58 protein-coding genes and 1 other RNA gene (2 of these 59 only partly in view) are annotated in these 57,671 nt (G+C 36.2%); 34 read left to right on the top strand and 25 right to left on the bottom strand.

What is annotated here, in order from left to right:
- The 12 genes from P176_RS0105430 to P176_RS0105370 all read left to right on the top strand — a co-directional run.
- Nucleotides 1-87, top strand: partial view of a DUF4212 domain-containing protein gene (locus tag P176_RS0105430; RefSeq protein ID WP_026753746.1) — the 3' end only. The gene continues 165 nt to the left of window position 1, outside the view; the window shows 87 of its 252 coding nt (coding positions 166-252); the start codon falls outside the window, past its left edge; the stop codon is at nt 85-87.
- Nucleotides 88-90: 3 nt separating this feature from the next.
- A complete protein-coding gene (locus P176_RS0105425; RefSeq protein ID WP_026753745.1) occupies nt 91-1,779 on the top strand; it encodes a sodium:solute symporter family protein in 1,689 nt (562 codons plus the stop codon).
- Nucleotides 1,780-1,880: 101 nt separating this feature from the next.
- The gene (locus P176_RS0105420) at nt 1,881-2,816 is read left to right on the top strand and encodes a GIY-YIG nuclease family protein (protein ID WP_026753744.1); all 936 of its coding nucleotides are present in this window, start codon (nt 1,881-1,883) and stop codon (nt 2,814-2,816) included.
- 130 nt (nt 2,817-2,946) lie between these two features.
- A complete protein-coding gene (locus tag P176_RS0105415) occupies nt 2,947-3,795 on the top strand; it encodes a Dam family site-specific DNA-(adenine-N6)-methyltransferase (RefSeq protein WP_026753743.1) in 849 nt (282 codons plus the stop codon).
- A 1-nt stretch (nt 3,796) separates the two neighbouring features.
- Nucleotides 3,797-4,246: a hypothetical protein gene (locus tag P176_RS0105410; protein ID WP_026753742.1), complete on the top strand. Its 450-nt coding sequence runs from the start codon at nt 3,797-3,799 to the stop codon at nt 4,244-4,246.
- A gap of 3 nt (nt 4,247-4,249) precedes the next feature.
- On the top strand, nt 4,250-5,365 hold the full coding sequence (locus P176_RS0105405) for a DGQHR domain-containing protein (protein WP_037348729.1): 1,116 nt from the start codon (nt 4,250-4,252) through the stop codon (nt 5,363-5,365).
- 154 nt (nt 5,366-5,519) lie between these two features.
- Nucleotides 5,520-6,110 carry a hypothetical protein gene (locus tag P176_RS20540; protein WP_197022148.1) on the top strand — a complete coding sequence of 197 codons (591 nt, stop codon included), beginning with the start codon at nt 5,520-5,522 and terminating at the stop codon, nt 6,108-6,110.
- Between the two features lie 160 nt (nt 6,111-6,270).
- Nucleotides 6,271-6,765, top strand: coding sequence for a hypothetical protein (locus P176_RS0105390; RefSeq protein WP_156032962.1), 495 nt, complete (start codon nt 6,271-6,273; stop codon nt 6,763-6,765).
- A gap of 124 nt (nt 6,766-6,889) precedes the next feature.
- Entirely contained in the window at nt 6,890-7,210 is a 321-nt protein-coding gene (locus P176_RS0105385) for a hypothetical protein (RefSeq protein ID WP_026753739.1), read from the top strand.
- Between the two features lie 178 nt (nt 7,211-7,388).
- On the top strand, nt 7,389-8,054 hold the full coding sequence (locus P176_RS0105380; RefSeq protein WP_026753738.1) for a hypothetical protein: 666 nt from the start codon (nt 7,389-7,391) through the stop codon (nt 8,052-8,054).
- Between the two features lie 616 nt (nt 8,055-8,670).
- Complete coding sequence (locus P176_RS0105375) at nt 8,671-10,269, top strand: T9SS type A sorting domain-containing protein (RefSeq protein WP_026753737.1); 1,599 nt, start codon at nt 8,671-8,673, stop codon at nt 10,267-10,269.
- A gap of 177 nt (nt 10,270-10,446) precedes the next feature.
- The gene (locus tag P176_RS0105370; RefSeq protein ID WP_037348728.1) at nt 10,447-10,983 is read left to right on the top strand and encodes a hypothetical protein; all 537 of its coding nucleotides are present in this window, start codon (nt 10,447-10,449) and stop codon (nt 10,981-10,983) included.
- 484 nt (nt 10,984-11,467) lie between these two features.
- Here P176_RS0105370 and P176_RS0105360 read toward each other — a convergent pair whose 3' ends face one another.
- The gene (locus P176_RS0105360) at nt 11,468-11,713 is read right to left on the bottom strand and encodes a GIY-YIG nuclease family protein (protein ID WP_026753735.1); all 246 of its coding nucleotides are present in this window, start codon (nt 11,711-11,713) and stop codon (nt 11,468-11,470) included.
- Between the two features lie 326 nt (nt 11,714-12,039).
- Nucleotides 12,040-12,434, bottom strand: a transfer-messenger RNA (tmRNA) gene (ssrA, locus tag P176_RS20245).
- Nucleotides 12,435-12,771: 337 nt separating this feature from the next.
- Between ssrA and P176_RS0105350 the strand changes: the two genes are divergently transcribed.
- Nucleotides 12,772-12,984: a DUF2945 domain-containing protein gene (locus P176_RS0105350; RefSeq protein WP_026753734.1), complete on the top strand. Its 213-nt coding sequence runs from the start codon at nt 12,772-12,774 to the stop codon at nt 12,982-12,984.
- 125 nt (nt 12,985-13,109) lie between these two features.
- Nucleotides 13,110-14,315, top strand: coding sequence for an NAD(P)-dependent oxidoreductase (locus tag P176_RS0105345; protein ID WP_026753733.1), 1,206 nt, complete (start codon nt 13,110-13,112; stop codon nt 14,313-14,315).
- Between the two features lie 37 nt (nt 14,316-14,352).
- Here the strand turns inward: P176_RS0105345 and P176_RS0105340 are convergent, their stop codons facing one another.
- The 9 genes from P176_RS0105340 to P176_RS0105300 all read right to left on the bottom strand — a co-directional run bounded on the left by P176_RS0105340 (nt 14,353) and on the right by P176_RS0105300 (nt 20,248).
- Complete coding sequence (locus tag P176_RS0105340; RefSeq protein ID WP_026753732.1) at nt 14,353-15,075, bottom strand: hypothetical protein; 723 nt, start codon at nt 15,073-15,075, stop codon at nt 14,353-14,355.
- Between the two features lie 27 nt (nt 15,076-15,102).
- Nucleotides 15,103-15,762: a DUF1361 domain-containing protein gene (locus tag P176_RS19020; protein WP_051605407.1), complete on the bottom strand. Its 660-nt coding sequence runs from the start codon at nt 15,760-15,762 to the stop codon at nt 15,103-15,105.
- Nucleotides 15,750-16,133: a DUF2809 domain-containing protein gene (locus P176_RS19015; RefSeq protein WP_026753731.1), complete on the bottom strand. Its 384-nt coding sequence runs from the start codon at nt 16,131-16,133 to the stop codon at nt 15,750-15,752. The genes P176_RS19020 and P176_RS19015 overlap by 13 nt, the downstream gene beginning before the upstream one ends.
- Nucleotides 16,130-16,759 (bottom strand): vancomycin high temperature exclusion protein, encoded by a 630-nt coding sequence (locus P176_RS0105325; protein ID WP_037348726.1) that lies wholly within the window; start codon nt 16,757-16,759, stop codon nt 16,130-16,132. Before P176_RS0105325 ends, P176_RS19015 begins: the two co-directional genes overlap by 4 nt.
- A 144-nt stretch (nt 16,760-16,903) precedes the next feature.
- The gene (locus P176_RS0105320) at nt 16,904-17,401 is read right to left on the bottom strand and encodes a Coq4 family protein (protein WP_026753729.1); all 498 of its coding nucleotides are present in this window, start codon (nt 17,399-17,401) and stop codon (nt 16,904-16,906) included.
- A complete protein-coding gene (locus P176_RS0105315; protein WP_026753728.1) occupies nt 17,398-17,772 on the bottom strand; it encodes a hypothetical protein in 375 nt (124 codons plus the stop codon). Before P176_RS0105315 ends, P176_RS0105320 begins: the two co-directional genes overlap by 4 nt.
- On the bottom strand, nt 17,769-19,190 hold the full coding sequence (locus tag P176_RS0105310) for a DUF4173 domain-containing protein (protein WP_026753727.1): 1,422 nt from the start codon (nt 19,188-19,190) through the stop codon (nt 17,769-17,771). Before P176_RS0105310 ends, P176_RS0105315 begins: the two co-directional genes overlap by 4 nt.
- A gap of 77 nt (nt 19,191-19,267) precedes the next feature.
- The gene (locus P176_RS0105305; protein WP_037348724.1) at nt 19,268-19,561 is read right to left on the bottom strand and encodes a transcriptional regulator; all 294 of its coding nucleotides are present in this window, start codon (nt 19,559-19,561) and stop codon (nt 19,268-19,270) included.
- Nucleotides 19,562-19,618: 57 nt separating this feature from the next.
- The gene (locus P176_RS0105300) at nt 19,619-20,248 is read right to left on the bottom strand and encodes a hypothetical protein (RefSeq protein ID WP_026753725.1); all 630 of its coding nucleotides are present in this window, start codon (nt 20,246-20,248) and stop codon (nt 19,619-19,621) included.
- A 92-nt stretch (nt 20,249-20,340) separates the two neighbouring features.
- Between P176_RS0105300 and P176_RS0105295 the strand changes: the two genes are divergently transcribed.
- Complete coding sequence (locus tag P176_RS0105295) at nt 20,341-20,703, top strand: DUF1801 domain-containing protein (RefSeq protein WP_026753724.1); 363 nt, start codon at nt 20,341-20,343, stop codon at nt 20,701-20,703.
- 25 nt (nt 20,704-20,728) lie between these two features.
- On the opposite strand, the gene P176_RS0105290 is transcribed toward P176_RS0105295, so the two are convergent.
- Complete coding sequence (locus P176_RS0105290) at nt 20,729-21,196, bottom strand: GNAT family N-acetyltransferase (RefSeq protein ID WP_026753723.1); 468 nt, start codon at nt 21,194-21,196, stop codon at nt 20,729-20,731.
- 66 nt (nt 21,197-21,262) lie between these two features.
- Nucleotides 21,263-22,081 (bottom strand): 3-deoxy-8-phosphooctulonate synthase, encoded by an 819-nt coding sequence (gene kdsA / locus P176_RS0105285; protein WP_026753722.1) that lies wholly within the window; start codon nt 22,079-22,081, stop codon nt 21,263-21,265.
- 474 nt (nt 22,082-22,555) lie between these two features.
- Between kdsA and typA the strand changes: the two genes are divergently transcribed.
- Both typA and P176_RS0105270 read left to right on the top strand, forming a co-directional pair.
- Nucleotides 22,556-24,355: a translational GTPase TypA gene (typA, locus tag P176_RS0105275; RefSeq protein ID WP_026753721.1), complete on the top strand. Its 1,800-nt coding sequence runs from the start codon at nt 22,556-22,558 to the stop codon at nt 24,353-24,355.
- 124 nt (nt 24,356-24,479) lie between these two features.
- On the top strand, nt 24,480-25,190 hold the full coding sequence (locus P176_RS0105270) for a glycosyltransferase family 2 protein (protein ID WP_026753720.1): 711 nt from the start codon (nt 24,480-24,482) through the stop codon (nt 25,188-25,190).
- Here the strand turns inward: P176_RS0105270 and P176_RS0105265 are convergent.
- Nucleotides 25,174-26,454 (bottom strand): hypothetical protein, encoded by a 1,281-nt coding sequence (locus P176_RS0105265; RefSeq protein ID WP_026753719.1) that lies wholly within the window; start codon nt 26,452-26,454, stop codon nt 25,174-25,176. The two genes, P176_RS0105270 and P176_RS0105265, sit on opposite strands and share 17 nt — an antisense overlap.
- Nucleotides 26,455-26,532: 78 nt before the next feature.
- Between P176_RS0105265 and P176_RS0105260 the strand changes: the two genes are divergently transcribed.
- Nucleotides 26,533-27,510, top strand: a complete 978-nt coding sequence (locus P176_RS0105260) for a hypothetical protein (RefSeq protein WP_081820679.1) — start codon at nt 26,533-26,535, stop codon at nt 27,508-27,510.
- Entirely contained in the window at nt 27,507-28,610 is a 1,104-nt protein-coding gene (locus P176_RS0105255) for a DegT/DnrJ/EryC1/StrS family aminotransferase (RefSeq protein WP_369793749.1), read from the top strand. Before P176_RS0105260 ends, P176_RS0105255 begins: the two co-directional genes overlap by 4 nt.
- On the opposite strand, the gene P176_RS0105250 is transcribed toward P176_RS0105255, so the two are convergent.
- The 5 genes from P176_RS0105250 to P176_RS0105230 all read right to left on the bottom strand — a co-directional run bounded on the left by P176_RS0105250 (nt 28,596) and on the right by P176_RS0105230 (nt 33,224).
- A complete protein-coding gene (locus P176_RS0105250; RefSeq protein WP_026753716.1) occupies nt 28,596-29,852 on the bottom strand; it encodes an O-antigen translocase in 1,257 nt (418 codons plus the stop codon). The two genes, P176_RS0105255 and P176_RS0105250, sit on opposite strands and share 15 nt — an antisense overlap.
- On the bottom strand, nt 29,852-30,784 hold the full coding sequence (locus tag P176_RS0105245) for a sulfotransferase domain-containing protein (RefSeq protein WP_026753715.1): 933 nt from the start codon (nt 30,782-30,784) through the stop codon (nt 29,852-29,854). Before P176_RS0105245 ends, P176_RS0105250 begins: the two co-directional genes overlap by 1 nt.
- A 180-nt stretch (nt 30,785-30,964) precedes the next feature.
- Nucleotides 30,965-31,264 (bottom strand): hypothetical protein, encoded by a 300-nt coding sequence (locus tag P176_RS0105240; RefSeq protein WP_026753714.1) that lies wholly within the window; start codon nt 31,262-31,264, stop codon nt 30,965-30,967.
- A complete protein-coding gene (locus tag P176_RS0105235) occupies nt 31,261-32,076 on the bottom strand; it encodes a glycosyltransferase (protein ID WP_026753713.1) in 816 nt (271 codons plus the stop codon). Before P176_RS0105235 ends, P176_RS0105240 begins: the two co-directional genes overlap by 4 nt.
- Nucleotides 32,073-33,224, bottom strand: coding sequence for a glycosyltransferase (locus tag P176_RS0105230; RefSeq protein ID WP_026753712.1), 1,152 nt, complete (start codon nt 33,222-33,224; stop codon nt 32,073-32,075). The genes P176_RS0105235 and P176_RS0105230 overlap by 4 nt, the downstream gene beginning before the upstream one ends.
- Before the next feature lie 52 nt (nt 33,225-33,276).
- Here P176_RS0105230 and P176_RS0105225 point away from each other — a divergent pair, with 52 nt between their 5' ends.
- Together P176_RS0105225 and P176_RS0105220 are read left to right on the top strand one after the other, a co-directional pair.
- Nucleotides 33,277-34,380, top strand: coding sequence for a glycosyltransferase (locus tag P176_RS0105225; protein WP_026753711.1), 1,104 nt, complete (start codon nt 33,277-33,279; stop codon nt 34,378-34,380).
- Nucleotides 34,381-34,422: 42 nt separating this feature from the next.
- The gene (locus P176_RS0105220) at nt 34,423-34,842 is read left to right on the top strand and encodes an FdtA/QdtA family cupin domain-containing protein (RefSeq protein WP_026753710.1); all 420 of its coding nucleotides are present in this window, start codon (nt 34,423-34,425) and stop codon (nt 34,840-34,842) included.
- Here P176_RS0105220 and P176_RS0105215 read toward each other — a convergent pair.
- From P176_RS0105215 to P176_RS0105200, 4 genes are all read right to left on the bottom strand, one after another.
- The gene (locus P176_RS0105215) at nt 34,825-35,757 is read right to left on the bottom strand and encodes a glycosyltransferase family A protein (RefSeq protein WP_026753709.1); all 933 of its coding nucleotides are present in this window, start codon (nt 35,755-35,757) and stop codon (nt 34,825-34,827) included. The two genes, P176_RS0105220 and P176_RS0105215, sit on opposite strands and share 18 nt — an antisense overlap.
- On the bottom strand, nt 35,754-36,626 hold the full coding sequence (locus P176_RS0105210) for a glycosyltransferase (RefSeq protein WP_026753708.1): 873 nt from the start codon (nt 36,624-36,626) through the stop codon (nt 35,754-35,756). Before P176_RS0105210 ends, P176_RS0105215 begins: the two co-directional genes overlap by 4 nt.
- Nucleotides 36,627-36,834: 208 nt before the next feature.
- Nucleotides 36,835-37,515, bottom strand: coding sequence for a cell division ATP-binding protein FtsE (locus P176_RS0105205; RefSeq protein WP_026753707.1), 681 nt, complete (start codon nt 37,513-37,515; stop codon nt 36,835-36,837).
- A 132-nt stretch (nt 37,516-37,647) separates the two neighbouring features.
- Nucleotides 37,648-38,103, bottom strand: coding sequence for a GAF domain-containing protein (locus P176_RS0105200; RefSeq protein ID WP_026753706.1), 456 nt, complete (start codon nt 38,101-38,103; stop codon nt 37,648-37,650).
- 89 nt (nt 38,104-38,192) lie between these two features.
- Between P176_RS0105200 and xrtF the strand changes: the two genes are divergently transcribed.
- The 13 genes from xrtF (at nt 38,193) to P176_RS0105135 (ending at nt 54,685) form a co-directional block, all read left to right on the top strand.
- Nucleotides 38,193-38,744 carry an exosortase family protein XrtF gene (xrtF, locus tag P176_RS0105195; protein WP_026753705.1) on the top strand — a complete coding sequence of 184 codons (552 nt, stop codon included), beginning with the start codon at nt 38,193-38,195 and terminating at the stop codon, nt 38,742-38,744.
- Nucleotides 38,737-39,165 (top strand): exosortase F system-associated protein, encoded by a 429-nt coding sequence (locus tag P176_RS0105190; protein ID WP_026753704.1) that lies wholly within the window; start codon nt 38,737-38,739, stop codon nt 39,163-39,165. The genes xrtF and P176_RS0105190 overlap by 8 nt, the downstream gene beginning before the upstream one ends.
- Before the next feature lie 61 nt (nt 39,166-39,226).
- Nucleotides 39,227-39,643 (top strand): hypothetical protein, encoded by a 417-nt coding sequence (locus P176_RS0105185; RefSeq protein WP_026753703.1) that lies wholly within the window; start codon nt 39,227-39,229, stop codon nt 39,641-39,643.
- Between the two features lie 105 nt (nt 39,644-39,748).
- Nucleotides 39,749-43,501 carry an efflux RND transporter permease subunit gene (locus tag P176_RS0105180; protein ID WP_026753702.1) on the top strand — a complete coding sequence of 1,251 codons (3,753 nt, stop codon included), beginning with the start codon at nt 39,749-39,751 and terminating at the stop codon, nt 43,499-43,501.
- The gene (locus P176_RS0105175) at nt 43,498-44,715 is read left to right on the top strand and encodes a TolC family protein (protein WP_026753701.1); all 1,218 of its coding nucleotides are present in this window, start codon (nt 43,498-43,500) and stop codon (nt 44,713-44,715) included. The genes P176_RS0105180 and P176_RS0105175 overlap by 4 nt, the downstream gene beginning before the upstream one ends.
- Before the next feature lie 3 nt (nt 44,716-44,718).
- Nucleotides 44,719-45,945: a permease gene (locus P176_RS0105170; protein ID WP_026753700.1), complete on the top strand. Its 1,227-nt coding sequence runs from the start codon at nt 44,719-44,721 to the stop codon at nt 45,943-45,945.
- Between the two features lie 65 nt (nt 45,946-46,010).
- Nucleotides 46,011-46,658 carry an acetolactate decarboxylase gene (locus P176_RS19010; RefSeq protein ID WP_197022147.1) on the top strand — a complete coding sequence of 216 codons (648 nt, stop codon included), beginning with the start codon at nt 46,011-46,013 and terminating at the stop codon, nt 46,656-46,658.
- Nucleotides 46,655-49,162 carry a heavy metal translocating P-type ATPase gene (locus P176_RS0105160; protein WP_026753699.1) on the top strand — a complete coding sequence of 836 codons (2,508 nt, stop codon included), beginning with the start codon at nt 46,655-46,657 and terminating at the stop codon, nt 49,160-49,162. Before P176_RS19010 ends, P176_RS0105160 begins: the two co-directional genes overlap by 4 nt.
- Nucleotides 49,163-49,182: 20 nt before the next feature.
- Nucleotides 49,183-49,680, top strand: a complete 498-nt coding sequence (locus tag P176_RS0105155; RefSeq protein WP_026753698.1) for a DUF305 domain-containing protein — start codon at nt 49,183-49,185, stop codon at nt 49,678-49,680.
- Nucleotides 49,680-51,398 (top strand): efflux RND transporter periplasmic adaptor subunit, encoded by a 1,719-nt coding sequence (locus tag P176_RS0105150; protein WP_026753697.1) that lies wholly within the window; start codon nt 49,680-49,682, stop codon nt 51,396-51,398. The genes P176_RS0105155 and P176_RS0105150 overlap by 1 nt, the downstream gene beginning before the upstream one ends.
- A gap of 24 nt (nt 51,399-51,422) precedes the next feature.
- The gene (locus P176_RS0105145) at nt 51,423-51,848 is read left to right on the top strand and encodes a heavy-metal-associated domain-containing protein (RefSeq protein WP_026753696.1); all 426 of its coding nucleotides are present in this window, start codon (nt 51,423-51,425) and stop codon (nt 51,846-51,848) included.
- 105 nt (nt 51,849-51,953) lie between these two features.
- Nucleotides 51,954-54,269 (top strand): TonB-dependent receptor, encoded by a 2,316-nt coding sequence (locus P176_RS0105140; protein WP_081820677.1) that lies wholly within the window; start codon nt 51,954-51,956, stop codon nt 54,267-54,269.
- A gap of 47 nt (nt 54,270-54,316) precedes the next feature.
- Nucleotides 54,317-54,685, top strand: a complete 369-nt coding sequence (locus P176_RS0105135; RefSeq protein ID WP_231481192.1) for a heavy-metal-associated domain-containing protein — start codon at nt 54,317-54,319, stop codon at nt 54,683-54,685.
- 809 nt (nt 54,686-55,494) lie between these two features.
- On the opposite strand, the gene P176_RS0105125 is transcribed toward P176_RS0105135, so the two are convergent.
- Both P176_RS0105125 and groL read right to left on the bottom strand, forming a co-directional pair.
- A complete protein-coding gene (locus P176_RS0105125; protein ID WP_026753693.1) occupies nt 55,495-56,148 on the bottom strand; it encodes a DUF6090 family protein in 654 nt (217 codons plus the stop codon).
- Nucleotides 56,149-56,279: 131 nt separating this feature from the next.
- Nucleotides 56,280-57,671, bottom strand: partial view of a chaperonin GroEL gene (groL, locus tag P176_RS0105120; RefSeq protein ID WP_026753692.1) — the 3' portion only. It continues 246 nt past the right edge of the window; 1,392 of the gene's 1,638 nt are visible here — the last part of the coding sequence; its start codon lies off the right edge, out of view — the gene reads right to left on this strand; it ends in the stop codon at nt 56,280-56,282.

Raw genomic sequence — 57,671 nt, 5'->3', positions numbered from 1 at the left:
GGCGCTATCTACGTGTTTGTGATCTTGATTTTTGTGTACATCCGTTTGATGAACAAGTTAGATAAAAAGTACAATCTCGATAGCTAAGTTATGGACATTCAACTCTGGACCTGGATTCTCGTAGGCCTTACATTTTCACTTTATATTGGTATTGCCATTTGGTCAAGAGCAGGCTCTACCAATGATTTTTATGTAGCAGGTGGCGGCGTGTCTCCGCTTGCAAACGGATTGGCCACTGCGGCCGACTGGATGAGTGCGGCCTCCTTTATCTCCATGGCGGGCCTTATTTCATTTAGCGGTTACGATGGCTCGGTGTACCTTATGGGGTGGACTGGCGGTTATGTACTGCTGGCGCTACTCCTGGCACCCTATCTTAGAAAATTTGGCAAGTTTACGGTGCCCGATTTTATTGGTGACCGCTACTATTCTAATGTGGCCAGAACCGTTGCCGTGGTCTGTGCCCTATTGATTTCTTTTACCTACGTTGCCGGGCAAATGCGTGGTGTGGGCTTGGTGTTTTCCAGATTTTTGGAAGTGGACATCAATACTGGGGTGATTATTGGGATGATCATCGTGTTATTCTACGCCGTTTTGGGTGGCATGAAAGGCATTACCTATACCCAAGTGGCACAATATTGTGTGCTCATTTTCGCCTTTATGGTGCCTGCTATTTTTATTTCCATACAAATGACGGGAAACCCAATTCCACAAGTGGGTTTTGGCGGAAAAGTAGAAAGTGGTGCCTATCTCTTAGATAAATTAGATGGCTTGCATCGGGAATTGGGCTTTCACGAATATACCTCGGGCAGTAAATCTACCATAGATGTATTCTTTATAACCGCTGCCTTAATGGTGGGTACGGCGGGGCTGCCGCATGTGATTGTTCGGTTTTTTACGGTTAAAAAAGTAAGTGACGCTCGTAAATCTGCGGGTTGGGCCTTATTGTTCATCGCCATATTGTATACCACCGCACCAGCCATATCGGTGTTTGCAAGAACCAATATGATAGAAACGGTGAGCAACAAAAAATACGAAGAGTTGCCAGAGTGGTTTACCAACTGGGAAAAAACAGGTCTCATTGTATTTAATGATAAAAACCAAGATGGCAGAGTGCAGTATGTGGCAGATCCTGCTACCAATGAGTTGGAAGTAGATAAAGATATTATGGTACTGGCCAATCCAGAAATTGCCAACCTGCCCAATTGGATGATTGCCTTGGTGGCAGCAGGTGCCCTTGCAGCGGCGCTTTCTACAGCTGCCGGCTTATTATTGGTGATTTCGGCATCGGTCTCACACGATTTGATCAAGAAAATGATCAAACCAGATATTTCAGAAAAAGGCGAATTGATTGCTGCACGTTTAGCCGCAGTAGTAGCGGTATGTGTAGCTGGTTATTTTGGGATCAATCCACCAGATTTTGTGGCAGCAACCGTGGCACTGGCCTTTGGGTTGGCTGCAGCATCCTTTTTTCCGGCCATCATTTTGGGGATATTTTCAAAGCGTATGAACAAAGAAGGCGCCATTGCAGGCATGGTGATAGGCATCTTGCTCATGTTGTTTTACATGCTCAAGTTTAAGTTTGATTGGTTTGGCGGAGGCACAGAGGCCGATTGGTGGTTTGGAGTCTCTCCAGAAGGTTTTGGCACTGTGGCCATGATCGTAAATTTTATCGTCTCTATCGCCATCTCACGGGTGACCCCAGCACCGCCAGAGCATGTGCAAGAGATTGTAGAGAATATTAGGATTCCTAGTGGTGCAGGTGAAGCTACGGGGCATTGAGGGGTGCTGATAAGCCCAGAACATTTTGTCTTACTTGTTTTAAGGTGTAAAGGGTTATATTTGAGGGGGTATATCTAGTTGCCAGAAATTAAAACCAACCTATGATATTAGGAAAAAGTATTAGAATTTATTTAAAAGAAGGTTCAGTTACTGGAATCAAACTTGCCGAAGTTGTTAATCTAACAATTCAGGCTTTGTCAAGTCCTCGAAAAAAATTATCCGAATTGAATGATTTTTTCAAACATCAAGTAAACACTCAAGGAGTTTATTTCCTAATTGGAACTGACGACGAAACAGGAAAATCTAAAGTTTACATTGGAGAAGGAGAAAATGTTTGGGAAAGACTGAAAAGTCACGCAGTAGCAAAGGACTTTTGGAGCGAAGTAATACTTTTTACAAGTAAAGATGATAACATAACAAAATCACATATTAAATATCTCGAAAGTAGATTAATTGAAATAACAAAAGAAACCGAACGCTACTTATTGGAGAATAGTAATACACCAAGTTTAAGTTCTTTACCTTTGCCCGATAGAGATGCGATGGAGGAATTTATAAACAATATCAAATTACTAAATGGAGTTTTAGGTCATAAATTTCTTGAAAGTCAAATAAGTACTAAAGTTGTGAAAAAAGTCATTCCAACAGACGTAACTCACCAAACACCAATTGACGCAGAAGAAGAAGAAGAAACCGAACTGAATTTAAGCGTTAAAAATATTGTTGCAAAAGCTATACAGACTGACGAAGGAATTGTGGTTTTGGCAGGATCGCAAGTTTCAGAAAAACCGTCTGAAAATTATGGATATAAAACATTGAGAAATGAACTTATTCAAGATGGAACTATACGAGAAACCCAAAGAGGTCCTTTTGTATTTACAAAAAAACATTTGTTTGCAAGTCCATCAGCTGCTGCGGCAGTTATAGTTGGTTATTCAATTAATGGAAGAAGAACCTGGAAAGACAATAGAGGAAGAACATTAAGCGAAATAGAGAAATCTGAAATAATAACTGCTGGCAATAACTTGTATAATTAATGGCTAGTTTTAGCTTTTTTACGAAAATCCCTTCGGATTTTCTATTCCGTTTTTATTTGCTAAATTAGGTGCTTAAACACGCCACTAATCATACACATCAACGTTGGGCGTAATGCGCGAATAAACATTTATGAAAGAAGAAATAAATATAGATCTGAAAAAAGAAAATAAAAGTTTGAAACCCTTCATTAGATGGGCAGGAGGTAAACAAAATCTGATAAATGAGATTTTTTCTAATCTAGACTTAAGTAATATTGATAGATTTTTTGAGCCATTTTTGGGAGGAGCGTCATTTTTTTTAAAGAGTGATTTCAATCAGTCATTTTTATCTGACTTGAATCCTAATCTAATAAATTCCTATCAACAAATCAAAAATGATCCTAATTCCATTTTTAGTGGATTATCCGAATTTAAACCACCTATAAAAGAAAAACTTTATTACGACATTCGTGATAAATTTAATAAACATAGTGGAGATCAAACTTTAGAACAAGCTATCCGATTTATATTTTTAAATAGAACTTCTTTCAACGGAATTTATAGAGTTAACAAATCTGGAAAATACAATGTTCCATTTGGTAAAGCAAATCCCGCTTTCTCAAGTCTTGAGCATTTAAAAGATATTAGTACAAAATTACAGAAAGCTAGCTTGGCATTTGACTATTATGATAGTATCAATAATTCAACACAAAGAGGAGATTTGATTTATTTAGATCCACCTTATCCCAAACTATCTGATACAGCTTATTTTAATCATTACACATTAGATAAATTTGATCAAACTTCGCAAGAAGAATTAGCTGAATTTGCCCAAAACCAATCACAGAGAGGATGTAAAGTTGTAATATCAAATGCAGATATCGAAGATATTAGATCCTTATATAACAATTGGGAAATAATTGAATGTAGTGCTTACAGATTTATATCTTGCAAAAAAGAAAAAATTAAAGTTAAAGAATTAATAATCAAGAATTTTTAGAATGAAAGAACATCAACAGACAGCAATATTTTGTATTGTGAGTTTAATTGGCAATCTTCTTCCTCTGTTGTTGGGATTGCTTTTTTATGTGGCGAACTACAATGCGTGGGAAGGTTGGAACATATTTTTTATTGATGGACAATTTTATCTTTATAGTGCTTCCCTTTTAACTGCAAGTGCCTACATATTTTATACATATAAAGTCAGAAATACTGATTTAAACTCTGTTCTTTTATTAGTAAGCGGATTATTAATATTAGTGGTTTCAATATTTTATGCTTGGAAACTTTCAAATACTAATAATGATATATCTTTTGTTAAATACTCATCTGGTGTTTTATTTCTAGTTACACTTGGTCTTTACTACTATTCCAATTTACTTAATCATCGTAAAATTGATGTTGTTGCTTCACAAAAACAAGGTGTTGAAGATATTTTAAAACAATTATAAGCTATGATAAAGCCAGAAGACCAAAGAATTGAAATAAAGTGTTTAGAGGTTAAACAACCTATTGGCAAATTCTACATAGGTGTAATGAAACACGATGACCTAGTTAAAATATCATACGCTGATATAAGAAGATTAGAAGTTGGAGACGAAAAAAGGGAAGTTGAAGTATACTCTGGAATACAGAGAGAATTATCAACAAACAGAGTTAAAGAACTAGGCAAATATGTCAATTTAGTTGATGCCACATTTCCTTCTTCTGTTATTTTACATATAAAAGAAGAAGATGTGGAATATGACTCGGATAACAATATAATGTCTTTACCTTTTAGAGATAATGTAGCTAAAGTCTTGGATGGTCAGCATAGAATTGCTGGGTTGGAAGACTTTGAAGGCAAAGCCAGTGATTTTGATGTTAATGTCACAATTTTTATTGAAATGGAATTAGAAGATCAGGCCATAGTATTTGCTACAATAAACAAAACTCAGACCAAAGTAAATAAGTCATTAGTTGCTGACTTATTCGCATTTGCTAAATTTCGAAGTCCACAGAAAACCTGTCATAACATTGTAAGAGCATTAAATCAAAAAGAAGGTTCGCCGTTTAAGGATAAAATTAAAATACTTGGTACAGCTGATGATAAAGAAAAAGAAACAATTACACAGGCAACTTTTTCTGAAAAATTAATTGACTTTCTTTCTAAAGATCCAATGGATGACAGAAATACATATAAAAAAGGTAAGACACCTGATAAATTCGAAGGTAAAGAATTAGAAAGAAGGCCATTAAGAAATTTATTTATCGAAGAAAAAGATGGAGATATTGCTAAAATAATGTGGGAATTTTTCGATGCAGTTCAAGAAAGATGGCCAGATGCTTGGTGGAAAGTTGAACGTGAAATGATTTTGAACAAATCAACCGGATTTTTAGCTTTAATGAGGTTTTTTAAAGATGCTTATGTAGAGTCTGAAAAAACAGGTTTTATAGTCGAAAAAAAATATTATAAAGATCTTTTAAATAAATCAAATTTGACTGATGCCGATTTTAACAGGGATAATTTTTTGCCTGGATCTGGTGGTCAATCAAAATTGTATAAACAATTAGTAGAAGAATGCTTATAAGCACTACGCAACAATGGGTACAAGTAATTGCTCTTTCTCTCCTACTTCTAAAAATCCTAGCGGATTTTCTATTCGATTTGCATTTGCTAAATTTGTTACTTAAACACGCAATAAACCATGCACAAAACGGTATAGCACATTTTTTAAATAATTGATGAATAGCAGGGATTTCAAAATTGTGAGGCTTTACGTGATTGGTTTCATCTGTATTGTGAGTTATGTCTTTTTAGAAAATTCGAACGTCATACCAAACCTAGTTGAAAAAACCAGTAGAGGTCGCTATAGTGGATTTCCTACTTTCTTTCTTACAGGGTTATTTAAATATGGATTATTGTTCCTTGGAATAGGCATCATTATGATCTTGAGTTTTTTCTTAATCCAAGAAAAATATTTTCAAATTTCAGGTAAAAAACGGAACTTAAAACTCGTTGTCTCTTATGACTATGGGGAAAATATCAAAACAATATCTAAAAAAGCTACTTCTGAAATTATAAAAAGCACTATGGAATCAATTAACTGGAATACATTTCACATCGTGCAATTGGAAGATGAAAGTGATAATAATTTTAAAGCTTTAGAAGTGAGTGGAAGTTTGGTAGAGGACGGAATGACCTCTGGATATGTCACGGACGACAACCATTTGCTAATGCAAAAGTCGATAGAAACGGTTGATCAAATGACTGAAATATTGCTTGACTTCATGAAAGGAGAGGATGTTTGGCGGAATAAATATGAATACAAGTAACGTGCTACAATAACGAGTATTTCACTGCTAGTAGTCGCCTATTTAAAATTACCAACACGGATTTTATATTCGGCTTGTATTTGCTAAATTAGGTACTTAAACCACATCATTACTCATACACAACACAGTTGCCCATAATACAACATCAAAACGCAATACTATGAAAAGACGATTACTACTATTATGCTTCATCATCTCAATGAATGCCATTGCCCAGAAAAAAGAGAAAGAAGGATATCCAGACAGAGAAGCGACTTATGAATATTCAGAAGGTGTGACATTTTCAATTTTTGCCCTAACAAAAAAACGAACGCTTCAAAGGGGAAGAGGGAATCTCACAGAAGTTATCAAAGCAGAAAAAGGAAGGAAATTGGTTCAAATCATATTTCAATTTGAAAATGAAACTTCCGAAAATCAAGAACTGGATTTCAGTGAAATTTATATTAAAGACCAGGATAATGAATTGCATAAAATAGATTTTGTGGTCATGTCCATGAAATTTACCACAACAAATAGTAACCTAAAACAGACACTCAAAAAGAAAAAGAAGAAATACGTCATGACCCAATTTAGACCTTCATTTGACGAAAACGAAATCATAGATGAATTAGTAGTGAATGGAAAAGTAGTGAAACTAGAATACGTAAATCCATAATACTGCTAAGCGGTAAGCCTTGTGAAATAAATTGATAGAGCAAACCTAGTTATTTCAATCCTGTTGAAAATTACAGTAAAATAAAAACACTGGCTAACAATGTATAATCGTAATTATTGGTGAAATGAATACCTTAGATGATAGCGTATCACTCAGAGCAAAAGGCCTTGACTCAAACGCCATAAAAAAGAGATTAAAAGAGGAAGGTTTGGAGGAAGATCAAATTCAGTACTATTTAAAAAAATCTGATGACATCTATTTAAATCAGTTGATGACAAATAAAAAATCTAGGGCTAAAGGCAACACCAAAAACGGAATGAAAATTATAGCTTTAATCCTTGGTCTCATCCTTTTGTTGAGTGTGTTTTTTGGTTATGCAAGGATAGGTTTATTAGGCATATTTATAATATGGAGTTTAGTGAGGTATAGTTCGTTCAGGAAATAAAGAAGAAAATACGAGTATTGTCTTACAAGGCATCTCTTTAACTACTACTGCAAGTTTACTTACAACATGACTAACTCTTTTTCTATTCGGTTTGTATTTGCTAAATTAGGTGCTGTAAAACTGCAAAAGAAAAAAATGTAGTGATCCAATTAATATTCTAAAGAATAACTCAAAAAACATGAAATACAATTTAAAGCTCATTTTAATTTTATTATTTATTTGTTTAGTGAATAGTTCATTTTCACAAATAAGGTTAGGTAAGAATGGCACATTTTCAAATAAATGGTATCCAGGAACATTAGTTCTAAAAAATAAAGACACACTGGTTGGTGTTGTAAAATTTGAAAACTCTTCAACTACTAAAGATTTAGTCGGATTAAGGGGTTTTGGTGGAAATAATAAGATTTTTTATAAAAAAAATGAAGAAGATAATCAAAAATCAAAATTAAAAAAAGAACAAGTAGACTACTTCATCATAAAAAACAATTTTGGTAAAATTGTAAAATACGCATATGTAAAAACTTCAAAAAATAGACTGCAACTATTCCAAGTATTGCTTGAAGGAAAAGTATCTCTTTATTTAAAAAAAGGTATTGAAAACATGTATTTAGATAACGGGAATACGACTACAATTATTAAAAGTGATAAAGACTTATACTATGTAAAAAAACAAAATGAGAAATTTGCGAGCAATAGATTCTTTGCAAATGTTTTTAAATCCTTCAAGAAAACTGCAAAGACATATTTTTCAGATTGTCAACCTTTAGTCACAAAAATTAGCAATAATGAATACAAATCTGATCAGCTATTCGAAATCGTAAAGGAATATAATGGTTGTGAATAAAGTCAGTTCCCAGTAACAAGAATTACTAAATGCTTGGTCTATTTGTGCTCTGGAAATCTAGCAGTTTTTCGTCTGGTTCTTCTATAGGTTCTAAAACGCAACCAACATACGCAAGACACTTGGCAAGAAGTAAAAAACCAAACTAAGAATAAACTTTAGAAGACCTAGGCAAATAATAGTATAATAATTGTAGAAAAGATTGCAGACGATGACTGCGAAAAAAATCAACAACAGCGTTTACTGCATATATACGCGTTTATAAACCATAAACTCTGATGAAAATCAAGAAGTCATTATTATCGAAAAAATACGACTTTAAAATTATTGGAACCTTACAATTATCTTTTAAGTAGCGTTTAACTTGATCAAGGAGTTACTAGAACACCTAAAACAAGAACTACTACAAAAGCATTCCCACGCTTTACTATAATGACAGCTTTCTAATCTAGAGTGAGTTATGATAACATGATCGATTAGATATTCAGGCATATCCATCTAATTGAGGTAGGAAAATACGCTATTAACTTGTTTAATGTTTGTATAAGGGGACTACCCTATAGATGTTTTATAATAGCATAACAACAAGTAATGCGACTCACCAAAATTTAATTTCAATATGACAAAACCACTACTTCTTAGTATCTCTCTTTTAATAACCCTCACATTAAAAGCACAACCCTATCAAGAAAATCAGAGGATCCTATCAACAGAGTTTAAAGCCAGCCATTTTTTTAGCGCAGGCATGGCGGTGAACAATGACTACCTTATGCTGGGATCAAGCGTTGAAAATACAGATGCAGATGGTCTTAATCCAATGGATGCTGCAGGAGCAGTGTATATATACCAAAAAGATGAGAGTAATAATTGGGCACAATCGCAAAAAATAGTACCCTTAGATAGAGAAGCAGTAGCTGGCTTTGGTTATAATATTAGGCTAGATGGCGACTATGCCATCATAGGTGCTTATCAAAGAGAATATACAACTGCGGCAGGAGTTAGCATTGACAATGCAGGCACAGTTTATGTTTTTAAATACAACAGTAGTACAGACCTATGGGAAGAGGTTCAAAAAATTATAACTTCAGATCTTGATGTCGATGAAACATTAGGAGATTATATCGCTATAGAAGGAGATGTAATGGTGATTGGCGTTAATAGGCAAGATACAGATGCCAATGGTGAACTTTATTTGCCTCAAGCTGGTGCAGCATACGTTTTTGAGCGCAACACAAATGGTGTTTGGGTTGAAATGCAAAAGCTAACCCAGTTAGATCGTCTGTATGGAGATCAATTTGGCAATGCTGTAGCTATAGATAATAACACAGTGTACATTGGTAGTTTTGCTAAAGAGTACACTAACCAGGGCGCCGTATATACCTTTAAAAAGAATGCAAATAATGTATGGGAGCAGCAACAAAAGATAGTATCACCTGAAATTGCCGACAATCAGCTTTTTGGATATACCATTGCTGTGCATCAAAATAGTATGGCTATATCTGCTGCAAGGGGGTATACTGTAATAAACGAAACGACAATGCCTGATACTGGTGCGGTATATATGTTTGAATACAATGACCAGAATGAATGGGCATTTACTGAAAAAATTCAAAATATAAATAGTGAAACCAATGATGCATTTGGGGAGTCTTTAGCGCTTAATGATTCTTTTTTATTAATCACCTCAAGATATGAAAGCTCCGATGAAAATGGTGAAAATGAGCTATACCAATCAGGCACAGCCTATATCTATACAAAAGACAACGCTGGCAGTTTTTCTAGTTTTCAAAAAATTATAGCTTCAGATAGAGCCCAATATGACCTCTTTGGAAAGCGAATTGATTACAACGATAACGAGATTTTTGTGTCTTCAGATTTGAAATCTACAACAGTAGACGGTGTTTTTTATGGGAATACTGGAGCGGCTTATGTATATAGCAATGAGGCCTTGAGTGTGTCTGAGAATACTAACAGTCCAACCATTAAAGTATATCCTAATCCAGCCTCGAGTTTGTTAAATATTGCATTTAGCCAACCACAATCATTAATCACTGTGCGTATCACAGATGCTCTGGGTAGACAAATTAGTGTCAAGGCGTATAACAATAATGCTGAATTGATAACATTAGATGTAAGTCCGTTAAGTGCAGGCAACTATTTTGTGTCTGTCACAAATAAAGAGTTTAAGACAGCAACATATCAATTTATGAAACACTAATGCCTTCATGCCAATGACGGCAACTAATGTGGTCCATACAACAACTGCATCCATCTCATCATCAAAATTCATTTCCAATAAAAATAAATGACCACCATACTCAATTCAAGGATGTAGCGTTACGTATAGCATAAAACAAAAATCAAAGACTTCATAACATTCCATAAAAATCAAACAATGAGTTTAAAGCCAATCTTTTCTATTGCCATCGTTATCTTGATCTCGGTCTATTCCTGCAAAGAGAATTCCAATCCGTCCAATGCTGAAGAGAATGAGGTTCCAACGTCGACCGAGCAGCAGCAGGACACTCCTATTTCCGAAGCAACTGAAACCGAAACCGAAAGTGATACCGAAACAGACTCCATTACAGCAGCACCACTAAAATACATTTGCTTCACGTCTAATACCGACAAATCAAAGCGCATTTGGATCGCCTTAAACAAAAACGAACGCGCCCAAAAAGTAAAATATGAAGGGCAAGCAGAAGCTATGGTACTTAAGCATACCAAGGAAGACTATCAAGAAGGTGGTGCTTATCCCACAATAATTAATTATTATGATGAAATTTATGACGGTAATGTTAATGGGAGTTATAAATTGACCCATTCTGGCAATTGGGATTACGTCACTTACACTAGAGGGAAGGATGGTAAAGTATTTGAGTTTACCATAGATCATACTGCAAATCCCTACGGTAGTGCACCCTGTTTTTAATACTACAACAGCAATCCAAACAAAGATGAGCATCACATTATGATAGCAACTATGCTTAGCTTACAACACTGTAACATGATCTGCTGCAATAAAGCATATATAAACCACCAATACCACAGGGCTTATTAAGGGTTCACCCGTAGCTAAGCCGGGTCTAACCCGTATCAACCTCGTGTCATAGCCGTGGTAACCATGGGTGCCATCCCTATGCCAACGCTATTAGTATTTTAGAGGCATCACCTTCAAAGCTTAATAAGAAAGGCTGGGTTTTTATTCTAGCGCAGGAACCAGCTGTAGCAATGATTTCGAATCCTGAAGATGAAACGAAAAAAACCACCCATAAGGTGGTTTTTAGAGTGGAGTCGGAGGGGTTGTATTTCCCTGTGATTCCAAAGTTGCAAATACAACTGGCTGTCTTTTTAAGCCAGGTGCTTTAAAACGACAAAACCCAAACAAGCGAGCTTGATGGGTTCTTTACTGGAATCTAAACTAGTCTTTTGTTTCGAAAAGCAATACCAGAGCCAGTTTTTAAATATCGCTCAAAATCATAGGCTTTTTGTTTGTTTGCGAAAAGAAAAAGATCGACCAATTTGATTGGTAATCTTGTTTTGGTATAATGAACTTGTTTATTTCGATGTGCTTTTAATCTACTTTCGATATTTGTGGTGTATCCAGTGTAATAAGTATCATCAGAACATAATAGAATATATACACCGTAAGGTAATTGCATAAAAATTAGCTTTTAATAAAGCTAAGGTTTTTTTTTATAAATTTTTTACTGTTTTTTAAATTGGAAGTTATTTCCTAAGCTGCAGTTGTACCGTGGACATGTCCACCGAAGCCCTGTTGCATGAAATATACTTTGGTTAATTTAGTAAAGAAATGATATTAAAAAGCCCTCTTTCGCACAAAGCTTCAGAGGGCGTAGGTGGAGCCGGAGAGGGCTGTAGCGTCAAGCAAAGGTCTGGCAGACCTTTGTAGCGAAAGAGCCAGCTGGCGCAAGGCTTTCGAATCCTGACGGCGAAACGAAAAAAACCACCCATAAGGTGGTTTTTAGAGTGGAGCCGGAGGGATTCGAACCCTCGTCCAAACAAGCTATTCAATAGCCTTCTACACGTTTATTCTTTTCTTGTTTTTTCGATTGCAGGCTGGTTAAAGACAACCTACCTACAACTTATCTTCTTAATCTTGAAATTGCGTCGAAGCGCCACAAAATCTTAGTCAATATTTACGATGCCTCTTATAGAACGCCATTAACCAAGGCTTTCAGGAGACATTTAGCCTTCCTACCTAGTAGGAACTAGCACAATCTTACTATAATTCAGATTACGCAGCTAAAGCGTAGTTATTCTCGCCGTTTAAAAAGTTGACCTAGCCTTTTACGTGTCTCAAAGTCATTACACGACGTGCTTACTATTCAATGAGTCTCGCTGTCAAAACCAGTCGACCCCATAATATTCTGATCTCTCAGAAAACGTTCTTTTAAAAGAACACTATAACTTTGGGCGTTTCCCTTTCGGGCCGGGCTTTCCGCTAAATCTTTTCATGTGTTTCCTTAAGCTTCGCCCAGTCAACCTATAAAAAGGATACTGCATCAATCCCTAACGCACAATCCCAGAAACCGTAGATACAATTTCGAGGGATGCGAAATTACTAAAAATACTAGCGCAAAAGCCATACCAAACCAATTTTATATCTTTCTTAAGAATTTATGTCAGTCTCAATCTGTAACTTCAATGCTCTTAAGTCAATACTGGCAAAAATCTTACAGCATAGAACACTAGCAAAATGATACAAAAAGGAACACAAGTGAAATGGAACTGGGGCAATGGCACCGCAGAAGGCAAGGTAGAAGAGACCTATACCAAATCCATAACCAAGACCATCAAAGGCAATGAGGTCACCCGAAATGGAGAGACAGGAGACAAAGCCCTTTACATTAAACAAGATGATGGCGATTATGTGCTCAAAAGCGAGAGCGAAGTAGAGCGCGTTGGGTGATTTTAAGAAAAGCACATAGTTCAACTTGTGAATACGTCTAAATCGGCTTATTTTCGTGGGGAATAATTATCTTGCACATATGGCCTAGATATCTGGCGGTGTTGTGCAAATTAAAATATAATGTCATGACCTTTGCCATCATAAAAGAACGAAAAAATCCGCCAGATCGCCGTGTGGTCTTTTCTCCAGAAAAGTTAGCCGAAGCGCAATTGCAATTTCCAAAGACTCAGTTTGTGGTAGAGGCATCAAACATCAGGATTTTTCCAGATAAAGCCTATGCCGATAACGGTTTTGAGGTGCTAGAAGATGTTTCAGAAGCCGATGTAATGATTGGTGTTAAAGAAGTGCCTATCGACGCGCTCATTCCCAATAAAAGTTATTTCTTCTTTTCCCACACTATCAAAAAACAGCCGTATAACAGAGCATTATTACGGGCCATATTAGATAAAAACATCACCCTTTATGATCATGAGACCATCATTACCGAAAGCGGGTCCCGCCTCATTGGTTTTGGTCGCTATGCGGGATTAGTTGGTGCATATAATGGTTTTAGAGCATTGGGATTGAGAGATGGACTTTTTGATTTGCCAAAGGTGGAAGGCTTAGCCGATCTAGCGGCAGTAAAACGAGCACTAGATCAAATTAAGCTCCCTAATCTTAAAATCTTATTATCGGGTACAGGTAAGGTTGCGTTGGGCGCACAAGAGATCTTAGATCATTTGGGCATTCAGCAGGTGTCAGATGCCTTATACTTAACAAATACGTTTCAAGAACCGGTGTATTGTATGGTTGATGTGCTTGAATATAATAAGCGTAAAGATGGTAAGGTTGGTGATAAGTTTGAGTTTTACGCAGACCCATCAGCCTACGAAAGCAACTTTATGCCCTATGCCAAAGAAACCGATATGTTTATTGCAGGCCATTTTTATGGTGATGGTGCACCGTTTTTATTTACACGTGAAGATGCAAAACATGAGGATTTCAAAATCAATCTCATTGCAGATATTTCCTGTGATATCGATGGTCCTGTTGCAAGTACATTAAGACCATCTACAATAGCCGATCCTTTTTATGGCTATGATGCTCAAACAGAGACCGAGGTTGCTTTTAACGCCAAAAATGCCATTACCGTTATGGCTGTAGATAACCTGCCCTGCGAGCTCCCAAAAGATGCCAGTGAAGGTTTTGGAGATATGTTTTTAGAGCATGTGATTCCTGCGTTTTTTAACAATGATCAAGATGGAGTTTTAGAGCGTGCTAAAATGACCGAAAGAGGAAAATTAACCAAGCGATTTGCCTATTTACAGGATTTCGTGGATGGTAAAGAGTAGCCACGAGTACCACAATTAGACATACAAATCAATAAAATTAAACTGGGAAATACTCCACGGGTTTGGCTTGTTCTTCAGATAAATTAATGTAGAAATAATGCATTTTATCTTTTTTATTGAATAATCCATTGCCATCAAAATCCTCAATAGTATTAAAATACAATCGATTTTTTATTGCAACAGATTTCCATGCTGCCAAGTCTTGATTTTCAGAAGTTATTTTTTGAAAATTAGTGCCATCAGCGTTACTGATGTAAAGCGATTTTAGGTCGTTTGTGTCAAGTTCTCCATCTAAGTTGGTATCCTTATCGATAACATCGTAGACATAATATCCTTTCTTAGCTGACTCGAATATGTCAAAAAGAAAAGCCATGCTTACAATACTCAATTTACTATTGGTTAATGCCGTTAGTTTTTCAGAATGTATATGTTGAAACATGATGTTAGATAAATCACCTTCAATCCCGTATGGATGATGTTTGTATGATGAAGCATTGTTACCGCTATAAAAACTATCGCCGCTGAGATATTCTGAACGTTGTTTATTGATTTTATGGCGTCCAATAGGATGGATTAAATAATCTGTACTATCTATATAGATTGGTAATTTAGCCATATCAATATAGTTGCTGTCTTTTTTGATGTGTTCTGAATTGAGTTCGTCGTTGTTGCTGTCGTTGGTGATCACTTTGCGTCTATCGGCCTTATCACAGGAAAGTAAAAAGCTAAGAATCATAATAATGAATGCGTATTTTTTCATAGGAAAACTAAGGTTTTATTTAACAGTTTAAAGATCTTGATTCATCGAAAATGCACTAAAAATTTTGAATGTAATCCACAAGAAAGCCCCAAATGTAATAGTAAATACCCAAGCCTCAAGGTGCGGTTGAAAAATAAGATCGAAACTATCTGAGAATAATTGCAATGGGTTGTTAATAATCTCCCAAGAGTTATATCTTAAAAATCGCCCCAGGTAAATGCCAAAAGCCGTGAGCCCAAAAGTGAACAGCATCGTTGTGGATACAATGTGCTTATTAAAGTAACGTTTCAGCAGGTGTTCCATATCTGCAAGCGATAAGAAAAATAAGGCCAAACCATTAAACGCAAATAACGTAATTACTAAAACGTCTAACCACATCAAATGAACTTCAGAATTGCGTAGATGAAGCAAATCGGTGACGATATATGGTGCATTTGGCAAGAAGATTAGCCAAAAAGCGCCTATAATAAGAAGTATGACTCTATTGTGGGAAGTTTTGCTACTAAGCCAAGTTGTAATTGCGAATGGGATGACGGCTAAAAATAAATTCCAGACCAAAAATAGCAGATAGAAAGACTGATTTAGTTTCATCCTAATCATGAGCAATACAATGCTTAAGGCCATAGATATGGTCAATAGGGATAGGATTTTAAAACGGGTGATAATGAGGGTTTTTATGGTTTCCATGTCATGCTGATTTTAGAGTCGATGATAAAAATGAAAAGAGCGCCTAAAGTATAGGCTATAAGATCTAAGGTGTGAAACGTACTGCCTAAAACAATAGTTAGGAATTTATTCTCTCGCAGACCTAAGATTTCTAACAGATTCAAGAGCTGTGAAAATTCAATTGCATAAGAAAAGAGCAATACCGAAATGGCTAGATAGAGCGGTTTTACATCCAAAAAGCTTCGGAAAATGCAATACAAGAGAATGGTTGCCAAAACATCTCCAAACGTATGCCTTATAGAACCTTGTTTGATAAATAGGGCAATGCACACTTCCACAGTCAATAAAAACAGCGCTGCTATAAAGAAATTACGGTGGAATCTTATGCTCATTTAATTTCAATTTTCTCGCCTAAAAATTTAGGCTCCACATTAAAAAGCAGATCCATTGAGGCTTTGGCTCTAGCCAGATATTCTCGCAGTTGTACCTTGAGTCCGTAACGCCCAGAAACATCTTGAGCATTAAACGCAATGGCATTGATGTCGTGATTTTTGGCCAAATAAATAGCCCGTTCGTTATGAAACTGCTGTGAAATGATGGTGATGGCATCTTGCCCAAAAACTGCTTTGGCGCGCACTACCGAGTCTAAGGTTCTAAAGCCAGCGTAATCTAGAACGATTTTTTCTTCTGGGATGCCAGCTGCTATGAGGTCGTCTTTAAAGGTTGAAGGTTCGTCATAATGTTTGGTGCTGTTGTCGCCGCTTATTAAGATAAATTCAATTTTATCAGCTTTATAAAGCGCCACAGCTGCGTTGATGCGATAGGTGTAATAAAGGTTAATGCCGCCGCTGGTCAAGTATTTTGAGGTGCCCAGCAATAAACCAACCTTATTTTTAGGAATTTTGGCAATAGTGTCATAAACACGTCCACTGGCGGTGTAAGAGATCCAATAATTGGTCAAAATGAGACCAGATACAATAATCGCAATAAGTAGGACTAAGAGTTTGAGTTTTTTCATAAGATTAAAAGTGCGACGGCGATCTATTAAAAGGAACCTTCCCAAAAGAGAAGGCGACTTTGTTTACTATAAAAACAGAGACTGAAGATCGTATTTTATTTTGAAATGAGGCTGCCGGGCGGTCTCTAAAAATAGCCTGTATGGTCATATCTTTTCTAAGGTGAGTTGGTTGAGAAGCGTTTCAGAGAAAATTGTTTTTCTAAACAGATGTATATTGGTTTGTAACAACTGCTTGTAGTCAAATTGATGAAATGAATTGGCGGCCTTACCGATATCGTAAGAGCGTTTATAGTATTTTAAATAATCTGGGAGAATGATAATGCCTAAAATCATAGCGCCATACAAATAAAGACTGCGTTTGCCGTTGCCAAAACACAAACACTGTAGGGCAATTTCATCCTCCACATTGGTGCCATATCCAGTGAGCGTGTGGTAGGCATCATGACGTTCTACTTTAGCGATAAGTTCAAAATTATGCGCATTTAAAAAATCGCCTAAATGCTTGCCAAAACTATGTTCAGGGTACGTGAGTAGTTGCGCTCTTGAAATGCCCCATGACTCGTGATGCTTAAACAGCTTGGTGTAAATACGCTGGGAGTGTTCAAAAAGCCACTCGATGAATTGTTTTCTTAGCTGTTTCATCTGTTTTCCGATTTAGTAAACCAGACCCATGATTGGCAAGTGGTGACATAGGCTGAAATAAAAAAGGCCGTTGGATAGACGCTAAAGCCCACGGTATATGCGCCATAAAAACAGAGTCCAAATGAGAGCATACTATAATAGGGGAAATAGGTTTTAAAAATGGCTTTTGTTGTAAATGATGCTGATGCCGCTATCCAAAAAATAGGACAAATAGTGACCATAATGGTGGTCAAAACACACAGTGCAATTGGTATTGCAGACAAGAATATTATGGGAATGAACGATGCCCTAAGCTCTTCTGTGCCAATGACTGTCCAAAACACTACAAATGCCAATAGACAAGATTTTGCGATATTATTAGGAACATTCATGGGCGTTGAGGTATTTTATAATCTTCTTTAAAATGGGCTGCGGTATATTCTTGCCAATTATTTTCGTTTAATCTCCTAATATAGCGCTCCAGTTTTTTGGTAATGCGTTGTTTTGCATCTTCAGAAATCGTTACGGTGTTTTTTAAAGCATGAAGTGGCGCAGCGTTTTGATCAGAAAGGCTGATGAGGTATTCTATATCGTAAGAATTAGCGTATTTTAAATTGTAGATGGTGATGATTTTATCCCAATTGACAGCGCTACACAGCATCAAAATGACAAATGCAATTTGAGTATTTGTTCTAAAGAGGAACAACAAGTTTTTGACGTTGATGACTTTCATAAAGGTGGTTACTAAACCCATAAATGCCATTAAAATATATATGTGAACACCAATGCGTTTATAAGTAAGTCCAAAGGCCGTGATGTAATTTTGGTTTTTTATAGCTATCAGCACAATCAAGACGATGTTGAGAAAAATCCAGAGATAGGTGAGGTGTTTCAGTGTGCCGTTTTTGGCATAAAAGTTTAGATTTCCGCGGAAAACATAAAGAATGATCACAATGGCAACAATGATAGAAGCAATCAAGGTGTTGATGCCGTTATGAACCTGACTGGAGAGGGCAGAGGCACTGCTCGTGTCATCAGAGACTAAAAACAACACATCAGTAACGATAAATATGAGAATGAGGGCGTTTAAAAGTCCTATTAAGGTTGTGCCCAAATGGCTTTCCTTTTTAAGTTGTTTTTCTACCTCTTCGGAAGACAGCTCTGTAATAGAATCAGGCCTAGAAAGTGTATTGGAGGTGCTCACATCTATTGAAGTAACAGGCTCTACTGAAATAGGGGCACTAATGTTGCTTAACAGATAATAACCAAGGATGCTAAAGAGGATCCATTGAAGGTTGATGAAATCAAAATTTATTTTAGACACCCATTCATTGAAAATAGGATTTCCGTTTTTATAGAGAACGATAAATAAAATCACAAATAATAGAGGGATGCCAATGAGTTTAGCCCATTGTAGAACATCAATATCCTTTTTCCAGTCTACTTTATTTTGGGATTCATCCACTTCAAAATTTCTATGAAATAACCCGGCGATGCTCGTATAGATGCCATTGATCCAATTCACATATATGGCGGTTTTTTGACGGGATACGGCACCCACTAAAGTGACAAATGCAACCACATTAGCAATTACCGCTAGGTTGGAGTGGATTGTAAATACGAGAATAGCGGTGATTAAATAAGCCAGGCTATAGAACCATAAAAACCTTCTCTGAAAAGATTTATGGTTAAAAGCGTATAACAGACCAATAGTCAAAATAGAAAATAAAAGCAGGTTAAGACCAAGGTGCTGATCGTAAAATAAGGTGCTAAAGAGCAATGATGCGATAATGAGGATGATTTGTTTCATAATATTATTTTTAAAGTACTTTGTTTTTCAAAGTGAAATAGTAAAAAAAATAGAGCACGATAGATGTGGCCCTGTGATTATTGGTTATTAAGTAATTTTTCTAACGCTTCAATATGTTTGTTAAATTCAGTTCTTCCTAATGTTGTGGTGGCATAACGTGTGTTTGGTTTTCTTCCTATAAATTGTTTTTCTACCGAAATATAACGTGCTTTTTCTAGAGCTTTGGTATGGCTGGCAAGGTTTCCATCTGTGGCACCCAACAGTTCTTTCAAAGTTTTGAAATCGGCATATTCATTGACCATTAGCACAGACATGATGCCCAAGCGTATGCGATGGTCAAAGACTTTGTTGATGTTGTTGATGATGCTCATGATGTTCTGCCAAGGCAGTTATGCTGCTTTAATTAATAAAATGAATCGTGCAGTAGGCTATTGAATACGATCATATTTAAAATGCATGATGGTACCGTAAATAATATGGCACACACCAAATCCCAATGCCCAGAAAAATAAGCCATAACCTAAGAAATACACTGATAAAAGTCCTAAAATAATCATGGTAAGCCCTAAATACCGAATATAGCCAAGCGTATATTTACTGGCGTTTACGCAAGCAAGACCATAAAACACTAAAGTTAATGGTGCCACAAATGCATAGATGTCTTTCTCCATCAAAAATAAAATAAAGAAGCCACCAGTAGCCAATGGAATCATAAAGTTGATCAATAAACGTTTGGAGGTGCTATCCCATAAAGATTCATTGTGCTGTTTGGCCTTTACATAACTCATGACAATGCCCGTTATGATCGACAAGGTCACAACCGCGCCAGCGATAACGAAGATCTGTATCATTCTCGTTTCAGTTAAAATCAAGGTGCGGTATCCGTTTGCTGAAATGACGTTGTTGGCGTAAATGATTGTGTAACCAAGATAGGCGCCAATTAGGGCGTAAATACCGGCGAGTACTCCAGAGAGTCCGCTTAAGGAAATAAATCGGGACGATCGGTTCATCATGGCTTTGATGTCACTTATGTCCTGTAAATAGTTTTTTGTATCCATGATAAAGTACTTTGAATTACAAAGTAAATGAATTTATTTGAATTGAGATCTCGATTTTTTAATTAATTTTAGAAAAATCAACTCGTTTTATTTTGAAACCCGCAGAAACCTATATCCTCAATCAGCCAGAACCTTACCAATCTATGCTGTTACATTTGCAATTGCTTATTGAGCACGTGTTACCAGCAGTAGATTTAGACTATAAGTGGGGAATGCCCTGCTATTATTTAAACAAAAGACCCATTTGTTATCTCAATCACCGTAAAGATTATGTGGATGTTGGCTTTTGGCATACCGCACATTTAGAAGAAAAATGGCAGGTGTATTTGGTTTCAGAAAAGCGAAAGGTCGTGAAGTCTTTACGCTATAAAACTTTGGAAGATATTGAGGATAAGACCTTCATGGCGATTCTAAAAGCCGTGGCATCCTTTGAAAACACCTCGTTTCTAAAATGAGATATAGCTATATAATGGAGGTTTCTTAAAGTTCTCGATAAACGATGTAGTTTTCAAATCCCATGCCTTTGAACGATTTCTTTTGCTTTTTCTCTACCTCATAATAATGAGAATCGAAAAAAGGAAGGGCAGTAATGCTAACATCAGATTTGATAACGTCGTGTCCATTTATAGAGGCTCTAGATTCCATAATGCGTAAAAGCTTAGAGCCAACAGTTCTACGTTGGAAATCTTTATGAACAAACATGCCGTCAATGTAATTGCCGTTTTTCAGGTAAGAAAAACCAACGATTTGAGAATCGACTTCAGCAACAATAAAATAGAGTTTTTTGATGCGCTCTTGCCATTTTTTGAGGTCGTCAGCCCCCGAAGACCAGACTTCAATTTGCTTTTCTGAATAGTCCTTTCGGTTTACGGTTCTAATGGTGTCTCTAAAAATTGCTGTAATCTCTGGAAGATCCTCTAAGGTTGCTTCTCTGTAGTCAATGTCCATGGTTTTGGTTTTGGTTTAAAGGTGAAGATCATTTAAAAAACCTTCTGGGTAAACTTTTAAAATATACTACAGGTTGTTCACTGTTTTTCGAATAGCGACTAAGTTGGTAAGTAATTTCTCGAGATTGTCTAAGTGCAACATATTTGCGCCATCACTTTTAGCATTCGCAGGATCAAAATGGGTCTCTATAAACAAGCCGTCTACATGATTAACAACACCGGCTCTCGCAATGGTTTCAATCATTTCTGGTCGTCCTCCTGTGACACCAACACTTTGATTTGGCTGTTGCAGGGAGTGCGTTACATCAAGCACGGTTGGTGCATATTGTCTCATGGTTGGGATGCCTCTAAAATCTACAATCATATCTTGGTAGCCAAACATGGTGCCTCTATCGGTAATCCAAGCTTTAGTATTGCCGGTATCCTTTACTTTTTGTACAGCATGTTTCATGGCTTCAGGACTCATGAATTGCCCTTTTTTAAGGTTGACTACTTTTCCTGTCTCGGCAGCGGCAACAACCAAATCGGTTTGTCGAACCAGAAATGCAGGAATCTGTAAGACATCTACGTATTCTGCGGCCATTGCAGCATCAGAAATTTCATGAATATCGGTAACCGTTGGGATGTCAAAGGTTTGGGATACCTTTTGTAGAATTTTCAATGCTTTTTCATCACCAATGCCCGTAAAACTATCAATACGGCTGCGATTGGCCTTTTTAAAGCTTCCCTTAAAAACGTAAGGAATTTTCAATTTTTCAGTAATAGACACGACTTTTTCGGCAATACGTAATGCCATATCTTCACCTTCAATAGCACAAGGGCCACAGAGTAAAAAAAAGTTATTGGAGTTGAGGTGGTTTAATTTTGGTACTTCAGAAAGTTGCATTGTTTGATGTATTTAAAAGACAAAGTTACGTAAATCTAGACTTGAAAATGATGTCAATGCTAATTTTGGACTCAAGAGTATGGAAGACACGGTTTGGTTTGATATAGGTATAATAACTCCCACCCTAATTTTAAAGCGTTTTTGGGTATACGTTTTTGGTATATCTATGGCTGAGCTTGCTCAAATTGCAAACCCTTTTACTTGGCTTTTTTTTGAATAAAGATGCTGCGGTAAATTGACGTTTATGGCGATTATTTAAAGTGGAATACAGTCAAAAATAAATAGGATGTATTAAATTTAAGAGGAGGAAGGATGTGTTTTTACGCTTATGATTTCCAGTGAATTACTAGGCTTTTTACGTGTTTGTCACGTTTCCGAAGTAAATTTTTTTAAGTAGTGTTTTAAATAATTTGAAACATTGATTTTTTAAACAGATTTTAACGTACCTTTGCACGCTTAAAACAGGGCGTAATTATGGCTAATATCAAAAACATTGCAATCATTGCACACGTTGACCACGGTAAAACGACGTTGGTTGATAAAATAATGTACCATTGTCAGTTATTTCGTGAGAACGAAAACACAGGCGATCTTATTCTAGATAACAATGATCTTGAGCGTGAAAGAGGTATCACCATTACTTCTAAAAACGTCTCTGTGATCTATAAGGATACAAAAATCAATATCATTGACACTCCTGGTCACGCCGATTTTGGTGGTGAGGTAGAGCGTGTATTGAATATGGCAGATGGCGTTTTGCTATTGGTAGATGCTTTTGAAGGCCCTATGCCACAAACAAGATTTGTACTGCAAAAGGCAATTGATTTAGGTCTTAAGCCATGTGTAGTAATTAATAAAGTAGATAAAGAAAACTGTACTCCAGATGAGGTTCATGAGAAAGTATTTGATCTTATGTTTGAATTGGGTGCAGAAGAATGGCAGTTAGATTTTCCAACCGTATACGGTTCTGCGAAGAACAACTGGATGAGTGATGATTGGAAGGATGAAACCGAAAACATCGAGCCGTTGTTGGATATGGTAATAGAGCACATTCCTGCTCCAAAAATTCCTGAAGGAAATACACAAATGTTGATTACATCTTTGGATTTCTCTTCATTTACCGGTCGTATTGCGATTGGTCGTTTAACACGTGGCGAGTTAAAAGTTGGACAAAACATTTCATTGGTGAAGCGTGATGGCAGCATCGTGAAATCAAAAATAAAAGAACTTCACGTTTTTGAAGGCTTAGGTCGTCTTAAGGTAGAAGAAGTACAAACAGGTGATATTTGCGCCATTGTTGGTCTAGAATCTTTTGATATTGGTGATACCGTTGCCGATTGGGAAAATCCAGAAGGACTTAAAACAATTGCTATTGATGAGCCTACAATGAGTATGTTGTTTACCATTAATGATTCTCCCTTCTTCGGAAAAGACGGAAAATTTGTAACCTCGCGTCATATTAAGGACCGTTTAACTAAAGAGCTAGAGAAAAACCTTGCCCTAAGAGTTGAGCCTACCGACAGTGCCGATAAATTTATGGTTTTTGGCCGCGGTGTATTGCACCTTTCGGTTTTAATTGAAACCATGAGACGTGAAGGTTATGAACTTCAAATTGGACAACCTCAAGTAATCATCAAGGAAGTTGATGGTGTTAAATGTGAGCCAGTTGAAGAATTGACCATTGATTTACCAGAAGATGTCTCTGGTAAGGCCATTGAGATGGTATCTATGAGAAAAGGTGAGATGTTGAGTATGGAAGCTAAGGGAGAGCGTATGGTTTGCCAATTCCTTATTCCTTCAAGAGGTATTATTGGTTTGCGTAATCAGTTATTGACAGCAACCGCAGGAGAGGCTATTATGGCACACCGTTTTAAAGAATACCAACCATTGAAAGGTGGTATCCCAGAACGTCAAAACGGAAGTTTGGTGTCTATGGAAAAAGGACAAGCGATTCCTTATTCTATCGATAAGTTACAGGACCGTGGTAAGTTTTTTGTGGATCCAGGAGAAGATATTTACGAAGGTCAGGTTATTGGCGAGAACTCTCGTGGTGATGATATGACCGTTAACGTCACTAAAACTAAAAAATTAAGTAACGTACGTAGTTCTGGTGCAGATGATAAAGCCAAGATTGTACCAGCTATCAAATTCTCTTTGGAAGAGGCTCTAGAATACATTCAAAAAGATGAGTATGTTGAAGTAACTCCACACTTTTTGAGATTGCGTAAGGTGTACTTAACAGAGAATGATCGTAAACGTAATAAGATTATGTAATACGTTAATGACAATAGAAAAAAGGGAATCCGTAACAGGATTCCCTTTTTTTATGGATATAATCTATTATCTCAAAAAAATTCAATTTACTTTGTCTTCTAGATCCAATGCTATAAACTCAAACATGATTTCTAAATTATCAATCATTATACCCGTATATAACGAAGCTCAAACGATTTTAAAGATTTTAGACAAAATTAAAAGTGTTGTGCTCCTTCAAGATATTACTAAGGAAATAATTATTATTGATGATTGCTCTTCTGATCAATCATTGGAAGTGATCAATTCTTACATAACACTTAATGAGAGTCAGACCATTAAACTTCTAAAACAGAATAAAAATCAAGGTAAAGGAGCTGCTTTACATAGAGGTATAGCTGAAGCTACAGGTGACGTGGTGATTATACAGGACGCTGATTTAGAGTACGATCCTCAAGAATACAATTTACTTTTAAAGCCTATGTTAGATGGCGTTGCGGATGTTGTCTACGGAAGTCGTTTTATGGGCGGAAATGCCCACCGCGTACTGTTCTTTTGGCACAGTATTGGCAATAAGTTTCTTACCTTTTTGAGTAATATGTTCACAAACTTGAACCTTACAGACATGGAAACCTGTTACAAAATGTTTAAAAGAGAAATCATTCAATCCATAACATTTAAAGAACAACGGTTTGGATTTGAACCAGAAGTGACGGCGAAGGTTTCAAAAATAAAGCATATCAGAATATACGAAGTAGGAATCAGTTATTATGGGCGCACATTTGAAGAAGGCAAAAAAATTACCTGGAAAGATGGTTTGAGAGCTATTTACTGTATTCTTAAATACGGTCTTTAAGTTGGTTTTTTAAAAACGAGTCCATAAGTATAAATAGGGCTAGAAAAATCACCCAATCATTATAAAATGTAAACCGTTTTATGGTGTACATGCCAATAGCCACTAACCCAATATTTGCAATGGTCATTAAGGTAGTGAGCGATAAAATTTTAAAAGCAGTGGTATTTAGCCTAAACATGCCAATACAACTAAAAACCAATAGCATCAGATACAACAAGGCATATCTGCTATTTCCAAACGCATTTATAAAATTTTTAATATAGAGTTTTGAATACGCTACAAGATTGTCAATGACCAATGGCAGTGTCATTTTCTTTGTGAGTTGATCAATGGCGATATAGTTTTCCTCTTTAGACAAGCCGTCTTTCATTAGTGTTCTGCCGTCATCAAAAACAGTATGATTTGCAATATTTGTAAAATTTTTAATGTAGTAGGAAGTTTCATCATCTTCTCCACTCAATTCAAGATGATGAATGTTTAATTTTTTTTGACGAAGTTCAGTGAAGATGGCATTAAAAAATTGCCGTTCATTCGGATTGTCAAAGAGGATAGAATCGTTCTCATTGGCGACATAGAATGCAGGTGATATGACGTGAATTCCTGTCCATGGTGTACTCTCAAAATGATGGTGTACTATTTTGTGATATGTTTTATCAGTTAAAAATGTGAACAGCGGAAAAATCAAACACACTAAAAACAGCAAGCCATGAGATTTGAATGAGTTGGTTTTATAGGCTGCCCAAAGTATGATTAAAAGACCTATTGGCACGAGAAACATAAACTGTGACCGCGTTTGGATGAGGAGGAATAGAAGAGATAAGCCAATCCATAAGTGGGTTTTAGAATGACGTATTAAGCCCAGTATATAACATAAGGCCACTATGAGATACAATGGGTAAGACAATGCTTCTGACAAATAGTTGTTGGCTATATTGTGATTATACACATATGGTGTGGCAATAATGATAGTTAAAAACAGAACCCAAATAGCGTGTATCTTGAGGTGTTTTTTTAAATGAGTGATAAAAATATATATGGCAATTAGTCCAATCGAAATTTGAGTCAATACAGTAACAGGACCCAAATGATTACCAGAGATTTGTTTTAGTAACCACAAGAAAATAGGATAACCTGCTGACCGATATATTTCCATTTGGAGATATCCCTGTGAATCTGGGAAAAAATGAATGGGTCGTAGGACAACAATAATAAAAACAACAGATAATATAGAAAGTAGAATCGGTTTAAAGTACTTTTCGGCCATTTGATAATTTATCTGCAATATGAGATTTAAAAGTAAAAATAATTTTAGTTTTACAACGCTACCTTAATCATTAGTTATTTGGGAAATCAGAAAAGTGATAAAACCGAGATGTATACCGTACAGCGCTATTCAAAATTTGAATATGAGGTTTGGAATAACTTCGTCTCAGTTTCAAAAAACGCTACGTTTTTATTTCAACGTGATTTTATGGATTACCATAAAGATCGGTTTGAAGACTACTCCTTAATGATTTATGAAGGTGAAAAATTGGTGGCATTATTGCCTGCTAATCGAGTTGGGGATCAATTGTATTCGCATCAAGGACTGACTTATGGAGGGCTCATTCTCAAGGATTTTGATAAGGTAAACAGTATCGCTTCTGTTTTTAATGAATTGATGCTTTTTCTTAGAGATGAGTATTTCAGGATCTTAACCTTAAAATTGATGCCCACAAAGTACAATCTGTTTCAAAGTAATGCTTTAGAGTATGTCTTGTTTCAGAAAAAGGCATCTTTAGTAAGAAGAGATATGAACTTTTTTGTGCACCTTCAACGAAATACTAAAGTGCACAAAAACAAGAAGAAAATCTATAACAAAGAATTTACAAGAGACTTTATTATAACTGAGAGCAAAAATTTTGAGCTTTTTTGGACCGAAATTTTAAAGCCGGTCTTAAAACAAAAATATGATGTAAATCCTGTGCATTCAGTTAATGAAATCCAGAAGCTATCAGATCGTTTTCCTGATAATATACAGCAGTTCAATCTGGAATATCAAGGTAATCTTGTGGCAGGAATGACCTTATTTATAGAGCCCAATAGTCGAGTGGTAAAGTCTCAATATGGAGCTGTTAATGAACTTGGGAAAAAATTAAAAGCCTTGGATTTTTTATATTTAGAATTATTCAAAAAATATCAAGATTTAGGGTTTGAATTTTTTGACTTAGGTACTACAAATGAGGCAGATGGTTATATCTATAATCATGGACTTACCAATTATAAGGAAGAGTTAGGTGGTATTCCCACTAATTTAGACAGATATGAATTGCAATTATGATAGTACCGTTTCTTGATCTTCAGCAAATTAATCAAAACCACGAAACTGGTTTTCAAGAAAAGCTTAATGGCTTTTTGAAATCAGGACATTACATCTTGGGGGCAAATACAAGACGATTTGAGCAAGAATTTGCGGCGTATTGCGGAAGCCAATTTTGTATTGGGGTAGGTAACGGTTTAGATGCTCTAATTTTAATTTTAAAAGCTTACTTAGAGTTAGGTCAACTTGAAAAAGGAGATAAAGTGTTGCTAGCAGCAAATACCTATATAGCTACGATTTTAGCGGTGAAACAAGCTGGTTTAGAGCCGGTGTTTCTAGAACCCGATAAGCATACATTTAATTTAAGCCCTATAGAAGTTGAGGCACAAACGGACACTCACGTTAAAGCTGTTTTGGTGACTCATTTGTATGGTCAATTAGCAGATATGGCTGCTTTACGAGAGATAGTAAAAAAAAGGGGGCTGCTCTTAATTTCAGATGCAGCACAAGCACATGGTGCAGAAGATTTAAATCAAGTGAGAGCTGGTAGTTTGGCAGATGCCGCTGGCTTTAGTTTTTATCCAAGTAAAAATTTGGGTGCTCTTGGAGATGCAGGTGCTGTTACTACCAATGACAAGCAATTGGCAAATATTATTATGAAATTAAGAAATTATGGCACTTCTTCTAAATACGTTAATGATTTGATAGGAGTAAACTCCCGTTTAGATGAATTACAGGCCGCTTTTTTACTTGAAAAACTACCTCATTTAGATGGTGATAATGAACTTAGAAGGATTGTTGCCAAGCGTTATTTATCTGAAATAAATAATGATAAAATAAAACTTCCATATTGGGATGGAACTAAAAATCATGTATTTCATCTTTTCGTGGTGCAAGTAGAAGAAAGAACAAATTTTTGCGATTATTTAGAAGCAAATGGAGTTGGTTACTTAATTCATTATCCCATTCCGCCTCATCTTCAAAAAGCATTTTCTGAATATAAAGAATTATCGCTACCCATTACAAATTACATTCACAATACCGTAGTCAGTTTGCCAATGAGTCCGGTTATGGATGACCGTCAAATCGACTATGTTATTTCTATATTAAACGCTTATTGATTTTCTCCAGAGCAATTTTTTGAAATAAATGTTCATGAATAAAAAATGTAGGATATATGATATTAAATAAGCCATACCTATGCCAACAAAACCAACTTTTTGAGTAAGAATTATACTCAATGTAAAGAATGCTATACTCCATCCTATTTGAACGGCTATAAAAGTTTTTACTTGTACTTTCGCTAAGATAATATTCCCTAGAATCCAGCTATTGATCTTGATGATATCTCCTATAACTTGAAAAATAAGTACACCAGAGATTATTAAAAATTCTTTTGAATAGATAAGATTGATAACAAATTCTCTAAAAATTATAAGTGCAATGCCTGCAAATATAGATACAGGAACTGTTATTTTCCAAATATTAAAAATCTCTTTTTTTAGATGTTTCGTGTAGAGTTTTGAGAACGTCGGTAGCAAATAAAACCCAAAGGCAGAGGTGAGTACGGTAACAAAAATGACCGAGAGTCTCCATAGAGCTTCCCAATAGCCTGTGTAATCCAACCCCAAATAAAAGCTTATGTATTTTCTTATTGCAATAAGTGTTAAAGAGAGTACGAGAGTGCCAACAATACTCATCAAAGAAAATCTTGCCAGATTTTTGAACTCTTTTTTTTGAAATTTATGTTGAAACCAATTACGCTGAAAGGGCTTGCCTATAGTTAAAACGATAAAAACGAAAAAATTAATAAATTGAATAACGGCTAAATTTATGAGTACCCCTTTTAACTGATATTTATAGATTAATATTAAAGCTAAACCAGAACCGATGACGTTGGCTATAACAGAAATTAGCGTGAATTTTTTAATTTCGTGCAGTCCATTTAGAGCTGACATTCCTGAGGTATATAAGACCATCGGAACGATACTTAATCCAATTAGAATAAAATACATGGAGTAGTTTTCTAATCCAGTAAGATAATTTAGGAGTTTGTTGTGAAATAATATGATGAGTAGGGCAATACAGCCAGAAATAACAAGTTGGCTTATAAATATAGTGCTGAGGTATTTAGAAAGTCTTTCACTTGAGTTTTTGTGGGCAGATGTATACTTTACAATCCCACGATCAAACCCTAACTGGCCGAGGGATAGACCAATTTTTAGAAAATCTTTTAGTTGACCAATAATTGCAAAACCTTCAGACCCAATAAAAACGGCTATAAATTTATTAGTGATCAATCCTAAAGCCATGGTAATGACCGTATTGAAACCTGATAATATTGAAGTTTTAAAAAAGTTCATTAGCGCTTGTTAAAATCTTGCCATTCTTGAAATTGAAGACCAGTCAACTGTTTCAGTTTGATAACATCATGTTTATAAAGATCAAACAGCCATTCGCGTTCTTCAGTAGTTATTAAAGCCAATTTTTTATTGGTTTTCATGAGTTCTAACAACATCTCTGTTATTCTTTTTTTGTGGGCTCTTCTCCATTTAACCGGTAGAAAATATTTTATAATATTCCTAAATTTACTTTCGTTGAAAGCGAAAATTCTAATATTTCTATAAAGTTTTGGGAAGCGGATTTTTACGGTTTTATTAGAGGCGATATCAGGGATAGTTTCAAGTTGGTGCAATCCTAAAAATGTAAAGCAGGTATTTAGAGTTTCCAATGGTTTGCTTTTTAAATCTTCAAATAGAATCACCTTGATATTTTCAACGTTTATATTTTCAGAAAAAAGAGTAAGCCATTTGCCGTATAAACTATATTGATAATAGTTTTTAATAATTAACTCTGGTAATACATCTAAAGGGGATGGTTCCTTTTGATGGTCCTTTAAAACCGCTTCCTTTAAAGTTAAATTTTCACTTCCTAGACTTTTTAAGTAGTTGTAATGAGAGAAAGTCCTGTCAATAGGATTTCTGAGTATGATAATAAATTTAGCATCAGGATTCCCTATCTTTTTAAAATTATCTTTAAATGATTTGAAGTAAAAGTAACCTGTGCTAGATTCTCCATGATATTTAAATTTCTTTGAAAGATTAAAGTTAGAAAGGTACGTTTCGATATGTTCATTAGACTTCAAATTTTCAGCAGAAGATGCAAGAAAATGAGGTTCTTTATTTTTAGACATATTAATTTCAGGATGAAGTTTTAATAGTTCGTGCAATGAACTGGTTCCTGATTTAGCTGCACCTGGAATAAATAAATTTATTTTCTTCAACTTATGTTCCATGTGTCTAAATATTTATGTGGCATTAGTCTGTAATTATGTTCTCTCAATAAATACTCTAGCGTTCTTAACGATTTTCTTTATCCGTTCAGGGTTTTCAACAAGCTAAGATAGCTTTTTGACCAAATGGTCTACCTCTATAAGTGTATTGAAACATACGTTTTCCTCTTTTAAGTTATGATATTAAAAAATTTGTTCAGCACCAGTAATTACTGCTTTTTCTTTGGTCAAAGCTTCTATAGCGTTTTGGTTTTGATTGTAAACGTAAATTTTTGAAAGTAAATTATAAGAATTATTTAAATTCCCTAAATACCTTGGATCAGGTTGATGTTCTAATCTTGATTCGAAATCCTGATTAATTAAAAAATAAAATTCCTTATTACGAGATAAAGAAGTTTCTGGATCTTGATTTACAGGTCGGTTTAATTTGCTTTTTTCAAATTCCGATGCTTTTATAATTACTTGATTAAGAGTGTCTTTCATTTTTTGAGAATGATTAACTTTAATTTTGAAAATAAGCGATAAGGCCAAGTGAATACGTTGTAAGATAAAACTGTAAAGTAGTGATTTGGCAGATTTATTTCAAAAAGACCGAAATCTTTCGAATTAAGATCTGTCGTCATTTTTGCAAATTTAAATGTTCTATTTAAAACATTACTGCCATGGACAAATTGAAGCCATAAAGGTTCCTTTCTTATAAATATTGTTTTGTAATATGTTTTCCAAAAGTGGTGCTCTTCAGATAATACATTTTTGAGATCATTGATAGGGCTAACCACACTGATAAAAGGATTATAAGCAAGGTTTAATAACCTTAAGTCATAGACTCCATTTGATTTTAAAATCAACTGATATCCGTTTTGTATATCTATGGTGCATGGTTCTGGTTTGAATGCTGCTTGTATAGTTTTAATAAAATCTTGATGAATACTATCATCATTATCTAATCGTGTCGTAATGATATATTGGTCTTTAAAGGATGTGTCATCTTTAATAAATTGATTGATGTCTTTATTTAGATTATCAAAACCGTTTATAAATAAAGCTTTAAAACAGGGCAATTCTTCTTCCCATTGATTTATTTGTGCATGATATTCTTCGGGCGTATTTTGATCAAAACAAACTAACCACACAAAATTTTGATGACTTTGATTTTTTACAGACGGGAAACAAATTTTCTCAAAAATTTTTATTCGGGCGTTAAGCCACTTAGTGGTAAGTGGGTCCGAACTTGAATGTTTTGTGTTCCAAGTGTTATTCTTTAAATTAAACCGCGTAATCAAGTAATGTTTCATGTTGCGGAATTCAATCTCCAAGTGTCTACATAGCGTTTGGCAATGTCAATATAGTGATGCTCTCGCATTATAAAGTTTCTTGCATTATTGGAGATGCTCAAGATTTCCTCTGGATTTTCAATAAGCCAGCTTAGTTTTTCAACAAGGTAGTCAACATCTGGTAATGCGTTAATTGCCACCGTGTTTTTATTTAGATTGTAATAATCTAGCCATTGCTGTTCCGCTCCCGTAAAAACAACCTTCCCTTTGGCCATAGCTTCAAGCGCATTATAACCTTGGTCATAAGCATACACTTGATCTAATAGAATATGGGATGAGTCATAAAGTTTAATGTACTCATCGTAAGGTATGTTTTCAGACCTTATAATAGTGACTTTTTTGGGGTACTTTTCTTTTATTATATCTAGAGCATCATCAAAATAATTGTTTCCTTTTTTTATATAATTTGACGTATTTACACCATGAAAAACAATCAGCTTGTTATTAATATCAGGTCTTATATACTTGATTTTTTCAACGTTTATGGGATTTGGGAGCATACCAATATATTTAGGATGGTTTAATAAGGGTAGGTGATAGTCTATATCAGTAGCTATGACTCCATCTATCATTTTGAACAAATATTGATGCAATTTATAATGAGATGGTTTTATTTTTTTTAAAATATGCGTGTAATATTTTTGTAGTTTTTTGTCTTCATGCAGGGGCGTAAGTATGGAGTATTTAAATTTTTTATCGAATGCGTATTTAACGTTGATATAATCGATACCGCATGAAAGTAGATAAACGCAATTATTATGTTTTAAAAGTCTCTTAAACAATAAAATTTCAAGTCGTGGATAGGTTTTTAAAATGCCTTCATTTATAATCTGTACAACGTCATATTTTTTTAATTGAGGTAGAATTTTGTAAAAGCGATAGGCGTTTTCAAGTGAAGTTAAATTAAGACCAATGTACTTATTCAAAAATTTTGTAGCCAGATGTAAAATTCCGTTATTGAAAATCTTAGCGCCAATTTCAATGTCCACATTGTAGTTCTTGAATCCGTCTCTTTCGCCAACTAACAAAACATCGTGTCCTGCAATATTTAGTCCTTCTTTTAAAGAATTATGTAATCTGCTATACTCACCAATTAATAAAACTCTCACAAATACTTTATATTTACCCGACTAATTTAATAACTCTCAAAAGTATAATAAAATGGCTAATGCTACAATGAAAATAGCTTTGGTGGGTATTTCATTAGCTCAAGGCGGTGCTGAACGTTCAATGGCGATGCTCTCGGAAATGTTGACCGAAAGAGGTTTCGAAGTGTACATTATCATATTAAACGATGATATCGCTTATGCTTACTCTGGCATTATTTTTAATATGGGAAAACTAAAGGGCGATAACGATTCCATCTTCAAACGGCTTATTCGATTTGGAAAACTCAAGAACTACTTATCAGAGCAAAAATTTGATTGGATCATTGATCATCGCCCTAAAAACAGATATTACAGAGAGTTGTTTTATCATAATTTTATTTATCAAACCCAAAGGGTTATTTATGTTACTCATAGTTCAAAACAAGTATTAAATTCAAAAAAGCCTAAGAATCAATTTTATAAGATTCACAAATTTGCTCATATTAATATTGCAGTCTCAAAGTATATTGAACATCACATATTGAAAGCAGCAAACATTTTAAATACCGCTACTATATATAATGCCTATGATGCTGATTGGAAAGACAAAATATATCCCCTCACACCTGCATTGATTGGGAAGACATATATACTTTATTACGGTAGAATCATAGATTCAGTAAAAGACATTACTTTTTTGATCAATTGTTTTCTTGAATCAAATCTTTGGAAAAAAAACATTTATTTAGTTATTGTGGGAGATGGTCCTGATAAAAATAAACTTGAGCAATATGCTAAAAAGTTTGAAGGGCATGAATTCATACAATTTCATCCATTTACAGTTAATCCTTTCCCGTATATTGCCCATAGCAAATTCGTTGTTTTAACTAGTAAATATGAAGGGTTTCCAATGGTTTTAGTAGAAACCCTATCTCTTGGGGTGCCTGTGGTTTCATTAGACATTGTATCTGGCCCAAATGAAGTTATAGAACATAATAAAAATGGACAATTAATTTCAAATAGAAATAAAGATGAATTTATAAAAGCCATGACTTTGATGTTCGAAGACGTTAATTTATATGAAAGATGCAAGAAGAACACAAAATTATCGGTCGCTCAATTTGCTAAAGATAAGATTGCAAAGCAATGGGAGAATATATTGAGAAATGATATCTAAAAATGAATTCCATAGAAAAAAGTGGGAAGAAATTACAATCAAATGAAACAAACAGAATTAAACGATATTGAAGAAATAAGCATTCCTAAAATTTCTGATCCAGATGGTAGAGGTAATTTAGCTGTTATAGAAAATAATATTCTGCAATATAAAATTAAGAGAGTGTATTATCTTTATGATATACCCAGTGATGCTACCCGCGGTGGGCATGCACATATTAACTTACGGCAGTCTCTTATAGCCTTAAGCGGAAGCTTTGATGTGGTTTTGGATGATGGTAAAGAAAGAAAGACAATAACGCTTAATAAGCCTAACAAAGCATTGCTAATTCCAACGGGTATTTGGCGAGAGTTGGAGAATTTTTCATCGGGTGCCGTGTGTTTGGTTCTAGCTTCAGAAGTTTATGATGAAGCAGATTATATTAGGGGGTATGAAGATTTTAAATTATTTAAAAACACTTAATTCAATACCTAGGCTTTCAAAACAACTTTTGATAGTATAAGACAGCCTAATTAAAATTGACGGTTGTTTAAGTAAAAGTCTTTGTTTTTTATTCAAATTGCTATAATCAATTTTTTCTTCATACCACTTGAAGTTAGTTTGGTCATTAGCTAGTTTAGATAAAATGGCCATGGAAAATCTGTTTAAATCCATAAATTTCTTCAAAGCAAGGTTTTTGTCTTCCATATCAATATAAGCATCGTATCGCGGTTTATGATTGACGTTCTTTGTTCGATTAGATAAACTCTGCTTGCTATACCTATAAACAACCAGTGATTTATTGATAAATACAACATTATAGTTTAACCCGATTCTGATCCACAGATCTGTATCTTGCCCACTTTTTATGGTTGTATCGTAATTACCTATTTGCTCAAAAACATTTTTATGTAAAACAGTACTTGAGCTAGTCAATATTGTATTAATATAGCTCGCTTCAAAATAATTAAGGAGATAAGTGGCGCCAGACTCTATATTATTTAGAGAGTATGTTGATGGCTTTGTGCTAGTCAACGTTTCAATAGTTACCGCGGTCGCAAATACATTTTCGTTTGGATAAGAATCGATAAGTCTATTGATTGTTTCTAAATAAGTCTTGCTCCATAGATCGTCAGCGTCTAATAGCGCAATATGAGTCCCTGTGGCTTTTGAAATAGCTTCATTTCTACAGGCAGACGCTCCCTTGTTTTCTTGTGAGAAGTACCTTATCTTTTTATTATTTATAGACTTGATAACCGCTTCACTTCCATCAGTTGAACCATCATTCACGATAATGATTTCAAAATCTTTAAAGGATTGAGCCAAAACACTATCAATAGTAGATTTTATTTCTCGTTCTTTATTATAAAGCGGAATAATAACTGAAAAAAAAGTCATCTTACTTTACGGTTGATTAAACAATAGTATCCTAAGCGATAAAAATCGAATAGGATAAGCGAAGGATAGCTAGAGTTAAAATTCATTTCCAGAAAAGGCTTAGTGGTGCGGAAAAAAAATACGACTAATGCATCTAATCTCAATTTTCTAATATAAGCTTGCATTTTAGATAAACTAAATTCTTCTTTAGATAATTTTTCCGATGCAATTAACATGATCAAGTTTTCAATGGCATTTTCTGTTTTCTTAATGAATATATCTGCCTTGTCTTCAGAATCATGTATCACAGGGTTTTCAATATAAGTGATATCGATATCATTTTTCTTAAGATGAGTAAAAAAAAGAACATCCTCGTAACCATAATGAGTGATGCTTTCATCAAAAGGGAACACTGTTACAATAGTTTTCTTAATCATGAAATTTGATGAACAAAAGACCTTACCGTTTTTGAAATTAGACTCCCTTTTTTTAGTATATAGCCATCTTAATTTATAGGGCTTTAATGGCGCTTTTTCTAGAGAGGTCATTCCTCCAATACTAACATCTTTAGAAATAATCTTGAGATAATCTTCTACAAAATTCGTATTTTTAGGGTACGTTCCCGCATCAACAAATAATAGAGATTTATACTGAGCATTTCTAGCCAATAAATTACGGATAGCGCTTCTTCCAATATTAGTTTCTAACTCTTTAAAAGAGCATTTCTCTAAACGGTTAACGTCTTGATTTGTTTTGTTTAAGGGGGATTTCGATCCATCTTCATATGCCAAAATTTCAAAAGGAATTTTGCATAACTGACATTGAGCATAAAGTTCTTCAACTAATGGTACAATGTTGTATTTATAAACCGGGATGAGTATCGAAAGCATGATATGGTATTGTAACTCAAAAATAACCCTTTAAACCATTTAGGTCAATTTAAAATGAAGACTTTGTAAACTTCAGTTACGCTTTACTTACCAAAATAAAACGATGAGAGCTTTAGTTGTATAATTGATGCTCTTCTAAATTTCAGCTTAATACTTTGTGCTGATTTCAAAACCTTTCATTTGGCAGAAAAATAAATTTATGCGACAGCTATTTCCGCTGTACCACTTCAAAAACCTTATTCTCATCGCACTTTAAGGTCTTGCTAGGGTATTTCAGTAAAAGCGCATAATCGTGAGTGGCCATAAGAATGGTATTTCCATTGTTGTTGATGTCTCGCAATACTTCCATAACCTCAATACTGGTTTGAGGATCTAAGTTTCCTGTAGGCTCATCGGCCAGGATCAATTCAGGCTCATTAAGTAAGGCACGGGCAATAGCAATACGTTGTTGTTCTCCACCAGAAAGTTCGTGCGGAAATTTAAAGCCCTTGGTTTTCATGGCAACTTTATCCAACACTGTTTCAATACGCTCTTTGATCTTGTTTTTCTCTTTCCAACCTGTAGCTTTAAGAACAAATTCTAGGTTTTGATTGATGGTACGGTCTGGCAACAATTTGAAATCTTGAAACACAATGCCCAACTTTCGTCTTAAAAACGGAATGTCATTTTCCTTCAAGGTTCTAAGGTCATAATCTACAATTTGACCTTCGCCTTCTGTAAGTTCTAAATCGCCGTAAAGCGTCTTCATAAAACTACTTTTGCCACTTCCGGTTTTACCAATTAAGTATACAAAATCGCCTTTCTGCATTTCAAAATTAACTTGAGATAGTACCATGCTGTCGCCTTGATAAATAGCGACATCCTTTAATTTTAAGACAGTTTGAGACATAGAAAATGAGAAGCAGTTTGTTGAATGTTGTAAATGTATTGTTATAAAGTCAAATTCCAAAAGAATAGAATCTGAAATCCTATGGTTAATGTCAATCTATCCTCGCAGATAAAGAATAATTATAATGCTCTTTTAAAGTAGGGTCGACACCTCAGCGCAAACAAACTCTAAGAAACGCTCATCTTCTGTGGTGAATGGATCTGGAGTATTAGAATCAATGTCAATTTGGCCAATATTTTCGCCGTTTACAAAGATAGGGATCACAATTTCTGCCTTTACCGTGATGCTACACGCAATGTAATTATCTTGTGCAGAAACATCTGGTACCACGAAATTTTTGTTAGATACCGCCACTTGACCGCAAATGCCCTTTCCAAAAGGAATGATGTCATGATCTGTAGGTGCCCCAACATAAGGACCTAATTTAAGCTCATTTTTGTCGCCATTTTTAAAATAAAAACCAACCCAATTGTAATGTGCAATGTTAGTTTCTAGTAATTTACAGATCCCCAAGAGTTTTTCGTCCCTGTTTAATCCTTGATTGGTGATGATGGTGCTTACTTGCGATTTGAGATCGTTAAAAGTCATATATGCCATAAATTTTGGTAAAAGTATTTAAAAAGTAGGATTGGCAATTTCATTTTATATAATTTTAACTCAATGAAACGCGGTATCAATTGAAGGCACTTTTTATTAAATATAAATCTGTAGTAAAGTTTATCCTTACCTTTCTTGCGGTTTATTTTGTCTTATCATTTGCTTATAAGTTATATCTGGATTTTTCTGATGGATCTACCTATTACCCAGATTATATAACAAATCTTGTTGCCGTGCAGAGCGATGCACTTTTGGATAGCTTTGGCTATAATGCTCAAGTAATACCGCATCCCGATGAGCCATCGATGAAGGTGATTGTGAACGGTAAATACGTGGCTAGAGTTATTGAGGGTTGCAATGCAATAAGTGTAATCATTCTATTTTTATCCTTTATTATTGCATTTGCAGGTAAGTTCAAAACCACTTTTTTTTATATGATATCCGGCAGCGTTATGATATATACGGTAAATTTATTTCGCATCGTAATCATAACAATAGGACTCTATCATTATCCTTGGCGGCGAGATATTTTGCACGTCGTCATCTTTCCTATGCTTATTTACGGAATGGTTTTTTTACTGTGGATGTTTTGGGTTAATCGATTCTCAAAGGTAAATAAACGACATGCGTAGACCCATCAACTTCATACTGTTGGGTGTTCTTTTTACACTCCTTGTGATGATTCGTTTCTTTGAGATGGATTTGTTTTATGATCCCTATTTGCTATTTTTTCAAAACGATTACCTCTACATGGATTTTCCAAATAGGGAAGTGCTCAAACTCACCTTACATACAAGCCTTCGCTACTTTTTGAACTCATCGATTTCTTTGGGGATTCTATATCTGGTTTTTAAGGAGGTTTCCATTGTCAAGTTTTCTGCGATCTTTTATGGTTTGGCCTATGTGATCTTGATTTTAATATTTCTTTACTTTGTGATCAACCCGCGGCAAGAAGATTACTATTTGTTTTTCAATTTTAGACGTTTCCTTATACAGCCTATATGCTTACTGCTCTTGTTACCAGCATTTTATTATTACAAATTAAGGCGATAGCGTATTAATATTTCCTAAAATTAAGAGTTCCTTCAATCATTTTAGTTAAATTTGTAATTGTATGAATGGAATGTTACATAAAAGTTTTTCTGTAGTTATGGCGCTCATTGTGTTGTGCTCTACGGTGTCTTTTACCGTACAGACCCATTTCTGCGGAAAGAGGCTCGTTGATATGTCTGTCTTTAACAAGGCAGCAACTTGTGGCATGGAGCTGCAAAAAGGATCAACGGCGAACAGTTGTGAGTTTAGCAAGAAAAATTGTTGCAATGATGAACAGGTCATCGTAAAAGGACAAGATCAACTACAATTATCTTTTGAAGATTTTAGCTTTGAACAACAGCTATTTATTACCACCTTTATTTATAGCTATCATGACTTATTTGAAGATGCAACTACGCATAAAGCATCTTTTGGGGATTATCCGCCTCCCTTCTATGAACAGGATATACAGGTACTCTACCAGACTTTTTTGATTTAATATATTAAATGTTAAGAATGAAAGCCCATCAGCACTGCTGATATGGGCTTAATATGTGTTTACGATGTATTGTAAAACACTTTTTATCATTTAATAATTATCAATATGCTCAATAAAGGCATCAAATTCCTTATAGAAAACAAACTGATTGCAGTACTCTTACTCGTACTATTTGTGGGTTGGGGTGTTGTAACTGCGCCATTTAATTGGGACACTGGTATTTTACCTACAGATCCAGTTGCAGTTGATGCTATTCCCGATATTGGCGAAAACCAGCAAATCGTTTTTACCAAATGGCAAGGGCGATCTCCCCAAGATATTGAAGATCAAATTACCTATCCGCTTACCACCTCATTGTTAGGCATTCCTGGGGTAAAGACCATTCGCAGCTCCTCTATGTTTGGGTTCTCTAGCATCTATATCATTTTTGATGAAGATATTGAGTTTTATTGGTCCCGAAGTCGCATTCTTGAAAAGCTCAATTCCTTACCTAGTGGTCTATTGCCAGATGGCGTAAACCCAGCTCTTGGTCCAGATGCTACAGGATTGGGACAAATTTTTTGGTATACCTTAGAGGGCCGAGACAAAGAGGGCAATGTAACTGGTGGTTGGGATTTACAAGAACTTCGGAGCATTCAAGATTATTATGTGAAATACGGATTGTCTTCCGCAAGTGGGGTCTCAGAAGTAGCCTCTATAGGTGGTTATGTTCAAGAATATCAGGTTGATGTTGATCCTGAAAAGATGCGACAATACAATATTGGTTTAAATGCCATTGTAAAAGCGGTTAAGGAAAGTAATCAAGATATTGGCGCTCAAACCCTAGAAATCAATCAAGCCGAGTATTTGGTTCGCGGTCTGGGTTATGTAAAGTCTGTTGCTGATATCGAAAATGCGGTGGTTACCTCAGAAAATTTTACGTCTCTAAGAATTAAGGATGTTGCAAATGTGCATTTAGGACCTCAGTCCAGACGAGGAATCTTAGATAAAGAAGGGGCAGAAGTGGTTGGTGGCGTAGTGGTGGCACGATACGGTGCCAATCCTTTAGAAGTTATAAATAATGTTAAAGCTCAAATTACAGAGCTTTCTTCGGGGTTACCCTCAAAGGTATTGTCAGACGGTAGGACTTCGCAAGTTACTATTGTGCCCTTTTATGATCGCGCAGAGCTCATTCAAGAAACGCTCCAAACGCTTAATGAAGCACTCACGCTAGAAATCTTAATTACCATTTTGGTGATTATTGTCATGGTATTCAATCTACGGGCATCCATTCTTATCTCAGGGCTTTTGCCTGTTGCCGTCTTGATGGTTTTTATTACCATGAAACTCTTTAATGTCGATGCTAATATCGTAGCGCTTTCTGGTATTGCCATTGCTATAGGAACTATGGTGGATGTGGGCGTTATACTTGCGGAAAATATGATTCGGCATTTGGAAGATGAGAAATTACGCCTTAACCAAAGCGGTGAAGAATACACCACAAACGAAATTATCTACAATGCAACCGCTGAAGTTTCTGGCGCAATCCTAACTGCGGTGCTTACAACTATAATCAGTTTCATTCCAGTATTTACGATGATAGGTGCTGAAGGTAAATTATTTCGTCCGCTCGCATTTACGAAGACCATGGCACTTACCGCATCTTTGATCATCGCTCTTTTCTTGATACCGCCATTTGCCGCGTTCCTGTTTAAAAAGAGCAATATGATGGAACGCTCTAAATATCTTATCAATGGTGTACTCATTATTCTTGGAATCACAGCAGTAGGTTATGGCTACTGGTTAGGTCTCATTTTGATAGCCTATGGCGTTGTTGCACTTTTGAGCCTGCGGGATATCATCACACCAAAACGAGCTAATCTCATACATATCATCATTTCCTGTATTGCAATCGTCATCTTGCTCGCAGAGTACTGGCGACCACTGGGTTTTGACCGAAGTATCATGATCAATCTGATTTTTGTGTCGCTCATTTGCTTTGGGTTGCTTGGTGTTTTTACTGTATTCCGAAGGTATTATGAACGTATTCTGAGCTGGGCACTTCAAAATCGCTTACTGTTTCTTATAATTCCGACAACAGTTTTGATTTTGGGCATTCTCATTATGCGAGATACAGAAAAGGAATTTATGCCCGCCCTTAATGAAGGCTCCTTTTTATTGATGCCAACTTCTTTACCGCACGCAGGGGCTGAAGAAAATAAGCGAGTGCTGCAACAGTTGGATATGGCAGTGGCGAGCATCCCAGAAATTAAAACTGTGGTTGGTAAAGCAGGCCGAACAGAATCTGCTCTCGATCCAGCACCGCTTTCTATGTATGAAAATATGATTCAGTACAAATCTGAATATATGCGAAACGAGCAGGGAGAGAGACAGCGTTATCGAGTGACCGATGATGGATTATTTGTTTTAAAGAATGATCAGTTTATTATCAATCCAAATAATGAAATCGACGGTACTAATAAATATAAAGCATCACAGCTCAAAACAAATGCAACCCAAAAAGATTTGATTGAAGATAACAATGGTGAGTACTATCGCAATTGGCGCCCAGAGATCAACAGTCCTGATGATATATGGAATGAAATTGTAGCGGTAACCAAGTTTCCTGGAGTAACATCTGCACCAAAACTCCAACCTATTGAGACACGGCTCGTGATGTTACAAACAGGCATGCGTGCGCCTATGGGAATAAAAGTGAAAGGTCCCGATTTAAGAACAATAGAAGCCTTTGGACTAGAATTAGAAGAAATTTTAAAGAAAGCAGAAGGCGTTAAAGAGCAAGCTGTTTTTGCAGATCGAATTGTAGGTAAGCCATATCTGCTTATTGATATAAAACGTGAGCAATTGGCACGTTACGGTCTCTCCGTTATGGATGTTCAGGAAGTTTTGGAAGTGGCCGTTGGCGGCATGCCTCTCACTCAAACAGTAGAAGGGCGTGAGCGCTATAGCGTAAGAGTACGTTATCCGCGCGAGTTACGAGCAAATCCAGAGGATTTAAGGCGTATTTATGTTCCTGTAAATAATGGAAACCCTGTTCCTTTAGGAGAATTGGTGGATATCAGATATGAAAAAGGTCCTCAGGTGATCAAAAGTGAAGACACGTTTTTGATTGGTTATGTGCTTTTTGATAAGCGGGATGGATTTGCCGAAGTAGAGGTTGTAGAAAATGCGCAGGCACTCATTCAGAAGCATATTAATGACGGAGAGCTACTAGTTCCTCAAGGCGTAAGCTATCGTTTTACTGGTACTTATGAGAATCAACTTCGTGCAGAAAAGACGCTTTCCGTAGTTGTGCCATTGGCCTTACTGATTATATTTTTGATTTTATATTTCCAGTTTCGCTCAGTAGCGACCTCGCTCATGGTGTTCTCCGGAATTGCTGTAGCATTTGCAGGTGGTTTTATTATGATATGGCTTTATGGCCAAGATTGGTTCTTTAATTTTAGTTTGTTTGGAGAGAACATGCGAGAACTTTTTAACATGAAAACCATTAATTTAAGTGTTGCGGTTTGGGTTGGGTTTATAGCGCTGTTTGGTATTGCAACAGATGATGGCGTGGTTATGGCCACTTATCTCACCCAAACGTTTGATAAGGAAAATACTACAGATAAATCCGGAATCAGACGAGCAACTCTAGAGGCTGCAGGTAAGCGCATTAGACCATGTTTAATGACTACGGTAACCACCATTCTGGCGCTCTTACCGGTGCTTACTTCTACGGGCAAAGGCAGTGATATTATGATCCCAATGGCGATACCTATTTTTGGTGGGATGGTCATTGATATCACGTCGTATTTTTTGGTGCCAGTGCTTTATAGCTGGAAAAAAGAATACCAACTTAAAAAAGCCAGCAAATGAAAAACATAAAAATTATAGCCTGTATTATGTTTGTTTCTGCGGTAGCACAAGGGCAGCAATTGCAATCTTACATCGCGGAGGCAATAAAAAATAATCCTGAAATTCAAGGGTTTGAATTGCGATATAACATTTCCGAAGAAAAAGTAAATGAAGCCAATTGGTTTCCTAATACAGAGCTTAGTGCTGGTTATTTTATAAGTACACCAGAGACTCGAACTGGGGCACAACGAGCGCGCATAGGAGTTAAACAGATGCTACCTTGGTTTGGGACCATAACCGCTAGAGAAGACTATGCCTCTGCAATGGCCGAAACAGATTACGTAGCGCTCACGATTGCAAAACGGAAACTGATGCTCGCTGTAGCCGAGAGGTACTATGAGCTTTATGAGATACAGGCAAAGCAATTGGTGCTAGAGGAGAATATACAGCTTTTACAAACCTATGAGCGTTTGGCACTCACCTCTGTTGAGGTTGGTAAAGCATCTGCAGTGGATGTATTGCGCTTACAGATACGGCAGAATGAGTTGCAACAAGAGCAAGAGCTGCTCATTGAATACTACCAATCTGTAAAAACCGTCTTCAACAACTTGCGCAATCGTGATGCCAATAGTGTTATTAAAGTTCCTACGGAAATAGAAGTCCCAGATGAAGATTCTATATACGCTAAAGAGGCCTTGTCATTACATCCAGAATTACTTAAATACGATAAGTTATATGAATCTATAGTTCAGTCTGAATCACTTAATCAACGAGAAAGCGCTCCAATGTTAGGTTTTGGTATAGATTATATTCCCGTAAGTGAAAGAACCGATATGAATCCCATTGATAACGGCAAGGATATATGGATGCCAATGCTGTCTTTATCTATTCCTGTGTTCAATAAGAGATACAAATCCATTTCAAGACAGAACAGCCTCCGTCAGCAAGATATTGAAACTCAAAAAGAGCAACGTCTAAATGTGTTGGAATCTGCTTTTGCAGAAGCAATATCGCAACGTAATCAAGCACGAATCAAGTACCATACGCAAGAAAAGAACTTAAAGCAGGCTAAAGATGCTGAAGCAATTTTGATTAAAAATTATGAAACGGGTACCATAGACTTTAATGACGTGCTAGATATTCAAGAGTTACAATTAAAATTTCAGCTCCAGCAAATTGAAGCAGTGAGAATCTATTTCTGGCAGTCTGCCATAATTAATTATTTAATAAAGTAAGCGATGACTAATTTTTTAAAACAATGGGGCGAAGCAGCCTATACCACAACCGGGTTTTTCTGGATGGCATTGTGGGCGTTTATCTTGGGCTATATCATTAGTAGTATGATTCAAATATTTGTAACCGAAAAACGGATGCAAAAAGCCATGGGAGAAAATGAACGAAAAAGTGTTTTGCTAGGCACATTTTTCGGTTTTATAAGTAGCTCCTGTAGTTTTGCGGCTTTGGCATCTGCAAAATCTATCTTTAAGAAAGGAGCAAGTTTTTTGTCATCTATTGCTTTTCTATTAGCCTCTACAAATCTGGTCATAGAGTTGGGGATTATTATTTCCATCTTTTTGGGTTGGCAATTTGTGGTCGGTGAATATGTAGGCGGTATTTTATTGATAGGGATTTGTTGGATACTCATTAAGCTGATCAACCCTAAGAAATTAATAGAAAAAGCAAGAAAAAATCTTGAAAGCCAAGAAGATGATGATGCCGATGATGGGAAGGATTGGAAAAAGCAGATTCAAAAAGAAGACAGCTGGGCCCGTGTCGCTAAAAAATACAAGATGGAGTGGCAGATGGTCTGGAAAGACGTCACTGTCGGGTTTACTATAGCTGGTATTGTAGCGGCTTTTGTTCCAGATGCTTTTTTTGAAACCTTATTTATCAATAGTGGTCAAGGCAATACCGATTTTTCATTTCTCGAAATCTTAGAGCATGTACTTGTTGGGCCTATCGCTGCATTTTTAACGTTTATTGGCTCCATGGGTAATATTCCTTTAGCGGCACTTTTGTTTGGTAAAGGAGTCAGTTTTGCTGGAGTTATGGCATTTGTTTTTAGTGATTTGGTAGTCTTTCCGGTGTTACGGATCAATGCCCGATATTACGGTTGGAAAATGTCACTATTTATTTTATTCCTTTTATTTACAGCCTTAATAGGCGCTTCATTGGCTTTACATTATGCGTTTGATTTGTTCAGTATGTTGCCAGACCCATCTCAAGTGAAAATTAAGGATAGCGACTATTTTAAAGTAGATTATACCTTCTTTTTAAATCTGGTCTTTTTGTCCATTTCGGGATATCTTATTTATCTCGGTTTTTTCAAAAAGAAAGATGTCAATCATCAAATGAGTGAGATGGCGCCCAAAAGCCAGTTGCTGGAGAGCATTTTAAAATACGCAGCCTTTTTATGCTACATCTGGTTAGTAGGAGGTTTACTAGTAAAATTCTTTGTGCAATGATTAGGGGTATTAAATTGGTAATGTTATGCTCATTATGTTTCATGACATCTTGTAAAAAAGAGGGTTTGGATACATCTGTGCACTTTTATGGAGCACTTAAAACCATGATGTCTGGAGATTTAAAGGCTACTGTTGCGCTAGATTCTATTTCAAAAAAAGAACATCTATATGCTTTGGGTGCTGCTGAAAACTTAAAGGGTGAGATTCAAATTTTGGATGGTGAAGTATCGAATTCTTTTGTAAAAAACAACGAAATTCAAATAGAAAATACGACCAAGGGCAAAGCAGCCTTATTAGTATATGCTCAAGTTCAAGATTGGATAAGTTTAAGTATTCCAAAGTCTATTGACACCAAAAAGCATTTAGAAGCCTTTGTTTTTGAAAAAGCAGAAGCATTGGGGATTGCGACTGAAGATCCGTTTCCATTTTTGATTGAAGGTGAAATTTCGAAATTACAGTGGCATGTCATCGATTGGCCAGAACAAGATATGGTGCATACACATCAAAAGCATCAAGAGTCTGGTTTAAACGGTTCGTTCAGTAATGAGCAAGTTAAGATTCTAGGTTTTTATTCAGAAAAGCATAAGACCATATTTACACATCACAGTACCAATATGCATTTGCATTTTATTACCGATAAGCTGTCTATTGCCGGTCATGTTGACGATGTTATAGTAGGTCATCATATGATTATAAAATTTCCAAAACAATGACACATAACTATAGAATAGAAGGGATGACCTGCAATGGTTGTCGCAGTCACGTTGAGCAGACACTTTCAAAAGTTGATGGTGTAAAGCAGGCCTCGGTAAATCTTGAAAAGGCAGAAGCTACCATTGAGATGGAAACGCATATTTCAATTAAAAGGTTTCAAAAAGCACTTCAAAATGATGGGGGAGCTTATTTCATCCATAAACCAGGAGCTCAGCAGAAGCATCAAAATTCAGTAAAAAAGAAACAAGCAACATCTACGGAAAAAGGAACGGGTACGTTCTATTGCCCAATGCATTGCGAAGGCGACAAAACCTACGATAAACCAGGCGATTGTCCAGTCTGTGGAATGGATTTGGTAGAAGAGCAAAATCTTGCTGTTACAACTTCAGAACAATGGACCTGCCCAATGCACCCAGAAATCGTGAAAGAGGAAGCTGGAGCCTGCCCCATTTGCGGAATGGATTTAGTCCCAATGGAAGCAGATCGTTCAGCCGAGGAGAAAACCTATAAAAAGTTACTCAAGAAATTTTGGGTAGCTATGGCTTTTACGCTTCCTATTTTCATCATCGCGATGAGTGAAATGCTTGCAAACAATCCGTTATATGAGATCATGGCGCAAAAATGGTGGAACTGGATTCAGTTTGGGCTATCCATTCCGGTGGTATTTTTCGCAACATGGATGTTTTTTGAACGGGCATTCCGAAGCATTAAGACTTGGAACCTCAATATGTTTACACTTATAGGCATTGGATCTGGTGTGGCTTGGACCTTTAGTTTCTTCGGAATGTTGTTTCCAGACTTTTTTCCAGAGCAATTCAAAACCGATTCTGGTGCAGTACACGTTTATTTTGAAGCAGCTACCGTAATACTCACATTAGTGTTAATGGGTCAAGTATTGGAGGCACGTGCGCATAGCAAGACCAATTCCGCAGTAAAAGAATTGTTAAAGCTTGCACCAAATAAAGCCATTAAAGTAGTTAACGGAAATGAAGAGGAAGTTTCTATTGATGCCATTCAAAAAGGCGATATCCTTCGCGTAAAACCAGGCGATAAGATACCGGTAGATGGTATCATTACTGAGGGGCAAACTACGGTTGATGAATCGATGATTTCAGGAGAACCCGTCCCAGTAAATAAATCTGAAGAAGATCAGGTTCGTAGCGGTACAATCAATGGTAACCAGTCTTTTTTGATGAAAGCCGAAAAAGTAGGGAGCGATACCCTGCTTTCGCAAATCATACATATGGTAAACGATGCCAGTCGTAGTCGTGCACCCATTCAGAAATTAGCGGATACGGTTTCTGGATATTTCGTACCAGTGGTCGTGGGCATTTCAATCATCACTTTTGTGATTTGGGCCATTTGGGGCCCAGAGCCATCTTACGTCTATGCTCTTGTAAATGCTATTGCTGTATTAATTATAGCTTGTCCCTGCGCCTTGGGTCTTGCGACGCCTATGTCTGTGATGGTGGGCGTGGGTAAAGGTGCTCAGAATGGAGTACTTATCAAGAATGCCGAAGCTTTGGAAAAAATGGATAAGGTGGACACGCTTATTGTCGATAAAACAGGAACCATTACAGAAGGGAAACCAACCGTTGAGAAAATAGGTGTTTTTGGAAATCATCTCGAAAAGGAGATTGTACGTCTTATAGCATCACTAAATAGTTCCAGCGAGCATCCACTTGCCGAAGCTACCGTAAAATTCGGAAAGGAGCAGAAAGCTGAAATATCAAAAACCGAAAAATTCAGCGCCGTTACAGGAAAAGGAGTTGAGGGAACCGTGGATAGTAAAAAGCTCGATTTAGGAAATGCCAAAATGATGGCCTATGCCAAGGCTAAGATTTCTTCAGATATGGAAACTGAAGTTCAAGCCTTTCAAAAACAAAGCAAAACCGTATCTTATTTAGCTATTGATGGTCAGGTTTCTGGATATGTTGTGATTGCCGATAAAATCAAAGAGACAAGTGCTCAAGCCATAAAAGAACTACAAGCCAAAGGTATTGCGGTTGTTATGCTTACGGGCGATAATCACGATACCGCCCAAGCAGTAGCCAGTGAACTCAATCTTACCAACTTTAAAGCAGGGATGCTCCCTGAGGATAAACTGGAAGAGGTTAGCAAACTACAAGAACAAGGTAAAATAGTAGCCATGGCGGGAGATGGTATTAATGATGCACCTGCACTTGCTAAAAGCGATGTAGGCATCGCAATGGGCACAGGAACCGATGTAGCCATAGAAAGTGCCATGATTACATTGGTCAAAGGAGATTTACACGGAATCGTAAAAGCCCGACATCTCAGTGAGGCTGTAATGGCAAATATCAAACAAAACTTATTTTTTGCATTGGTCTACAATACCATTGGCGTCCCAATTGCGGCGGGTGTGTTATTTCCGTTTTTTGGGATTCTCTTATCGCCTATGATTGCGGCCCTGGCCATGAGTTTTAGCTCGGTTTCGGTTATTGCCAATGCGCTTAGATTAAGAACAAAATCAATTAATTGAAAACTAAAAAGTCATTAGAAATGAATTCAAAAGGACACAATCAAGACGAAATAAAAAAAGGAAATTACTCAAAGTTCGTAGGGATGCTTGTGACATCCTTTATAGCAATGTATATCACAATGTATTTGAATACGTATGCCATAGACCACGTATATTTCAGTCTAACACGGTTTTATATGAGCTGTTTGGGTATTGCTGCAATGGCCATTATTATGTTTGTTGCAATGCGAAATATGTATCAAAATAAAAAGAAAAATATTGCCATAGTTTTAGGGAGTATTATTCTATTTGTTAGTGCATTAGGATTGGTGCGTGACCAAAAATCAACTGTGGGCGATGTACTCTGGATGAAAGCTATGATTCCACACCACTCTATAGCAATTTTAACGAGTGAGCGGGCAGATATCAAAGATCCAGAAGTAAAAAAATTGGCGAATGATATCATAGAGGCTCAAAAGAAAGAAATTGAAGAAATGAAAGTCATGATAGAGCGTCTTCAAAATGAAAATTCAAAATGATGAATAAAAACAGTTTATATATTATAATAGCTTTAGTTGTAGGTCTCTTGGGCGGATGGCTCATTTTTGGAGGTGCTTCAGATCATGAGGAATCAGACCGTCACACTGAGGAATTAGAAAGTAATCAACTATGGACTTGCTCTATGCACCCGCAAATTATGAAGTCTGAGCCAGGAGATTGCCCCATTTGCGGAATGGATTTGATTCCTGCGGAAACAGACACAGAAGGTCTTGCTGCAAATGAAATAAGAATGACCGACAATGCCATGGCGCTAGCAAATATTCAAACCACAATAGTAGGGGGTGACTCAACGTCTCAAGAGGATGGAAGCATTTCTCTTTCTGGAAAAATTGCTACAAATGAAGAAAACAATTCGGTGCAAGCCAGTTATTTTGATGGTCGTATTGAGCGATTGAACGTCAATTATGAAGGGCAAACCGTTAGTAAAGGCCAGCTTTTAGCAACTATTTATGCTCCAAATTTAGTAGCCGCACAACAGGAACTTATTACAACATCAGCGTTAAAAGAGTCTCAGCCGGCGCTTTATAAGGCCGTTCGTAACAAATTGAAAAACTGGAAGCTCTCTGAACGTCAAATTGATGCCATTGAATTTTCAGGAAAAACAACTGAGAATTTTCCAGTTTACGCCACTGTATCTGGCACGGTTTCAGAAGTTATGACCGCAGAAGGAGATTATGTAAAGCAAGGTCAGCCTATTGTAAAGTTGAGTAATCTCAATTCGGTTTGGGCAGAATTTGATGCTTATGAGCAACAAATTTCCGAAGTAAAAAAAGGTCAAGATATTCTTATCATTCCAAATGCATATCCCAATCAAACTTTTGAGGGTAAGATTTCATTTATTGATCCCATTCTTAGCAACTCAAAAAGAACGGTTACAGTTAGGGCGACCATCCAAAATAAAGACGAGTTATTTAAACCAGGAATGTTTGTTACTGGTAAAATAAAAACAACAATGACATCTAAACCAGATGTATTGCATATTCCTGCAAGCGCAGTGATGTGGACGGGAGAACGATCTTTGGTTTACGTCAAGACAAATCCAAATGAGCCAGTTTTTGAGATGCGTGACATTACTATTGGTAATCGTAATGGAGAAAACTATGAGGTTGCTTCTGGTCTGCAACAAGGCGAGGAAATCGTTACTAACGGTGCGTTTACGGTAGATGCGGCGGCACAATTACAAGGTAAAACATCTATGATGAACCAAACAGCAACCACTAAGGAAGACTCTTCAATACTTACTGAAATGAAACTGGTGTTTCCAAAAGGTTTTTCTCAAAGCTTTGAACAGGTTATGATATCGTATTTACAAATGAAGGATGCTTTTGTTGCTGGTAACAGTAGTCAAGTGTCACAGTTTGCAAACACAGCGGCAACGCAATTAGAATCCTTTGAGACCAGCACTTTAGGAGCAATGGAAAAAATGCATCTTAAGCAAAGCTTAAAACTATTAAAAGAGATTTCCAGTACAGAGAACTTGGAAGCGCAACGCGCTGATTTCGTAAAATTCAACGAACAACTCATTCCAATAGCGATGAATGTAGAGGGGAACGGCGAGGTGCTTTACCTTCAAAAATGCCCGATGGCAAATAATAATAAGGGCGCACTTTGGTTAAGTCACGAAAAGGAAATACGAAATCCATATTTTGGGGACGCCATGTTAACCTGTGGAGAAATACAAAGAGAAATAGAGTAATAATTAATACTAAATTTTAAAATCATGAAACATTTAATTTTAAGCGCGGCGGTAATGGCTGCAATCACATTGACAAATTGTAAAGAAGCTCCAAAAGAGAGCGTAGAGGTTGAAAAAGAAGCTCTTATGGAGACGCCTAAAGAGATGGCTATGGCCGATGTGAGTTTTGGTGTACGCGGAAATTGCGGGATGTGTAAATCAACCATCGAAGAAGCGGCCGGAAAAGTTGACGGTGTTGCTAAAGCATCATGGGATGTTGATCAAAAGAAAATTGACGTCTCTTTTGATGAAAGTAAAACAGATGTCTTAGCCATTCATAAGGCGATTGCGGCATCTGGTTACGATACAGAAAAAATGGCTGGAGATGAAGCGGCTTATAATGAACTTCCTGGGTGTTGTAAGTACGATCATGATATAGAGATGAATCAGGATGGATCTACTGAAGAATAAAATATTCTAGTAAAATAAATAACATATCATCAGCAACGCGGGGGTTCTAGTGTAAAAACCTATAGCTCCTGTTATGTATGATTGTAAACGGATAATTTTTTGTAAATGATAGAAAGATCAAGAAGAACTCAAGCCAATAAAAACCTCAATCTGTTTTTGTTGGCCTTGTTGTTCCCCTTAATACTGATATCCCAAGATGTTTTAAAAGGTCAAGTTGTAGAGCAGGGCAACGGTCAAGAATGGCCTTTAGTGGGTGCCAATGTGTTCTGGCTAGACACTGCTGTGGGAGCTGTGACTGATATTAATGGTGAATTTGAAGTGTCTTACAAAGCAGACTATTCTAAATTGATCATCAGTTACGTGGGCTATAAGACAGATACCATAACGGTTACTCAGCCAAAGTACATTAAACATAAATTACAGCCTAAAGGAGATCTTGATGAAGTAACAATTACTTCCAGAAATCAGGCCACCTCCAAATCCTATTTGAGCGCTCAAAACATCACTACCGTAAGTAGTGATGAGCTTTTAAAAGCAGCATGTTGTAATCTCTCAGAAAGTTTTGAAACCAATCCATCGATTGATGTCAATTTTGCAGATGCCGTTACTGGAACAAAGCAGATAAGAATGTTGGGTCTAACCAACAAGTATATCTTAATCACTACCGAGAATATACCATCAATACGGGGTGCTTCTCAGGCGTATGGGCTTAGTTTTATTCCTGGAACCTGGGTAGAGAGCATCCAGATTACAAAAGGAGCAGGAAGTGTGGTCAATGGGTTTGAAAGTATTGCGGGGCAAATTAATACAGAATTGAGAAAACCTTCTACAGATGATCGCTTATTTGTTAATCTGTATGCCGCCAATAGTCAACGTCTAGAATTGAATACGCACATCAATACTAAAATCAGTAAGAGATGGGATACGGGACTTTACGTTCATGGAAGCACGTTGCAAGAAAAACATGATGTCAATAATGATGGGTTTTTAGATATGCCACTTTACAATCAAATTAATGTAATGAACAGATGGCAATATACCGATCAAGAACATGGTTTTGTGAGCTTTATTAACGTACGTTATTTAAACGATGCAAAGCAATCTGGTCAAATGGATTTTGATCCAGAAAACACCAACCTAGGCGGAAATGGGATGATCTTGAATGCGCCGCTACCCAATGGGCAGGATTTTGAAGCTTGGGGTAGCGAGGTAAACACCGAGCGCTTTGAAATGTCTGGGAAATTTGGATACGTCAATCCAGATATTCCTTGGCAAAGTCTTGGCGTCCAGATGGCCTGCAGTAGTCATAATCAAAATTCTTATTTTGGATTAAACACCTATGATATTAACCATAATAGTTTGTATTCTAACGTGATCTACAATTCGATCATCAGTGATTCTAGACATAAAATAAAAACAGGATTGGGCTTTACCTACGATCATTATGATGAGTTGATCAGCAATGAGAGTTTTGAGCGAAGTGAACGATCGGCAGGTGCCTTTTTTGAATATGCTTATGACGATTTAAATAACTTCACCATGACTGCTGGGCTTAGATTTGATACACACAATTTGTTAGGAGAATTTGTGACACCAAGATTGCACATGCGCTATACGCCTTGGGAAAAGGCAGCACTAAGGGCCTCTGTAGGTAGAGGGAAGCGGAGTGCTAATATTTTTGCTGAAAATCAGAGCATGTTTTCCACGTCAAGAACGATTTCTATTTTAGGCGGAAATGGACCTATCTATGGATTGGATCCTGAAATTGCTTGGAATTATGGCATCTCTTTTCTTCAAGGTTTTAATCTCTTCGGAAGAAAAGGCGATGTGGCCCTGGATTTCTATAGAACCGATTTTAAGAATCAAGTAGTGGTCGATTGGGAACAGGTCAATCAAGTTCGTTTTTATAATTTAGAGGGAGACAGTTATGCTAACAGTTTTCAAGTTGAGGTCAATTATGATGTATTTGATCGTTTTACGATACGTGGTGCTTATAAATATTATGATGTGAAGACCAGCTATCAAACAGGTAAGCTGATGAAGCCCTTGGTGCCAAAGCACAGAATTTTTGCCAACCTATCTTACCAGACTAAGATGGATGCGCGTCTGTCTCAATGGAAATTTGATCTTACCTACAATTGGTTAGGAAAACAAAGGTTTTCTTCTACAGCCTTAAATGCTCCAGAATTTAGACTTCCAGAATATTCGCCTACCGTGGCCACTTTAAATGCTCAGGTCACCAAAGTATTTTCCTCAAAATTTGAAATGTATCTGGGCGGAGAGAATATTACCAATTTGAGACAGAACAACCCCATATTAGATGCAAACAATCCCTTTGGACCAAATTTTGATACTACTTTTGTTTATGGTCCTATATTTGGCAGTATGTATTATGCTGGATTACGATATAAAATCAAATAACAAGACCCCGAAAATTAATTAGGGATACAACTTAAAAATTTATATAAATGAAATGGATACCAATGATTAAAAACGCAATTTTAATAGTTTTGATTACTATGGCAGGAACCGTTTATGCACAAGATAAAAACGCAAAAGCTTCTATAGAAGTTGATGGCGTGTGTACCATGTGCAAAGAGCGTATAGAAAAAGCGGCGATACGCACTAAGGGTGTAAAATATGCCAATTGGGATGTGAGTACTCACGAGCTCAAACTTATTTATGACGAGCGTAAAACCAATGTGGATAGTATCTCTAAAAGTGTAGCGGCAGTAGGGCATGATACAAAAAAATTAAAGGCCACAGAAGCAGCATACAACTCGGTTCATCCGTGTTGCAGATACCGTGAAGAAAACGTAAAAGAAGACCATAAATAAGTGCTATTTATTTTAGTTAATTATTTCTTAAGATGAGAATAATCAATAAGCTTTCCATGGTACATTTACTTAAGATTTTAATTTAAATCGTAAACTACAATGGCACAATCTAAGCAAGGTGGTAAGCCTCAAGCAGCTAAAGCTCCTCAAAAGCAAGCAGCTAAAAAGGCACCTCAAGCTACTCCTAAAAAGAAGTAGGCTTGTGGATAAATCCTAATCAAACGAATAGTAAAATGTTCTTTAAATTAGGTGGTTTGGTCAAGCTGAGTGTTTGATATAACCGTTTCGCTTAGGGTTTTTGGAAAGTGAGTATGAAGAGGAACAATAAGCTAGAAACAAAAGCAATATTAAGTAGTTTAAGAAACGACTAGATATTGTCAAAAAAACTAAAAAATCAAAAAAAAAACGCTTCGTTATTGGATAAATAACGAAGCGTTTTTGATTTTGTAATGTTGAGTTGTATTTACGTTTTGCGCTTAGTTATAAAACAGAACTATTTTCATTTAGGTAAATCTAACGCGGCTTCTGTTTTATTTCTATTTGGCAAAACCTTATATAAATTCAGGTCTTATTCTTCTTCCTTTCGGAATCGTTTCATGCGAAAAATAATATTCAAATAATAACGATCCTGCTCCAGAAGCACTGAATAATGATGAAGTATTACGTTTCACTTGAACTAAGTAAGTTGAAACTATTAATTTTGATGACGGTAAAATCACAGATATACAATACAGTTGTGATTCGCCACAGCCTTTAACCTGCTAAGGCTATAGCGTACTTTAATTGCTTGTGATTATGAGTTATAGGTGTTAATTTAGTTCTTTCTCAATAGCAGAAATTAATAGATCACAGCTAACAACTCCATCTTGCGTAGCTTTCTTTTTATCTCTAAAAGTTGTGTTTAGGGCACGCACAATGTTTTTTAATTTGATCTCATCAGAAAAAGGTGTTTTACCAACCATGAGTTGATCGTAATCTGCATAATTAATCATGTAATTGCCTAAATAATCCTTTATCAAGCTCGTGTGTCTAACATACACATCAAGAATTTCATCATAATTAGAATAGTGTCCTTGTATAGATGTCTTAAATTCAAAATCATCAATAAGCTTGAGGTCACCAGAATTTATGAGGGTTTTATAAGTAATATTTTTTGGGTTAAAATTTTCATATTGCAAAATTGTAAAGACGTCATTCATTAAGGTCATGCCACCGTTTTTATTAGTGTTTAGGTAAGGTATAATATCTTGACATTTATTAATTTTCATATCTATGGCAACAATATTTTTATTTAACTGAATTTTATCAGCTTCAATATCACTTTTTAAATTTGTTAAGTACTGCTTTCGAAGTTTATTATTGCTAATGTTATCTGAACATTTATTTATACTAAAAGCAATACTTATCCCAATGATTACGATAATTATTTCTCTTAAAGTGTATTTCCAAGTCGTGTTTTTCATTTTTATAAATGATTAGTTTTCTAAATCTATGAAAATTCTTCAAAAGAAAAGCCTTTGATTATCATCAAAGGCTTTTTCAATTTATTCAATACTCACACATGAGTGAGTAAATTATCTAAGGCGATTTGCCATTACATCATGCCTGGCATTCCGCCACCCATTCCACCTGGCATACCGCCACCGGTAGAGTCTTCTTTGATATCTACTAAGGCACACTCAGTAGTTAATATCATTCCGGCAACAGATGCAGCGTTTTCCAATGCAATACGCGTTACTTTCTTAGGATCAATAATCCCAGCTTTCAACATATCTACATAAGTTTCAGTTTTAGCATCAAAACCAAAATCTTTTTTACCTTCTAATACTTTGTTGATTACAACAGAGCCTTCTCCGCCTGCGTTTTCAACAATAGTTCTTAGAGGCGCTTCGATAGCTCTTGCTACAATTTGAACTCCCGTAGTTTCGTCTAAATTTTCAGTAGTGATTTTTTGTAATACGGTAATCGCTCTTACGAGTGCAACACCACCACCAGCAACAATACCTTCTTCAACAGCTGCTCTTGTAGCATGTAAGGCATCATCAACACGATCTTTTTTCTCTTTCATCTCAACTTCGGATGCAGCACCTACATAAAGTACAGCAACACCACCAGCTAATTTAGCCAAACGCTCTTGAAGTTTTTCCTTATCATAATCGCTTGTAGTTGTTTCAATCTGAGCTTTAATTTGATTCACTCTAGCTTTGATGTCATCACTTTTTCCTTCACCGTTAACAATAGTCGTATTGTCTTTGTCAATGGTTACGTTTTCAGCAGAGCCTAACATGCTCAAATCTGCATTTTCTAAAGAGAATCCTCTTTCTTCAGAAATAACAGTACCTCCAGTTAATATGGCGATGTCCTCTAACATTGCTTTACGTCTGTCTCCAAATCCTGGAGCTTTAACCGCTGCAATTTTTAGACCACCTCTCAATTTATTGACAACTAAAGTTGCCAAGGCTTGACCTTCTACATCTTCAGCAATAATCAATAACGGACGACCAGATTGGGCAACCGGCTCTAAAATTGGAAGAATTTCCTGTAGGTTTGAAATTTTCTTGTCAAACAATAAAATGTACGGATTTTCTAAATCTGCAACCATTTTATCAGAGTCTGTTACAAAGTAAGGCGATAAATATCCTCTGTCAAACTGCATCCCTTCAACAACATCTACGTAAGTATCTGTTCCTTTAGCTTCTTCAACAGTAATAACACCTTCTTTACCAACTTTGCCGAATGCTTTAGCGATTAAATCACCTATAGTTTCGTCATTATTAGCAGAAATAGAGGCAACCTGCTTGATCATTTCTGAAGAGTTACCTACTTTTTTAGATTGCTTTTCTAGATCTTTCACAATGGCTTCAACAGCTTTGTCAATACCACGTTTTAAATCCATTGGGTTTGCACCAGCAGCTACATTTCTTAAGCCCTCTTTTACGATAGCTTGAGCCAATACAGTTGCGGTTGTTGTACCGTCACCTGCTAA

The organism is Sediminibacter sp. Hel_I_10 (assembly GCF_000688335.1).
Taxonomy (GTDB): Bacteria; Bacteroidota; Bacteroidia; order Flavobacteriales; family Flavobacteriaceae; genus Psychroserpens.
This window is presented reverse-complemented; position numbering and strand designations above follow the sequence as displayed.

Bases quoted from the DNA above. Each gene is read 5' to 3' on its own strand.
- P176_RS0105135 (WP_231481192.1), top strand. From the start codon at position 54,317: ATGAAATGGATACCAATGATTAAAAACGCAATTTTAATAGTTTTGATT.
- P176_RS0105390 (WP_156032962.1), top strand. From the start codon at position 6,271: ATGAAAAGACGATTACTACTATTATGCTTCATCATCTCAATGAATGCC.
- P176_RS0105270 (WP_026753720.1), top strand. From the start codon at position 24,480: ATGATTTCTAAATTATCAATCATTATACCCGTATATAACGAAGCTCAA.
- P176_RS0105250 (WP_026753716.1), bottom strand. From the start codon at position 29,852: ATGAACTTTTTTAAAACTTCAATATTATCAGGTTTCAATACGGTCATT.
- P176_RS0105175 (WP_026753701.1), top strand. From the start codon at position 43,498: ATGAAAAACATAAAAATTATAGCCTGTATTATGTTTGTTTCTGCGGTA.
- P176_RS0105200 (WP_026753706.1), bottom strand. From the start codon at position 38,103: ATGACTTTTAACGATCTCAAATCGCAAGTAAGCACCATCATCACCAAT.
- P176_RS0105225 (WP_026753711.1), top strand. From the start codon at position 33,277: ATGGCTAATGCTACAATGAAAATAGCTTTGGTGGGTATTTCATTAGCT.
- P176_RS0105310 (WP_026753727.1), bottom strand. From the start codon at position 19,190: ATGAAACAAATCATCCTCATTATCGCATCATTGCTCTTTAGCACCTTA.
- P176_RS0105425 (WP_026753745.1), top strand. From the start codon at position 91: ATGGACATTCAACTCTGGACCTGGATTCTCGTAGGCCTTACATTTTCA.
- P176_RS0105215 (WP_026753709.1), bottom strand. From the start codon at position 35,757: ATGACTTTTTTTTCAGTTATTATTCCGCTTTATAATAAAGAACGAGAA.
- typA (WP_026753721.1), top strand. From the start codon at position 22,556: ATGGCTAATATCAAAAACATTGCAATCATTGCACACGTTGACCACGGT.
- P176_RS0105380 (WP_026753738.1), top strand. From the start codon at position 7,389: ATGAAATACAATTTAAAGCTCATTTTAATTTTATTATTTATTTGTTTA.
- P176_RS0105255 (WP_369793749.1), top strand. From the start codon at position 27,507: ATGATAGTACCGTTTCTTGATCTTCAGCAAATTAATCAAAACCACGAA.
- P176_RS0105385 (WP_026753739.1), top strand. From the start codon at position 6,890: ATGAATACCTTAGATGATAGCGTATCACTCAGAGCAAAAGGCCTTGAC.
- P176_RS0105405 (WP_037348729.1), top strand. From the start codon at position 4,250: ATGATAAAGCCAGAAGACCAAAGAATTGAAATAAAGTGTTTAGAGGTT.
- P176_RS0105220 (WP_026753710.1), top strand. From the start codon at position 34,423: ATGAAACAAACAGAATTAAACGATATTGAAGAAATAAGCATTCCTAAA.
- P176_RS0105190 (WP_026753704.1), top strand. From the start codon at position 38,737: ATGCGTAGACCCATCAACTTCATACTGTTGGGTGTTCTTTTTACACTC.
- P176_RS0105145 (WP_026753696.1), top strand. From the start codon at position 51,423: ATGAAACATTTAATTTTAAGCGCGGCGGTAATGGCTGCAATCACATTG.
- P176_RS19015 (WP_026753731.1), bottom strand. From the start codon at position 16,133: ATGAGCATAAGATTCCACCGTAATTTCTTTATAGCAGCGCTGTTTTTA.
- P176_RS0105185 (WP_026753703.1), top strand. From the start codon at position 39,227: ATGAATGGAATGTTACATAAAAGTTTTTCTGTAGTTATGGCGCTCATT.
- P176_RS0105140 (WP_081820677.1), top strand. From the start codon at position 51,954: ATGATAGAAAGATCAAGAAGAACTCAAGCCAATAAAAACCTCAATCTG.
- P176_RS0105370 (WP_037348728.1), top strand. From the start codon at position 10,447: ATGAGTTTAAAGCCAATCTTTTCTATTGCCATCGTTATCTTGATCTCG.
- P176_RS0105180 (WP_026753702.1), top strand. From the start codon at position 39,749: ATGCTCAATAAAGGCATCAAATTCCTTATAGAAAACAAACTGATTGCA.
- P176_RS0105345 (WP_026753733.1), top strand. From the start codon at position 13,110: ATGACCTTTGCCATCATAAAAGAACGAAAAAATCCGCCAGATCGCCGT.
- kdsA (WP_026753722.1), bottom strand. From the start codon at position 22,081: ATGCAACTTTCTGAAGTACCAAAATTAAACCACCTCAACTCCAATAAC.
- P176_RS0105245 (WP_026753715.1), bottom strand. From the start codon at position 30,784: ATGGAACATAAGTTGAAGAAAATAAATTTATTTATTCCAGGTGCAGCT.
- P176_RS0105170 (WP_026753700.1), top strand. From the start codon at position 44,719: ATGACTAATTTTTTAAAACAATGGGGCGAAGCAGCCTATACCACAACC.
- P176_RS20540 (WP_197022148.1), top strand. From the start codon at position 5,520: ATGAATAGCAGGGATTTCAAAATTGTGAGGCTTTACGTGATTGGTTTC.
- P176_RS0105315 (WP_026753728.1), bottom strand. From the start codon at position 17,772: ATGAATGTTCCTAATAATATCGCAAAATCTTGTCTATTGGCATTTGTA.
- P176_RS19020 (WP_051605407.1), bottom strand. From the start codon at position 15,762: ATGGAAACCATAAAAACCCTCATTATCACCCGTTTTAAAATCCTATCC.
- P176_RS0105290 (WP_026753723.1), bottom strand. From the start codon at position 21,196: ATGGACATTGACTACAGAGAAGCAACCTTAGAGGATCTTCCAGAGATT.
- P176_RS0105420 (WP_026753744.1), top strand. From the start codon at position 1,881: ATGATATTAGGAAAAAGTATTAGAATTTATTTAAAAGAAGGTTCAGTT.
- P176_RS0105305 (WP_037348724.1), bottom strand. From the start codon at position 19,561: ATGAGCATCATCAACAACATCAACAAAGTCTTTGACCATCGCATACGC.
- P176_RS0105160 (WP_026753699.1), top strand. From the start codon at position 46,655: ATGACACATAACTATAGAATAGAAGGGATGACCTGCAATGGTTGTCGC.
- P176_RS0105325 (WP_037348726.1), bottom strand. From the start codon at position 16,759: ATGAAAAAACTCAAACTCTTAGTCCTACTTATTGCGATTATTGTATCT.
- P176_RS0105210 (WP_026753708.1), bottom strand. From the start codon at position 36,626: ATGCTTTCGATACTCATCCCGGTTTATAAATACAACATTGTACCATTA.
- P176_RS0105320 (WP_026753729.1), bottom strand. From the start codon at position 17,401: ATGAAACAGCTAAGAAAACAATTCATCGAGTGGCTTTTTGAACACTCC.
- P176_RS0105415 (WP_026753743.1), top strand. From the start codon at position 2,947: ATGAAAGAAGAAATAAATATAGATCTGAAAAAAGAAAATAAAAGTTTG.
- P176_RS0105350 (WP_026753734.1), top strand. From the start codon at position 12,772: ATGATACAAAAAGGAACACAAGTGAAATGGAACTGGGGCAATGGCACC.
- P176_RS0105205 (WP_026753707.1), bottom strand. From the start codon at position 37,515: ATGTCTCAAACTGTCTTAAAATTAAAGGATGTCGCTATTTATCAAGGC.
- P176_RS0105265 (WP_026753719.1), bottom strand. From the start codon at position 26,454: ATGGCCGAAAAGTACTTTAAACCGATTCTACTTTCTATATTATCTGTT.
- P176_RS0105375 (WP_026753737.1), top strand. From the start codon at position 8,671: ATGACAAAACCACTACTTCTTAGTATCTCTCTTTTAATAACCCTCACA.
- P176_RS0105235 (WP_026753713.1), bottom strand. From the start codon at position 32,076: ATGAAACATTACTTGATTACGCGGTTTAATTTAAAGAATAACACTTGG.
- P176_RS0105150 (WP_026753697.1), top strand. From the start codon at position 49,680: ATGAATAAAAACAGTTTATATATTATAATAGCTTTAGTTGTAGGTCTC.
- P176_RS0105300 (WP_026753725.1), bottom strand. From the start codon at position 20,248: ATGGATACAAAAAACTATTTACAGGACATAAGTGACATCAAAGCCATG.
- P176_RS0105410 (WP_026753742.1), top strand. From the start codon at position 3,797: ATGAAAGAACATCAACAGACAGCAATATTTTGTATTGTGAGTTTAATT.
- P176_RS0105125 (WP_026753693.1), bottom strand. From the start codon at position 56,148: ATGAAAAACACGACTTGGAAATACACTTTAAGAGAAATAATTATCGTA.
- P176_RS0105240 (WP_026753714.1), bottom strand. From the start codon at position 31,264: ATGAAAGACACTCTTAATCAAGTAATTATAAAAGCATCGGAATTTGAA.
- P176_RS0105360 (WP_026753735.1), bottom strand. From the start codon at position 11,713: ATGCAATTACCTTACGGTGTATATATTCTATTATGTTCTGATGATACT.
- P176_RS0105155 (WP_026753698.1), top strand. From the start codon at position 49,183: ATGAATTCAAAAGGACACAATCAAGACGAAATAAAAAAAGGAAATTAC.
- P176_RS0105340 (WP_026753732.1), bottom strand. From the start codon at position 15,075: ATGAAAAAATACGCATTCATTATTATGATTCTTAGCTTTTTACTTTCC.